Here is a 56,768-nt window from a genome sequence, read left to right as displayed (position 1 = left end):
GCGCAGATCGACCACCTGAACCGTGAGAAGGTCATCAACGTCCAGGCGAACGTGGCGGGGCGGTCGCTGTCGGAGGTGATGAACGACGTCCAGACGCGGCTCAAGGCGGTGCAGGTGCCTCCGGGCTACGAGGTGTCCACGGGCGGCGAGTCCGCGGATCAGCAGGAGGTGTTCGGCCGGGTGTTCCTGGCGCTGGGCGTGGCGGTGATGTTGATGTACCTCATCCTCGTCATCCAGTTCGGCTCGTTCATCGACCCGCTGGCCATCCTGGTGTCGCTGCCACTGTCGTTGATTGGCGTGGTGCTGGCGCTGGTGGTGACAGGGGACACGCTGAACATCATGAGCCTCATCGGCGTCATCCTGCTGATGGGCATCGTGGCGAAGAACGCCATCCTGCTCATCGACTTCGCCAAGTGGCAGCACGAGAAGGGCATGCCCTTGCGCGAGGCGTTGATTGAAGCGGGGCGCATCCGCTTGCGGCCCATCATCATGACGACCTTCGCGCTCATCGCGGGCATGGTGCCGGTGGCGCTGGGACACGGTGAGGGTGGCGACTTCCGGGCGCCGCTGGGCCGCGCGGTGATTGGCGGCGTCATCACGTCCACGCTGCTCACGCTGCTGGTGATTCCGACGGTGTACGAAATCCTGACGGACGGCCGCACGTGGATGACGGGGAAGCTGCGCCGGGTGTTCAAGGCGCGCGGCCAGGCCCACGGGTCAGCGCACGGCGGCGGCGAGCCCCGGCCCCAGCCTCAGGCCCGGCAGGACTGACGCGGAGAAGATGATCGCGTCACCCTCAAGGAACGGTTGGCGCATCGCGCGGGGGGCCATAGGGTCGGGAGTGTGGAGCTCTTGTCCCCGCTGCCCGATTCGCACCGCTCGCTCGTCACCGAAGCCCTGGAGGCACTGGGTGTCACCCGCTGGGTCCTGAGCATCCATGACCCCAGCTTCCCCGGCCTCCCCGGAGAGGACCTGGGGCGCGGCTCGCCCTACTCCGAGGGCGCCACGCGCTTCCTCGCCTTCGCTCGGGACCTGGGCTTCACCGGCATCCAGCTGGGGCCGCAGGGGCAGACCACCGCGTACAACCCGTCGCCGTATGACGGCACGTTGTTCTCACGCAACACGCTGAACGTGGCGCTCGCGCCGCTCACGGATCCGCACGGCCCCTGGGGCGCGCTGCTGTCCGAGGACACCCTGGCGCGGCTCGTCTCCGAAGTGCCCGGGGATGGGGGGCCGGAGGTCCGGTACGCGTCGGCGTGCCGGGGGCAGGCGCTGGCGCTCCAGGAGGCGTGGGACACCTTCCGGCGCGAGCGGGACCGCGTGGACGCTCCCGCGTCCATCCTCGCGCTCATCCGCCGCTTCGCGGACTTCCGCCTGGAGCAGCGCGAATGGCTGGAGCGGGATGCGCTCTTCGACGTGCTCGCCGCCCGGCATCACACGCCGGATGACTGGCGCGGTTGGGCGGACTCGCTGGAGGGGCGCCTGTTCGCGCCGCGTGCCGGTGAGGTGGTGCAGGCGGAGGCGCGCATCCGGGAGTTGCTCATCTCCGAAGCCGACGCCGTGGAGCAGTACGCCTTCCGCCAGTTCCTCGTGCACGAGCAGCACGGGCTGCTGCGGGAGCGCGCGGGGGCGTGGGGGCTCAAGCTGTACGGGGACCTCCAGATTGGGTTCTCGCCCCGGGACACGTGGGCGCGGCAGGGGCTGTTCCTCGGCGCGTACCTCATGGGGGCTCCGCCCAGCCGCACCAACCCGGAGGGCCAGCCGTGGAACTACCCGGTGCTGGATCCGGAGCAGTACGTTGCTCCGGATGGCTCGGGTCCCGGGCCGGTGCTGCGCTACCTGGACGCGCGGCTGGGCAAGATGCTCTCCGAGTATGACGGGCTGCGCATCGACCATCCGCACGGGCTCGTGTGCCCGTGGGTGTACCGCGCGGGCTCAGCGGATCCGCTGCGCGCGGTGCAGGGTGGGGCGCGCCTGTTCTCCTCGCCGGACCTGCCGGACCACCCGGAATTGGCGCGCTACTCCATCGTGGGACCGGAGCAGCTGAACCGCTCGGTGCCTCGCTACGCGGATGGATGGGTGACGGGGCTCACGGAGGAGCAGGTGGCTCGGTACGCCATCCTCTTCGACTCCGTGGTGCGCACGGCGCGGGCGCACGGCCGGGCCCGCGAGGACGTGCTGTGCGAGGTGCTGAGCACGCTCCCGTACGAGCTGTCACGGGTGATGGCCCGAGACGGCCTGGGCCGCTTCCGCGTCACGCAGAAGGCGGACCTGAACAACCCGGCGGACGTGTACCGCAGCGAGAACGTGGCCCCCGAGGACTGGGTGATGGTGGGCAACCACGACACGAAGTCACTCTGGCGGCTGGTCTCCGAATGGCAGTGGAGGCACGCGCTGCGCACCCAGGCGGATTATCTCGCGGAGCGGCTGCATCCCGAAGCGGAGGGGCGTGAGGCCTTCGCGCGTGAGCTGGCACAGGACCCGGGGCTGCTCGCGCAGGCGAAGTTCGCGGACCTGTTTGCCAGCCGTGCGCGCAGCGTGATGGTGTTCTTCGCGGACCTGCTGGGCATGCCGGACACGTACAACGCGCCGGGCTCCGTGGACGCGCGCAACTGGTCGCTGCGCATCCCAACGGACTGGGCCGAGCACTACCAGCAGCGGCTGCGCGTGGGGGCCGCGCTCAACCTGCCACAGGTGCTCGCCATGGCGCTGCGCGCGGGTGGAGCCGAAGCCCAGGCCCGTCACGCGGACCTGCTGACCCGGCTGGACGCCGCCGCTGCCGGGCTGCGAAGCGGCGCGCGGTAAGCTGCACCTTCCGCGCCAGGACATGCGGCGCTGCACGGCGGCGCGTGGGACGCTCCGGCGGAGGCGCAGCGCGAAAACCTGTCCGACAGTCGGACCGGTCTTGAGCGCCCGGGGTTGGGAGGCTCCCGCTTCACCCGAGCCGTGGAAACCTGTCCGACAGTCGGACAGGTTTTGGATGACCGTGGCCGGGGGCGCTCTCTCCATCGGGAGCACGCGACACACACTTGTCCGACAGCCGGACGCGCTTGGGAGAACTGGGGCTCGGCTACCCTCGGATCCACGTGGCATGGACCTGTCCGACAGTCGGACAGGTTTTGGATGACCGTGGCCGGGGGCTCAGGTGATGCGCCGCATGTCGAAGCGTGATTGGAGCGTCCACTGCCCAGCGGCGTCCTGTACCTCGCCGCGCCAGGTGAAGCGGTCCGCGCCGATGTCGGAGAAGCTCCAGCGGATGGGCTTCCCGTGGTGCTCACCCAGGAGCACGAGCCGGTCGCCATCACGTCCCCCGGACAGCCGGTTGATGGCGTCGCCTGTGGGGCTGATCCAGGTGATCTGCCACTTCCCTCCAGCCCGGTCGAAAGTTCGCACCGTGGTGCCGTAGCGCCTGTTCGCCCCGGGACCTGACTGCGCGGGGGCGCGCCTGGACGGCACGATGAACACGTCCTGCAGGGCCCGCCCCTCCAGCACCCAGTGGAACCACCACTCACCGTGGCTCTCGCGAACGCTCCCATCGGAGTCATGGTCCTGGATGGTCCCGGCCCAGCCTCCCACCAGCCACCCGAAGGTGGCCGCCGCGTCGCCCAGCTCGCTCGAAGGACCCGGGCTCATCAGTGCCTCCACGAACGCCTGCGCCACGGACATGGGCGCGGCGGGCCCTTCCGCGAGCCTGCGCCAGATGCCGGCGTATTCGATGGGCAGCCCGTCCGTGTCCACGTCCAGTATCGCGTGGAAGCCGCTCTCCAGGCTCTCGTAGCGGTAGCGCGCCGGGCCCACGCATGTGTAGCCCTGTCGCGCGGGCACGACCTCCAGCGAAGGGAACCGCACCCAGGCCGCGCGGATCTCCGCGCTGGCGCCTTCTTCCAGCCGCAACCGGTTGATGGGCAGCGCGTTGGTGGAGGGGCTCAAGCCCAGGTCCACATCCGTGCAGCCCTCCAACTCCTCCGCGTCCCGGCCGTTCTTCCGCCAGTGTCCCTCCCCGTCATGCTCCAACGTGAGCGCGCGACGCTCGCCCCGCCACGACTGCGTCACGCTCACCCGGCGCGTGCGCCATGCATCGTCACAGACGATCGAATACTCCGCCCTCAGCGGTGCTCCCTGTTCCGCGACCAGGATCAGCCCGGACAGCTCCGTGCCATCCGGGCCACGCCGCACGTGTGCATGCTCGAACCCCCGTTCATCCATCACGCGCCGCCAGATGATCTCGCGCGTGACTGCTGTTGCCTCCGTCGCCATGATTCGGTCACCCCGTTTGGATGTGCGGGGAGAGGATGGAAGGACGGACCTTGGCCGACTTGGGGAAAGTGGACCTGACCACGGCTCGACGGCTTGCGTCCGGAGACGGCTGGCGCGTGAGCGAGATCCTCTGCCGCTCCGGCCCCAGGGACCCCGTCTTCGAGGAACAGCACACCTGGGTGTCCGTCTCCGCCGTCCTGTCGGGGAGCTTCACCTACCGCTCCCGGAACGGCCGCGTGCTGCTCACGCCCGGCTCGCTGCTGCTCGGGGAACAGCACTCGTCCTTCTGCTGCGGCCACGAGCACGGCGTGGGCGACCGCTGCATCGCCTTCCATTTCAAACCCGAGCTCATGGAAGAGGTGGCCCGGGACCTGTCCGGGGTGACGCGCACGGACTTCCCCTGGCACCGGCTGCCACCCCTCCAGCGGCTCGCACCGCTCATCGCGGACGTGCAGGCGCTGGCCGAGCATCCCGGCTCGCGCGGCGCGGAGGAGCTGGCGCTGCGGATGGCGGGCGCGGCGCTGAGCGGCATCCACGAGGGCTCCACCCGGCCCGTCACCGCCACCGAGGAGCGCCGCTTGGCGGACGCGCTCCGGTTGATGGAGACCCGGCTGGTGGAGCCCCTCTCCCTGGACGTGTTCGCGCAAGCGCTGGGCATGGGCCGTCACCACTTCCTGCGCACCTTCCGCAAGGTGGTGGGAGAGAGCCCCTACAGCTACATCCTGGGCCGCCGCCTGACACTCGCCGCCGAACGCCTGCGGACGGACGGTGAGCGCATCGCGGACATCGCCTATGCGTGTGGGTTTGGCGACCTGTCTGAGTTCGTCCGCCGCTTCCGTGCCCGCTTCGGCATCACGCCGTCCGCGTACCGGGCCCGCGCTCGACCCGGGTCGACCGGGACAGAGCGGGTCTAACCAGTCTCCTTGGAAATCCCTGTTCTCGATGCTATCGGGTCTGCGCAATTCTTGATCTGGGTGAGGCAGGGACCGCGTGGCGAATCATCGTGAGTGGGAGTTCGGAGCGCATCGCGCGTACTTCGAAGAGCCGGACCTGTTGGTGATGAAGTTCAACGGGCCTTCGAAGCTGGAGGACTCGAAGAAGGTGCTGGAGATCTGCCAGGAGGTGTCGAAGAAGGGACCGGTGTTCGTCATCTCCGACGTGTCGAACTCCAGCATCGACAAGGACTCGCGAGAGCTGCTGGTGGCGCAGGCGAAGGCCGAGTGGTTCCGCGGCCACGTCTACCTGGGCACGGGCCCGCTCCAGCGCGCGGGCGCCAAGGCGCTGATGCTCGCGCTCTACTTCACCGGCAAGTGGACGGTGGACGTGGACTTCGCGGACTCGGAGAAGGACGCGCGCGACCTCATCGCGAAGAAGCGCCTCCAGCCTCCCAAGAAGTAGCCGTCTCCCGCGCGCCTCAGTGCTGCACGTCCAGCACGAGGCGCGTGGGGTTCGTCAGCTCCAGCACGCGGAACGGGACGCGGCGCGTGGTGCCCAGCACCCACGTCACCTCGCCCTCGAAGTCGCACACGCGCTCCAGTCCCAGCAGGGACGGCAGCGCGGGCTTGAGCGAGCGCTGCGCCACCGTGGCCTGCCCCTGGTCGTCGTGCGCGCGCGCCAGCGTGAAGCGCACCTCCAGCATGGCCTCTCCCGGCGTCTTCACGTCGTCGCCGGAGCCGCACTGCTGCGCTGACTTCACGTACCCCACCTGGTAGCCCGGCAGGCGCGGCCCGTCGAACTCGAACACCGTGCGGTCGTAGTCCGCGTGCGTCCCCGTGCGCACCGAGCGCAGCGTGATGGCGGGCGGCTCGCCGCGAGGCTTCTGGAGCGTCGCCGTGGTCCACGCCGCGCCCTCGGCGTCCGACGCCGCCGTGGGCGCTGGCCTGCCCGCGTCCTCCTTCACATCCAGCACCTGGTGCACCACCGGGGCGGTGGCGGCCGGGCCCTCGCGCGGCACGGTCCGGGCGGGCGGGGGCACGGCCGGCACGTCCATGGGGACGGTCTGGGGCTCCTGCTTCTGGCAGCCCTGGCCCAGCAGTCCCAACACCACTCCCACCGCGTACAGCCCCTGTCGCAGGCGCATCCGGTTCCTCCCATCAAACCCCGTCAGCCGGGGACTTCCCGAGTCCTCGCACACCACGTGCCCCAGGACCATGGAAGATGCGCCTTCCCGGCGCCGTTGCGTATAGCGTCCGCCGGGCCGCGTCCCCCCGGCCCCCTTCGTGCACTGGAGAGATCCGCATCATGGCCATTGACCTGACCTCCCTCCCGCGTCCCTCTCCCGATGACACCACCGTGAGCACCATGGTGCGTGGACTCGTGGGCAGCGAAATCCTCCGCATCGCGGCGGAGATTCGCGAGCTCGTGGCCAAGGGCAACAAGGTGTGCAACCTCACCGTGGGGGACTTCAACCCGAAGGAGTTCCCCATCCCGGACGGCCTGCGCGACCAGATTGGGGCCGCGCTCCAGGGCGGTGAGACGAACTACCCGCCGTCCGACGGCGTGCTGGACCTGCGCCAGGCCGTGCAGCGCTTCTACGAGCGCTCCCTGGGGCTGAAGTACCCGCTGGAGGGCATCACCATCGCGGGCGGGGCGCGCCCCGTCATCTACGCCATCTTCCGCGCGGTGCTCGACCCGGGGGACGTCGTCGTCTACCCGGTGCCGTCATGGAACAACAACCACTACGCCCACATGCTGGGCGCGAAGAGCGTGGTGGTGACCACGGAGGCGTCCGCGGGCTTCATGCCCACGCTGGCGCAGCTGGAGCCGCACCTGTCCTCCGCGCGCCTGCTGTGCCTGTGCAGCCCGCTCAACCCCACCGGCACGATGATCGACCCGGAGGCGCTGCGCGCCATCTGCCAGCGCATCGTCGAGGAGAACCGCGCGCGCGAGGGCCGCGGCCAGAAGCCGCTCATCCTGATGTACGACCACATCTACTGGGTGCTGAACTTCGGCAAGAAGCACGTCACGCCCGTGGAGCTGGTGCCGGAGATGGCGCCGTACACCGTGTTCGTGGACGGCATCAGCAAGGCCTTCGCCGCCACCGGCGTGCGCGTGGGCTGGGGCGTGGGCGCGCCCACCCTCATCGCCCGCATGCGGGACGTGCTGGGCCACGTGGGCGCCTGGGCCCCCAAGGCCGAACAGCTCGCCACCGCGCGCTACCTGGACGACGTCCCCGCCACCGAGGCCTTCCTGACGGCGATGCGCCAGCGCGTCGACCAGCGCCTGGAGGCCCTCTACAAGGGCTTCCAGCGCATGAAGGACGCGGGCCTGCCGGTGGAGGCCATCGCGCCGCAGGGCGCCATCTACCTCACCGTGCGCTTCAACGTGGTGGGCAGGGATGGCCTCACCACCAACGACGCCATCCGCAAGCGCCTGCTGGAGAAGGCCCGCTTCGCCGTGGTGCCCTTCCAGGCGTTCGGCCTGGCCGAGGACACCGGCTGGTTCCGCCTCTCCGTGGGCGCCACCTCCGTCGCCGAAATCGAGGAGGCGCTGCCCCGCGTGGAGGCCACCGTGCGTGAAATCCTCGCGGCCCGGTAGCCACTTTCCTCCACAGGCTGGCAGGCAGGGAATAGCCTGCCAGCCGTGGCGTTGAGGGCGCCGCCAACATGCTCAAGCGCTTCGTGGACGTCCGTGACGAGGAGGTAGGGGCGGTCCTCGGGGCGTTCGTCTACTTCTTCACGCTGATGTGCGGCTACGCCATCCTGCGGCCCATCCGCAATGAGATGGGCACCGCCGGGGACGTGAAGCACCTGCCCTGGCTCTTCACCGTCACCTTCGTCGTGATGTTGCTGGCGGTGCCGGCCTTCTCCGCGCTGGTGGCGCGCTACCCCCGGCGGGTGGTGGTGCCGCGGGTCTACCGCTTCTTCCTCCTCAACCTGCTGGCCTTCTTCGTGCTGCTCAAGTGGGGCGTGGCGAAGGAGGGCGTGGCGCGCGCCTTCTATGTCTGGCTGAGCGTCTACAACCTGTTCGTCGTCTCCATCTTCTGGAGCTTCATGGCGGACGTGTTCGCCAGCGACCAGGGCAAGCGGCTCTTCGGTTTCATCGCCGCGGGCGGCACCACGGGGATGATTGTCGGCCCGTTCCTGGTGGGCAGGCTGGCGGAGCCGGTGGGGCCGGTGAACCTCATCCTCGTGTCCGCGGTGATGCTGGAGGTGAGCGCGCAGTGCGTGCGCCGCCTGGGCCACTGGGCGAGGGACGTGCAGCACCAGCCCGCCACGCGCGAGGGTCCGGTGGGCGGCGGGATGCTCGCGGGCTTGAGGCTCCTGGTGACGTCGCCGTTCCTGCTCGCGCTGGGGATGCAGGTGCTGCTGTACGCGGCGACCTCCACGTTCCTGTACTACCAGGAGGTGCAACTCGTCGCGTCCCTGGCGAAGGACGCGGCGTCGCGCACGGCGGCGTTCGCGGACATCGACTTCTGGGTGCAGGTGCTGACGCTGGGAATCCAGACGCTCGTCACCGGGCGGGTCATCTCGCGTCTGGGATTGGGCGTGGCGATGGCGGTGGCGCCGGTGCTGACCCTGGTGGGCTTTGGCGTGCTCGCGTTCGCGCCGGTGCTGGCGGTGCTCATCGCCGTCAAGTCGCTCCGGGGCGCGAGCCATTACGCGCTGGAGCGCCCGTCGCGCGAAATCCTGTTCACCACGGTGGACCGCGAGGCCCGCTACAAGTCCAAGAGCTTCATCGACACGGTGGTGTACCGCGGCAGCGACACGCTGAGTGCGTGGCTGCAGGGCGGCCTCACCGCGCTGGGCCTGGGCATGACGGGCCTGTCGCTGGCGGCCGTGCCCGTGGCCGCGCTGTGGCTCGCGGTGGCCCTGTACCTGGCGCGCCAGCAGCGCACGCGCGCCGCTGAATCCATCCCGCAGACGACCCTTCCTGGAGGAACCACGGCATGAAGCTGTCCCGAAGAGGCGTGATTCAAGCAGCGGCCGCGCTGGGCGCGGTCCAGGTGTTGGGCTGTGCGTCGTCCCCCAAGGCGGGACCGGCCCCAGGCTCGGCGTCCGACGACAAGGGCGGGGAGGCTCCGGGCAAGCCCCTGAACATCCTCATCCTGGGCGGCACCCGCTTCCTGGGCCCGGCGCTGGTGCAGGTGGCGCAGGCGCGCGGCCACACGCTCACGCTCTTCAACCGCGGCAAGTCCAACCCGGGCCTGTTCCCGGACGTGGAGAAGCTCCAGGGCGACCGCGACCCCACCAAGGGCGAGGGCCTGAAGGCGCTGCAGGGCCGCAAGTGGGACGCGGTCATCGACACGTCCGGCTACGTGCCGCGCATCGTGAAGGCGTCCGCGGAGCTGCTCGCGCCCAACGTGGGCCAGTACGTCTTCATCTCCAGCGTGTCCGTCTACAAGGAGATGACGAAGAAGGACCTCAACGAGTCCGACGCAGTGGGCACCCTCCCCGACGAGACCACGGAGGAGATTGGCGAGACGAGCTACGGCCCGCTCAAGGCGCTCTGCGAGAAGGCCGCGGAGACGGCGCTGCCCGGCCGCACGCTCAACATCCGCCCCGGCCTCATCGTGGGCCCGGATGACGGCTCCGACCGCTTCACCTACTGGCCGCTGCGCGTGGCGAAGGGCGGCGAGGTGCTGGCCCCCGGCGACGGCGAGGACCCGGTGCAGATCATCGACGCGCGCGACCTGGCCGCGTTCATCATCCGGAACGTGGAGCGCCGCACCATGGGCATCTTCAACGTCACCGGCCCGGTCCAGCCCATGAACATGAAGGGCATGCTGGAGGACATCCAGAAGACCACCGGGAGCGACGCGCGCTTCACCTGGGTGGACAGCGCGTTCCTGGACCAGCAGAAGGTGACGGCCTTCGCGGACATGCCGGCGTGGGTGCCGCGCACCGGGCCGGAGAGCGGCATCGGCGCGGTGAGCATCGCCAGGGCCACGCAGGCGGGGCTGGCTACCCGGCCGCTCGCGGACACCGTGCGCGACACGCTGACCTGGTTCCACGCGCTGCCGACGGACCGCCAGGAGAAGCTGCGCTCGGGCCTGTCCGCTGAGCGCGAGAAGGAAGTGCTCGCGGCCTGGCACCAGGCGAAGGGCACCGCGAAGGCGGGCTGATCCACCGCGTCCTGAGTCCAGATGCCTGGCCGGGGAGCGGCCGGGCATCCGTCCATGGGCCTCCAGGCAGGCGAGGGCGATGCGGTGCTGGCCAGGCGCGTCATGCGTCCGCACCTTTTCCGCCATGGAACGCGACCGGGACAGCAGGCATCACGTGGTCATCGTGGGGGCGGGCTTTGGCGGGCTGGAGGCCGCGAAGGCCCTGGGCAAGGCGGACAACGTGCGGGTGACGGTGGTGGACCGCTACAACCACCACCTCTTCCAGCCGCTGCTCTATCAGGTGGCGACCTCGGTGTTGAACACCGCGGACATCTCCGCGCCCATTCGCAGCGTGCTGCACTCGCGCAACACGGAGGTGCTGCTGGCGGACGCGAAGTCGGTGGACGCGCGCCGCAAGGTGCTCGTCGTGGAGGGCGGGGAGATTGCCTACGACTCGCTGGTGCTGGCGACGGGCGCGTCGCACTCGTACTTCAAGCACCCGGAGTGGGCGGAGGTGGCGCCGGGCCTGAAGACGCTGGACGACGCGGTGCGCATCCGCGAGCGCATCCTGACGGCCTTCGAGGCCGCGGAGCGCGAGCCCGACCCGGCGCGCCAGCGCGAGTGGATGACCTTCGTCATCATCGGCGCGGGGCCCACGGGCGTGGAGCTGGCGGGGGCGCTCGCGTACATGACGCGGCACTCGCTGCCGAAGGACTTCCGGCGCATCGACACGCGCCAGGCGCGGGTCGTCCTGCTGGAAGGCCTGCCTCGCGTGCTGAGCGCCTACTCGGAGGACCTGTCGGAGGCGGCGAAGCGCGACCTGGAGAAGCTGCACGTCGAGGTGCGCACCGGGGCCCTGGTGACGGACCTGGACGCGGAGGGCGTCACGTTCGGTGACGAGCGCATCGCCACGCGCACGGTGCTGTGGGGCGCGGGGGTGGCGGCGTCGCCGCTGGTGCGCTCGCTGGAGGTGCCGCTGGACCGTGCGGGGCGGGTGAAGGTGACGCCGCTGCTCACGGCGCCGGGCCTGCCGGACGTGTATGTGATTGGCGACGTGGCGGCGGCGGAGCAGCACGGCAAGCCCGTGCCGGGCATCGCGCCGGCGGCGATGCAGATGGGGCGGCACGCGGCGAAGACCATCCGCGACCGCCTGGCGAACAAGCCGCTGCGAGCGTTCCGTTACCACGACAAGGGTAGCTTCGCGGTGATTGGCCGCGGCTATGCGGTGGGCGTGCTCTTCGACAAGTGGCGCATGAAGGGGCTGCCCGCGTGGTGCGTCTGGGCGGGCGTGCACATCGCCTACCTCATCGGCTTCCGCAACCGGCTCTTCGTGATGCTGAACTGGGGCTACACGTTCTTCACCCAGGGGGGCCGGAACATGCGGCTCATCACCCACAACGTGTCCAAGCGCATGCCCGCACTGGCCCCGTCCCGCCAGGCGCCCGCCCTGCCTCCTGCTCCTGTGCGTCCGGAGCTCCCGGCGTCGCAGCCCGCGCCGGTGCACTGAGGAAAGAAGACCTGGGACGTGGTGCGCAAGTCGCCCCGGTGCCTGCTGGCGCCGGGGCGATTTCCGTCATCCAACTCTCGAACCAATGGCGGAGCGGTCATCGCTCAATGCCGCTCACCCAATTTCGAGATGGTTTCTAGGATGCCAGAAACAGGGGATTTAGACGTTCCCGCTATTCAATGCGGCTCGTTAGTACTACCCGGTCACTTGAATCCAGGGGGCCCGTGTGATCTACGGCCGGGATGACACCCGCGCAGCTCAAGAAGTTGGATGAGTCGCTGAGCGCCTATCTCGAAGAGATGGTCGCCGGCATGGGGCGACTGGAGAGGCGGCGCGCCATGGAGGCCTATGTCACGGGCCTACTGCTGGATGGGGAGCGCAAGAGCATCGAGCCGATGGCGGCCCGGCTGGTAGAGGACGCCAGGGATGTCGAGGCAATGCGCCAGCGACTGCAGCAGTGCGTCTCGCAAGGGACGTGGAGCGACGAGGCGCTGAGGGAGCGACTGGCGCGGAAGCTGGAAGAGCGGCTGCCGGAGGTGGAAGCCCTTGTGGTGGACGACACGGGCTTCCCGAAGAAGGGGAAGCACTCGGTGGGAGTCGCCCGTCAGTACTCGGGGACGCTGGGGCGCACGGACAACTGCCAGGTGGCCGTCAGCCTGCATTTGGCTGGGGCTCGTGGCAGCGGGTGTATCGGCATGCAGCTGTACCTGCCCGAGGAGTGGGTGACGGAGAAGGACCGACGCAAGGCGGCCGGAGTCCCCGAGGCGGTAGGCGCCTCGCGCAAATGGGAATTGGCGCTGTCGCAGTTGGATGACGCGTTGGAGTGGGGCGTGCGCAAGCACGTCGTCCTGGCGGATGCGGGGTATGGCAATTGCCGGGAGTTTCGCGAAGGACTCACGGCACGCGGGCTGCCCTACCTCGTCGCCGTGCCGGGGCAGCACAAGGTGTGGCCTCCGGGGGCGACGCCGCACCTGCCCGTGAAGAAGGCTGGCGCGTACGGACGCCCCCGGACTCGCTTCGTCGACGACAGCGGCGTGCAGCCCTGGACGATTGAAGAGTTGGCGCGCCAGTTACCCGAGGAGGAGTACCGCCGCATCAGCTGGCGCGAGGGCAGCCGCGGCACGCAGTCCTCCACTTTCGCCGCAGTGCGAATCCAGGTCGCTGAAGGCCATGTCGTGCGCAAGGCGCCCGGCGCTCCCGAGTGGCTCCTGTGTGAGTGGCCGCCGGGCGAGGCCGCGCCAACGAAGTACTACCTCTCGTCTCTGCCGGAAGACACGCCCCTCAAACGCCTCGTCACCCTGGCGAAGCTGCGCTGGCGCGTCGAGCGCGACTACCAGGAGATGAAGGGCGAAGTCGGCCTGGACCATTTCGAGGGCCGCACCTGGAGAGGCTTTCACCACCACGCCACCCTCTGCATGGTGGCCCATGGCTTCCTCGCGCTCCGTCGAGCGCTTTTTCCCCCGGAGGAGGATTCCCTGGCCCCTTCCCCAGGTGCGTCGGCGGCTTCAGCATCTGCTGCTGCGCCGCCTCGGCCATTGTCCGCTGTGCCTCCGCAGACTCGGCGCTCGCGCTCCTCCTCGAGGACCGTCACGCATCTGATCAAGTAGTATTAGGTACGATGTACCAGCCTACAGGTTGCTGAATGAGTTTCCAGCCTGGCGCAAGAAGGCCTTTCACGAGATCAACCCACTGGATGAATGGCAGCGTTTGAGGCGTGATGCCGTGACGCGCCACATGCGCTGCCTTGAATTTTGCCTTGTATTCTTTTGGAATGGTGAACGTGATGGGTGATTGTGAGCCGATGACTGCCACAAGGTCGGAAAGCACAAGGGGCTCGGAGGTGCCTGCCAGCACGGAATGTGTCAGGTCTGGTGGATACTGACGACTCCAAGCGGATGCTGCGGTTCGGTCCCGGCCATATCCCGGGACCTTCGAACCGAATCCGCTCAAGTTCCAATCCGCCATTCCGCGTCGTGAAAAGAAATCAATCAGAGCACCTTCAGCCACATCGACCAGGGATGGGTCCTCAACGAAAGCGTACCGGCACCGCACCTCGGCAAGCGAGATTCCAGTGCGGCCACGAAGTTTACCTATATGTTCTCGAAGACGAACACTGATGGGCCGCGACGTTTTGCCGATGTACTTTGGCTGGTCATGCAGAAGGAGTTGGTAGAAGCCCGGATACTTCGCGTCCTCCGCCTCACGGATCGGAACAGCAGCGACACGGGAAAGCTTCTCAAGAAGCTGTGCAAGAATCGCGGGCCCGAGTTCGAAGCGAAAGACTAAGTGATCTGGCTCATCCCGAATTGGGGCGATGACTCGAGACGCCGGCTCCCCTTCGGGTGTCTGCTCATCGGGTTCGTCGTGAGCATCGGTCTGAAGGATCGGGTCCTGTGGATCGCGGGGCATGTTGATTTCAAGGTGCTTGCCGACCCTCGTCTACGCACCAACAGGGGGCAGTTTGTAGGCAATTGGTTATTGCTCGTCGTCCTCGGTGAACAAGTCGGGGTCGCTTCGAAGCGCCGGCATCTTCGCTCCCGGTCGATGATCCTTGAGGAACTCGCTCAAGCGTTGCTTGGCGTCCCCCCGTTTGCGGCTGGCGACAAGCTTCTCCGCCCACCCTCTACCGGGATGAAGCGTGTCCCACCAACTACGCTCACCTTGATGGCGTCCGGAGCCCGGGTCGTGGTTACCAAAACCCTCGATGCAGACGTTCCAAACGGGTTGATAGTGCTCGATGAGAAAGCGCTCGGCCATGGTGATCCAGAGTGGCGTCACCACGAGGTATCTTGCCAGGAAGTCCTTTGGGTCGAGGTTATCCGCAGCCCTGATGGATTCCCGGTGTTGGCGGAGGCGAGAGTAGAGCGACCGAGAAGCTCCGGTCTCCTTGGCTCCCTTGCGCGCCCCAGCCGGGACGGCCTTGCCTACGTAGATAGGCCACTGCGCCTTCTTGGAACTGACAGGCGCGTATATATCCAGTTTCCCCTTGTAGAAGAGGGCGTAGACCCCGGCACCTTCGAAAGGTATGTCCAGATCCAGGGTATAGGGCCCCCGGGTCATCAACTCATCGACGCAGTTCTTCGTCAGGTTGGCGTAGTCGAGTGGATTGTACTCGTCAGTGCTCATCTCCCGCATTCAACTTCGCCGCCACGCTGTTGGCCACCACGGCGGCGAGGTCCACTGGGACTGCATTGCCCAGTTGCCGCATCGCCTCCGACCACGAACCCTCGAAGAGCCAGGTGTCGGGGAAGGTCTGGACGCGCGCGGCTTCACGCACGGTGAGGTACCGGACCGAACCATTCGGATATGCGATCATGTTCTCGCCGCCCGGCACTCCGTGGACGCCCGCTTTCAGCGTCTTCGACGGAAGATCGATGGGGCTTCCGGTGTGCCCTGGATAAACCCTCGCGCCCGGGTTGAGGCGATGATTGCTGAAGTCCTTGGCGTCGCGACCCGCGATGGGCTCGGGGAGGCCCGCGATGGCGTCTCGCACCGTGCGCCAGGGCTGCGTCTTGAAGGGTCCTTCCTGCTCCAGGTCGCTCAGCTTCACTCCCAAGCTGACCGGTTCGTTTCTCGGCGCGCGGATCCGGTGACGCTTCCAGTACTCCTTGGTGATGTACTGGTCCCACTTCAGCGCATCCAGGCTGTGCGTTGGCTCGGGGAAGTGCCACTCCAGGTTCGTGTCGGAACGGAAACCCACGACGAAGACCCGCTCACGGGTCTGGGGAACGCCGTAATCGGCCGCGTTCAGCAGCTCGGAGATCACGTTGTACTTCAGGCCCTGGTGCCGCCCCTTCGTCCGCACCTCTTCCAAGCGGTTGCGATGGTCGGTCCACTCTTCGTCGCGCTTCTTGGTGATGGTCGGGTACTCGAGCTGGAGCTTGATGTACTCGAAGTAGTTGCTGAAGCTCTGCCGCAGCAGGCCCTTCACGTTCTCCAGGATGAACGCGCGCGGCTGCAACTCACGGACGGCGCGGACGAACTCGGGGAACATGTTGCGGCTGTCGTCCTGGGCGCGGTGCTTGCCGCCAAGGCTGAAGGGCTGACACGGCGGTCCGCCCGCGACGAGGTCCACTTCGCCGAAGAGGTCGAAGGACATCATCCGCACGTCGGTCTGATGCACCCGCCAACCGCTGATGCCGGGCAGTGCGTTCAACTTCGCGTTGCGTCGAAGGGTGTCGCACGCGTCGTCGTTCCACTCCATCAGACCGCGATGGTGGAAGCCCGCCAGGTGCGTTCCCAAGGCCAGGCCACCCGCGCCCGTGAACAGTTCAATCGAGTCCATGCGTGGGTCCATACAAGGTCGGGCTGACGAACGAGCCCGCGATGAATGGGTCGTGGTACCGCGGAACCTCGGTTGGCGCCATTTCCATCATGCGCTTCACGGTGAGGTTTCGAGCATGGAACCCCACGCCGTGATCCGGTTCACGCGGTGCTACATCCTGGGCTCACGCATTGGCTGCGGGCTCGGTGCCAGCGGCCGAGTCAACGTCCCTGGCCGCGAACTTGGAGGGCCCCAGGAATTCCATGATCCGTTCGGTCAGCTGCTCTGGCGAGCAGGTGAGCTCGCACTCCCAGATTTCAAGGACCGACCATCCCAGCGCCTCAAGCTGCGCGCGCTTCGCCAGATCGCGCTCCCGGTTCGACTCCAATTTGGGGAGCCAGAAGTCGAGGCGGGACTTGGGAAGTCGCGCCAGGGGGCAGGTGGGGTCGGGATGTCGATGCCAGAAGCAGCCGTGCACGAAGATGGCCTTACGCCGACCGGGAAACGCGAGGTCGGGCTTCCCTGGCACCTTGCCGTAGTGAAGCCGGTAACGGTGTCCGAGCGCGGTGACCAGGCGGCGGACAACGAGTTCGGGCTTCGTGTTCCGCCCCTTCACGCGCGACATCCGCTCGCTGCGCTCCTGAGGGGTCAGCGTATCCATGCCTTCTCCCAAGACGTCGTCGAGATGCCGCCTCGCCATTGGCGTCCGCTACAGGAGAGCAGGATCGCCTGGGACCTCCAGTGCCATCCCATCGAACGTACGTCGCACGTCCCGAGGCGACAATCCAACCTGAGAGGCCTTCACCACGACGCGCCAACCATCGAGATGCGGTCCCGCTTTCGCTTGGCCCTTTGGGAGAGGAGTAAGCGTGCCGAGTGATCGCGACAAGTAGGAGAGGCGCGAGGTCCGGGCCCCCTGGTGGGGGAGCGGGCGTGACGGAGCGGGACAGGGGGGCCCTGGCCATGTCAGCCTCTCGCGATAGGGAAGGGTAGGGACGCGCACGGTGGGGGGCCCGACCCCGCGGGTGGGCGTTCAGGGGCGGGGAGGGGACAGGTCATGAGGTGGGATGAGATGGGCGAGTCGCCCGGATGGGACAGGTCGGTGTCGCGGGACGCGAGCGTGGACGGTGGGACGGCTCGCGGTGGGCGGAGTTCCGTCCTCGCGGTGGTGGCGGAGAAGCCCGCCGTGGCGCGCGACATCGCCCGGGTGCTCGGCGCCAACGAGCGCGGCGAGGGCTTCCTTCGCGGCAACGGCTACGTCGTCACGTGGGCCATTGGCCACCTGGTGGGCCTGGCCCAGCCACATGAGATCCGCCCCGAATGGAAGAAGTGGCACCGCTCGCAGCTGCCCATGCTGCCGGGGGACTGGCCGCTGGTGGTGTCGGACTCCACGAAAGCCCAGTTCGAGGTCGTCCGCCGCGTGATGAACGCGCCGGAGGTGTCCGCCGTGGTGTGCGCCACGGACGCCGGGCGCGAGGGCGAGCTCATCTTCCGCTACATCTACGACGCCGCCGGGTGCCGCAAGCCGGTGCGGCGGCTGTGGGTGTCGTCGCTCACCGAGCGCGCCATCCGCGACGGCTTCCAGCACCTCAAGGACGGCAAGGCCTACGCGCCGCTGGCCGCCGCCGCCATGGGGCGCAGCCGCGCGGACTGGCTCGTGGGCATGAACCTGTCGCGCCTCTACACGCTGGCGAGCGGGACCTACGGCAACATGCTGTCCGTGGGCCGCGTGCAGACGCCCACGCTGGCCATGGTGGTGGAGCGCGAGCTGGCCATCCGCGACTTCGTGCCCCGGGACTACCTGGAGGTCGTGGCCACCTTCTCGCCTCGCGGCAAGGGCGCGCCCGTGGGGGTCCGCTACCAGGGCACGTGGTTCCGCTCGGGGCCGGATGGCAAGCCGGTGATTCCGCCGGGCTACGAGTCCGTGCGCGAGGCGCGCCGGCTGGACGCGGACGGCGTAGAGGCGGGCCGGGTCATCGACCGCGTGCGCGGCGGCAACGCGGTGGTGGAGTCGCTGGACGCGGAGACGAAGCGGATGGCTCCGCCGCTGCTCTACGACCTCACGGAGCTCCAGCGCCACGCGAACCGGCTCTACGGCTTCAGCGCGCAGCGCACGCTGGAGGTCGCGCAGGCGCTCTATGAGAAGCACAAGCTCTTGAGCTACCCGCGCACCGCGAGCCGGCACCTGTCGGAGACGGTGGCGGACACGCTGCCGGAGGTGGTGCGCGCCATCGAGGCTCCGTACCGGGAGGACCTGGCGCCGGGCACGGGCGAGCGCCCGCTGGGCAAGCGCTACGTGGACGACTCGAAGGTGACGGACCACCACGCCATCATCCCCACGCCCATGCCGGCGTCCGGCGTGCGGCTGTCTCCGGACGAGCAGCGCCTCTATGACCTGGTGTGCCGGCGCCTGCTCCAGGCGTGGCACGAGGACCACGTCTGGAAGGTGACCACGGTCATCACCGCGGTGACGTCGAAGGGGGACGCGGGGCCGGTGGTGGACCGCTTCCACAGCGCGGGCACGCAGGTGGAGAAGGTGGGCTGGAAGGTCCTGGACGTGGGGGGCGGGCAGAAGGCGCCGCGCCTCAAGCCGGAGGGCAAGAAAGGCGCGGACAAGGACAAGGAGGAGGAGCCGGACGACGAGCCGCAGGACCTGCCTTCGGGGCTCGCGCGCGGACAGGCGCAGACCGTGGAGGACGTGGAGGCGGTGAAGAAGCGCACGCGTCCGCCGCCGCGCTTCACGGAGGCCACGCTCCTCACGGCGATGGAGTCCGCGGGGCGTACGCTGGATGAGAAAGAGCTGGTGGACGCGATGCGCGACACGGGGCTGGGCACGCCCGCCACGCGCGCCGCGACCATCGAGCTGCTGCTCGAGCGCGAGTACCTGACCCGTGAGGGCAAGCGCCTGGTGGCCACGGACAAGGGCATCCACCTCATCCAGGTGGTGCACCCGGACGTGAAGTCCCCGGTGATGACCGGGCAGTGGGAAGCGTGGCTCCAGCGCATCGAGCGCGGGCAGGGCGCGCTGGATGCGTTCATGAGCGGCATCGAGGCGTATGTGCGGGAGGTCGTGGGCCAGGCGCCCACGTCGCTGCCGCCCACGCCGGTGGCGGGCCCTGGGGCCCGGAACGAAGCCGCGGCATCGAGCGCGCGCTTCGAATCCACCCGGCCGCATCCCGCGAAGGCCCCCACCGAGGACCTCTTCCGGACCCGTGAGGCCGCGACCGCCACCGTGCAGGCCGCGGCCCGTGCCAATACCGCGCGCAATGAGGTCGGTGCCTCCGCGAGCATGGCGGGAGATGGCTCCCGCGCGTTCGGCCACGGTGCGACAGGGGATGCACGTCACGCAGGGGCTTCCACCCATGGTGGCTCCGACGGCCATGGGGGCGCCGTCGCACAGGCCGCGCCGCCGCGCGTACAGGACCGGCCTCCCAACATCCCCTCCGCGGAGGTGCGCACCGCCTTCGTGCAGGCCTCCTCCGAGGGCTTCGGCCGAGCCAAACGTCAGCCCCAGACCGTGAACATGGGCAGCACCCGGCCGGAGCGCGTGCACCGTGCTCCCACGCCTCCGGACAAGCTGCGCGGACTCCTCAAGGAGGCCTTCGGCTTCAACGACTTCCGCCCGTACCAGGAAGAGGTCTGCCGCGCGGCCACGTCCGGCGAGGACCTGCTGCTGGTGATGCCCACCGGCGCGGGCAAGTCCCTCTGCTACCAGCTCCCGGGCCTGGCCCGCGCGGGCACCACCGTCGTCGTCAGCCCGCTCATCGCGCTGATGGAGGACCAGGTGCTGCGGCTCCAGTCGCTGGGCTTCGCCGCGGACCGCATCCACTCCGGCCGCGACCGGGCCACCTCCCGGCAGGTCTGCGCCGAGTACCTCGAAGGGCGCCTGGACTTCCTCTTCATCGCCCCGGAGCGCCTGGGCGTCCCCGGCTTCGTGGAGCTGCTGGCCCGCCGCACGCCCTCGCTCATCGCCATCGATGAAGCGCACTGCATCTCGCAGTGGGGCCACGACTTCCGTCCGGACTACCGGCTGCTGGGCTCGCGCCTGCCGCTGCTGCGTCCCGCGCCCGTGGTGGCGCTCACCGCCACCGCCACGCCGGACGTGCAGAAGGACATCGTCCAGCAGCTGGGCCTGCGGGGCTCACGCGGCGGCGCCGCGCACACCTTCATCCACGGCTTCCGCCGCACCAACATCGCCATCGAGGTGCGCGAGCTCAACCCGGGCGCCCGCGGCGACGCCATCCTGTCCCTGCTCAAGAACCCGGAGCACCGGCCCGCCATCGTCTACGCGTCCACGCGCAAGCACGCGGAGCAGTACGCGGACCTGCTCGCGCACGACTTCCACTCCGCGCCGTACCACGCGGGCCTCCAGCCGTCGGAGCGCGACCGCATCCAGGCCGCCTTCCTCAAGGGCCACCTGGAGGTCATCGTCGCCACGACCGCGTTCGGCATGGGCATCGACAAGCCGGACGTGCGCACCGTCATCCACGCGGCGCTGCCCGCGAGCCTGGAGGGCTACTACCAGGAGCTGGGCCGCGCGGGGCGCGACGGCAAGGACTCGCGCGCGGTGCTGCTCCACGCCTTCGTGGACCGGCGCACCCACGAGTTCTTCCACCGCCGCGACTACCCGGACCCCTCCGTCCTGGAACGCATCTACCAGGCCACCTCCAACGAACTGGAGCCCAAGGCCTCCATCCAGGCCCGCGTGCGCGGCGACCCGGAAATCTTCGACAAGGCCCTGGAGCAGCTGTGGATCCACGGCGGCGTGGAGATGACCCCGGACGAGGACGTGCGGCGCGGCCGGGCGGGCTGGGCCGTGGCGTACATCGCGCAGCGCGAGCGCAAGCAGCTCCACCTGGAGCAGATGGGCCGTTACGCGGAGGCGCATGACTGCCGCATGCGCCACCTGGTCGCCCACTTCGGCGACGTGCAGGACTCCGGCGCCGCCTGCGGCCTGTGCGACGTCTGCGCCCCCGAGTCCTGCGAGGTGGTCCGCTTCGAGGAGCCCTCCGCCCTGGAGGCCCACGCGCTGGGCCGCATCCTGGAGGCCCTCCACGCCCGCGACGGCCAGGCCACCGGACGGCTTCACCGGGAGCTCTTCGGGGAGCAGCTCCACCGCCGCGACTTCGAACGGCTCGTGGGCGGGCTGGTGCGCGCGGGGCTGGTGCGCCTGGAGTCGGACTCGTTCGACAAGGACGGCCAGGTCATCCAGTTCCAGCGGCTGGCCCTCACGGACACCGGCCGCCGTGCCCGCGTCATCGCTCCCGGACAGGTGGTGCTCCCCCAGGCGCGCGAGGTGCCCTCCAAGAAGCGCAAGGGCCGCACGGCCGCCGGTGGCACGAAGCGCGCGTCCCGCAAGCGCGCCGCCTCCAGCGCGGAGGGCGCGTCTCGGGGACGCGGCAAGAGCCGCCGGGGCGCCTCGGAGTCCTGGGCCCCTCGCGCCGCCTCCGACGACTTCAGCCAGGAGTCCTTCCCCACCGAGGCCCCTCCGGCCCGCGGCTGGAAGGCGCGCGCCACGCCGGAGTCGTCGCCAGGCCGGGGTCCCCGCGCCTCCTGGAACGCGTCGCGCAACGCGGCGCCGGACTTCGACCCGCCCCCAGCGTCCCCCGCCCTGGTGGCCACCCTCAAGGAGTGGCGCCTCACCGAGGCCCGCAAGCGCAAGGTGCCCGCCTTCCGCATCCTCACCGACCGCGTGCTGGACGCCATCGCCAGCGCGAGGCCCTCCAGCGGGGCGGAGCTGATGTCCATCCACGGCGTGGGCCCGACGCTCGCGGAGCGCTACGGACCGCAGATCCTCTCGCTCGTGTCCCGCCGACGCTGACGCCGGGCGGATCCGCGTGTCACCCGGCGGACAGGGGCGCGTGGATCCACCCGTCCAGGGCACTCCAGGGGCAGCGCCGTCCGCCTCGAACCGCCTGACAAGGGAACGCCTTTTCCTGGGCCGCAGGCGCGGGGGGCTACCGGCCAGGCGTGAAGCTTGTTTCCCAAGCTTGTAGGCAAAAGTCCGGGTGCCACCTTCTCGTCCACACGCGCAATGGGAGCGGCGTGAGGGGTCCAAGGGGGCGCGCAATGGAGCTGGGTTTCGAGACGATTGGCAACGCCACACTCATCTGTCACGACAACGGGCCGGTGCTGGTGACCGACCCCTGGACGGACGGGGACGCGTACTTCGGCAGCTGGACCCTGTCCCACGAGATTCCGGAGGAGCAGCGCCAGTCCATCCGGGACTGCCCCTACGTGTGGCTGTCCCACGGCCACCCGGACCACCTGAGCATGGCGTCGCTGGAGAAGCTGCGGGAGCGCACGCTGCTGGTCCCCAACCACGTGGGCGGCCGCATCCGCGACGACCTGCGCGAGGCGGGCTTCAAGGTCCAGGTGCTCCAGGACCGCGAATGGACGCGCCTGTCCCCGCGCATCCGCGTGCTGTGCATCCCGGACGTGAACCAGGACGCGGTGCTGCTGGTGGAGGTGGGCGGCCGGCTCATCGTCAACCTCAACGACGCCGGTGACCGCGGCCAGGGCCGCTTCGTGCGCCGGGTCATCAAGGAGTACAGCGAGTCGTACCTCCTGGCCCTGTCCGGCTACGGCGACGCGGACATGATGAACTTCTTCACCGAGGACGGGCGCCGCATCCTCCCGTACGCGGCGGCGAAGACGCCCGTGGGACAGACCATCGCGCGCATGGCGGAGACGTACGGCGTGCGCTACTTCGTCCCCTTCAGCTCCATGCACAAGTACCAGCGCTCCGACAGCGTCTGGTGCTCCGAGTACACCACCACGCTGCCGGACTACGCGCGGGGCTTCGCCTCCAACACCTGCGAGATGCTCCCGGCCTTCCTGCGCCAGGACTTCACCAACGACTCCTCCGTCTCCATCAACCCGAAGGAGCGCGCCATCAAGCCGGTGGACTCCAAGGAGTTCGGGGACGACTGGAGCGAGCGCCTGGAGGCGGACGAGGTGAAGCAGCTGGAGCAGTACTTCCGCGCCGTCGAGCACCTGGGCACGGTGATGGACTTCCTGCGCTTCCGCGTGGGCGGCCAGGAGCACGTCATCGAGTTCAACAAGCGCCGCTTCCACAAGGGCATCACCTTCGAGGCGCCCCGCAACTCGCTGATGACCGCCGTGAAGTACCAGGTGTTCGACGACCTGCTCATCGGCAACTTCATGAAGACCACCGTGCACGGCGGCTTCGGCAAGGGCAGCCTCTACCCGGACTTCAGCCCCTTCGTGGCCAAGTACGCGGACAACGGCAAGGCCCGCACGGCGGCGGAGCTGCGCAACTACTTCAACGAGTACCGCAGCCGCGACATGGTGGGCTACCTGCGCCACCAGCTGGACGCCCACTGCGTGCGCCCCCTCCAGATTCAGTCCGCGGAGCTGCTGCGCACCCTGCTGCCCCCGGGCTCCAACAGCTTCCGCATCGCCAAGGAGACCTACTGGAAGATGCGCCGCGCCATCCTCTAGGGATTCCCCGGAAAGCCACAGCCAGGGCTGACCGGAATCAGGACACCTTGCTGTCTCTTTCCAAGACAGTAAGAGCCGCCCGGGAAAAGCATAATCCTTCAGGGTACTTGGCTTTGTAAACGTCACGTGAAGTGACGGTTGACGTGGGGAGGGCTGGAGCGGGAGCGCTCCAGCTATCCCCGCGTTTCCTGTTTTTCTCCTGGGGAGTGCCGTTGGCCCGACAGTTGCTCAATGGCCCGGCGCGCGACACGCGGCTGGCGGGAAGGCCAGGGCGGTGGTGGCGCATCCCTCGAAGCACACAGGAAGAGTCTCCCAATGCTCAAGTTCCGCTCTGTTGCGATGCTGGCTGGCGTGTCGCTGACGCTCGGCGCGTGCGGTGGCCCCGAGTCCGCGCAGGAGTCCGAGGTCAAGCCGACGTGGGAGGAGTTCCAGGCGAACGCCTACCGCGAGCCGTGGGAGGGCGGGAAGATCATCGTCAACGGTGACGAGGCCCTGGAGTCCGAGGAGGAGCTGAAGGCCTACTTCCACAACGTCGTCGAGGCGCAGCTGGGCAAGTCCCAGGACGGCCTGGCCGTGTACTACATCGGCGGCGACATCAAGTGGAGCAGCACGCAGAAGCTGAACCTCACGTACTGCATCAGCAACAACTTCGGCACCAACAAGACGAAGATGGTGAACGCGATGGCGAGCGCGACGGCGGCCTGGGAGGCCACCGCGAGCGTCAACTTCACCTACCTGTCCCAGTACGACGCGTCCTGCACCGCGTCCCAGTCGGGCGTGCTGTTCGACATCCGTCCGGTGTCGGGCCAGTCCTACGTGGCCCGCGCGTTCTTCCCGAACTCCAGCCGCTCTGGCCGCAACGTGCTGGTGGACAGCAGCGCCTTCGGCAACCTGTCGCCCTGGACCCTGACGGGCATCCTGCGCCACGAGCTGGGCCACACGCTGGGCTTCCGTCACGAGCACACCCGCTCCACGGCGAGCGGCTGCTACGAGGACAGCCAGTGGCGCGCGCTGACCTCCACCTACGACCGCTCCTCCGTCATGCACTACCCGCAGTGCAACGGCACCCAGACGGGCGACCTCGTGCTGACGACCCTGGACAAGCAGGGCGCCCGCGCGCTGTACCCGTGAGCTGAGCTTCACGCTTGAGGGGGCAGGGGCCGGTGGGAGCGTCCTTTCGGACGCGCCCGTCGGCCTCGTGCCGTTTCTGGCGGCGGTTAGAAGCGGGCGGAGACCTCGTCGGCCTCCGTGGGGCGCTCGAAGAAGATGAGCGTCTTGCCGCCGCGCTCGCCAATCTCCAGGCACTCCAGCGCGCCCGTGTCGCTGTCCAGCTCCGCGTAGACGTGGTCCGGTTCGAGGATGCGGTGGGTGATGCGCCCGTCCTCGCGGCCCACGATGATCTGCACCGCGCCGGAGTCGCTCCCCTTCCTCTCCAGGGAGATGTCCACCAGGGGCAGGCGGTCGGCGAGCGGCTGGTCGCCCGTCTCCGCGTCGATGGACTCCACGCGCACCCACTGGGTGACGTCCTTCTTGCTGATGCCGGCGAGGTAGCTCGCCCACTGCTCCCGGGGGATTTCCTGGTTGATGTGTGCCATGGGTCCGCCTCCGCGGCTGTCGTGTGCCTCAACCGTAAGGCGTCTGACTCGCGGGTGAAGGACGGGCCCGGCTGAACGACGCTCCGGGGGCCCCGCGGACCGGGCCCCGGTGCGTTGGCTGCTTCAGCCGCGCACGGCGTGCACGGCGTCGTCCTTCAACACCAGGCGCACGGTGGCGGCCTTGCCGTGGCCGAAGTGCTCGTAGGCGGCCTGCTCCAGCACGGGGGCCAGGGCGGTGCGCAGGCCGCGAGCGCCCGTCTCGCGCTTGAGGGCGCGGGCGACGATCCACTCGCGCACGCCCGCGTCCACGGTGAGCTCCAGGCCCTCGTGGGCGAACTCGCGCTCCCAGGTGCGCAGCACGTTGTCCTGGAGGATGTCCCCCAGCGTGGCCGCGTCCAGCGGGTTGAAGGACACCAGCCGGTTGAAGCGGCCAATCAGCTCCGGGATGAAGCCGTAGCGGGAGAACGCGGTGGTGTTCTCCAGGTGCTCCTCGGTGATGCGCGTGGCGATGGACTCCAGGTCCTTCTGGCCACCCTTGCCGGGCGTGCGGCCAAAGCCCACGCGCTCCACGTGGGTCATGGTCTCCGCCGTGCCCCGGAAGCCGCTGAAGGCGCCGCAGGCGATGAAGGTGATGCAGCCCATGTCCAGGGATTCGGAGCGGATCCGGCTGGTGAAGCCGAAGTCCGGCGGGAAGGTGGCCTGCGCCGCGGAGAGCAGGTGCAGCAGGCTTCGCTGCACGCCGAAGCCGCTCACGTCCTTGGTGGTCTGCTGGCCGGAGAAGCGGCTGTCGGAGCGGCTGGTGGCGAGCTTGTCGAACTCGTCCATGCAGATGACGCCGCAGGCGGCCCACGCCGCGTCGCGCTCCGCGGCTTCGTAGAGGCGGGACAGCAGGGTGCTGACGTCGTCGCCCACGTAGCCCGTTTCGGAGAACTGGGTGGCGTCCGCGAGCACGGTGGGCACGCCCAGGATCTCCCGGAACATCAGCTCCACGAGGAACGTCTTGCCGGAGCCGGTGGGGCCCAGGAAGAGGGCGTTCTCTCGGGTGCCGGGCTCGGGCTCCAGCCCCTCCAGGTACAGCCGGCGGATGCGGCGCAGGTGGCGGTAGGCGAGCACGGAGGCCGCGCGGCGGGCCTCGGACTGGCCCCGGTAGCCCAGGTCTCCCAGGCGCGCGTCGATCTCCTGCGGCGACAGCACCTCCAGCGCGGCCACGCGCTCCTGGATGGGCGGGCCTTCGGGGAAGGCGGAGGGTTCGACGCCGGAACGGGGAGACATCGCGGTGGGCTCCAGGAGGGCAGGCTCGGCGGCGCCCATCATCCGGGACGTGCGCGGGCGCCACAAGCCATCCCCCCGTGACGGAGGGCGTGCGCGCCTCCGTCCGCCGGTCCGCACTCGTGGGCCCCGAGAGGTCGGCCCGTGAACAGCGGTGGGCCTTGAGGGCGAGGGGTGCTCCCCGGGCCCGCGTCCGCGCATTAACAGGGACACGACATGGCTCAATCGATTGAAGCACGGTCCCAAGCGCCCCGGCTGGGTGCGTGGGCGGAGGGTTCCTCGGTGCGCTGGCGCGTCTGGGCGCCCGGCCACAAGGGCGTGGACGTGGTCCTCTACGACGCGCAAGACCGCGTCCTGCGCAAGGTGCCGCTCACCGCCGAGGCGGACGGCTGCTTCGGCGGCGCGCTGCCGGACCTGCCCGAGGGCACGCGCTACAAGCTCAGCGTGGACGGCGGAGACCCCTTCCCCGACCCGTGGTCCCGCTCGCAGCCCGGGGGCGTGCACGGCCCGTCGGAGGTGGTGGGCTCCGACCACGGCTGGACGGACTCGCACTGGAAGGGGCCGGATCCGCGGGCGATGGTCATCTACGAGGTGCACGTGGGCACCGCCACGCCGGAGGGCACCTTCGAGGCGTTCATCCCGAAGCTCGCCCACCTGCGCGAGCTGGGCGTGAACACACTGGAGCTGTTGCCGGTGGCCAGCTTCCCGGGGGCCCGAAACTGGGGCTACGACGGCGTGGACCTCTTCGCGCCGCAGGCCACCTACGGCGGGCCCCGGGGCCTGCGCAAGCTCATCGACGCGGCGCACGCGCACGGGCTCGCGGTGCTCATCGACGCCGTCTACAACCACTTCGGACCGGACGGGAACTACCTGCGCGCGTACTCGCCGCACTACTTCACCGGCAAGCACCACACGCCCTGGGGCGACGCGGTGAACTACGACAGCGAGGGCAGCCGCTTCGTGCGCTCGCTGGTGCTCTCCAACGTGGAGATGTGGATCCGCGACTACCACGCGGACGGCCTGCGCCTGGACGCCGCGCACGCGCTGGTGGACGACGGCCAGCCGCACCTGCTCGCTGAAATCGTGGAGCGCGCCCACGCCGCTGGCTCCGGCCGCCGCGTGGTCGTCATCGCCGAGGACGAGCGCAACGAGCGCAAGCTCGTCACGCCCGCGTCCGAGGGCGGCTACGGCCTGGACGGCGTCTGGGCGGATGACCTGCACCACCAACTGCGGCGCGCCTTCGCGGGCGACCACGAGGGCTACTATCAGGACTACACGGGCAGCGCGGAGGACCTGGCCGCGACGCTGCGGCAGGGCTGGTTCTACACGGGCCAGAAGTCGAAGAACCTGGGCCACGCGCGCGGCACGGACCCGAAGGGGCTGGGGCCGTGGCACTTCGTCCACTGCATCCAGAACCATGATCAGGTGGGCAACCGGCCCTTCGGCAACCGCCTGTCGGAGGACGTGTCGCCGGCCGCCTACCGCGCCATGAGCACGCTGCTCCTGATGTCGCCCTTCACGCCGCTGCTCTTCATGGGCCAGGAGTGGAACGCGCGCACGCCGTTCCTCTACTTCACGGACCACAACGCGGAGCTGGGCAAGCTCGTCACGGAGGGGCGCCGCAAGGAGTTCGCCGGCTTCTCCCGCTTCAAGGGCGAAGAGGTGCCGGACCCGCAGGACCGCGACACCTTCACCCGCTCCACGCTGGACTGGGGCGAGCTGGCCCACGCGGAGGCCGCGGGCGTGCATACGCTCTACAAGGAGCTGCTGCGCCTGCGCGCCACGGAAGCGGTGCTCACCAGCCGTCAGGGCACGCACGACGCCCGCGCGCTGGGGCCGGACGCGTTCGTGCTGGAGCGCCGCGCGGAAGGGGACACCTTCCTCATCTTCGTGAACCTGCGGGGCTCGCTGGTGCACACGCTGAACCCGCACGCGAGCGCGGGCATCGTCATGTGGAGTGAGAACCCGCGCTACGGCGGCACCGTGGAGGCGTCCCCGCTCACCGGCAACGTCGTGCGCCTGGAGGGCCCCTCCGCCGCGGTGGTGAAGCTGCGCGAGTAGCCCGCACGCAAAGGCAGACACGGTTTCACGCGCGGCCCGTCACCCCGGAAGCAGGGGAGGCGGGCCGCGACGTATTCGGACAGTGAAACATGCAACGACAAGGAATGCCCTCGGGGCCGGGCCGGTACACGGCCGCCAGGAGGAAGCACCTTGTCTCAATCTCATCCATCACCGTGGAAGCGGCACCTCACCACCGCGAGCGCGCTCGCGCTGTTCGCGTCCGCGGCACCGGCGCTCGCCGCGTCGGGCTTCACCGCTGTCACCGCCAGTGGGAATGACGGGAACCTTCCGTCCGCCTCCATCGACGGCAACCTCACCACGCGCTGGTCCAGCGACGGCGTGGGGCAGTGGCTCCGGGGCGACCTGGGCAGCGTGAAGTCGCTGTCCGCGGTGGACATCGCCTGGCACCGGGGCGACGAGCGGACCAACACGTTCGTCCTCGCCACGTCCACGGATGGCACCACCTGGTCCACGGCCGTGTCCACGAAGTCGTCCGGCACCACCGCGAACTTCGAGCGCTACAGCTTCACCGCGCGCAACGCCCGCTACGTGCGCGTCACCGTCAACGGCAACTCCGTCAACACCTGGGCCAGCATCGCGGAGTGGGCCGCCATCACCGGCGCCGCCACGCCCACGGCAGGCAAGGACCGCTTCGGCGTCACCATGCTCTACCCCTCGAAGTCCGGGGGCGAGGCGTGGACGCTGGCGGACAACGCGCTGGCGGATTCGCGCTTCGACCCGCAGGACACCATCACGCGCAACAGCGACGGCTCCTGGAAGATGAAGGACAAGCAGGTGCGGATGAGCGTCTTCACGTCCACGGGCTACGACGACCGGAAGATTCCCACCTACGACCGGGACGTGCTCGCGAGCCGCGGCTACATGCAGGCGCCGAACGACTGGAAGAACATCGAGATGACCGGCTTCGTGAAGGTCAACGCGGTGGCGGACGTGAAGGACAACTTCGCCTGGTACGCGCGCGGCGGGAAGCACAACGACAAGTACTCCGGCTGCGAGGGCAGCAGCTACAAGGCGGGCCTGCACTATGACGGCCGCGCGCGCTGGGAGAAGGAGACCTGGCACGTCTCCTACGAGCAGACGCCCTACGTCACCGCGACGTCCGCGCTGAAGGGCCGCTGGGTGGGCTTCAAGGCCGTCATGCGCAACATCACCGTCAACAGCCAGACGGCGGTGAAGCTGGAGCTGTACGTCAACGAGAACGCGGACAAGGTGACGTGGAAGAAGGTCTACGACCAGACCGACGCCGGCCGGTGGGGCGGGGATGCCCAGCACTGCGGCGGCGCCGTGCCGGCCGCGCCCATTACGTGGGGGGGCCCCATCGCGGTGTTCCGCTGGGACAACGCGACGGACGTGGACTTCAAGTGGCTGAGTGTTCGCGAAATCCAGCCCTGAACCCCGCGTGAAGACGGGCCCGCGCGCGGCCTGACGCAGGACGGCAGGCCGCGCGCAGGGCGGGCGGGGAGGCCCGGGTGGGGGTGTCCCGGCCGTGGGGAGGCGGGGCTTTCCATCGACAGGGGGCGCCGGGGTGGGCAGCATGGCGCCGCCATGAACGTCGACCAAGCCCTCGCCTCGTCCGAGCGCATCTGGGAGCAGGAAATCCTCCCGGCGCTGGAGCGCTACATCCGCATCCCCAACAAGTCGCCCGCCTTCGACCCGGACTGGGTGAAGTCCGGCCACATGGAGCAGGCCGTCCAGCTCATCGCGGACTGGTGCCGCGCGCAGGCCACGCACCTGCCGGGGCTGACGGTGGAGGTGGTGCGGCTGAAGACGGCGGACGGCAAGGACCGCACGCCGGTCATCTACATGGAGGTGCCGGGCACGCGCGGTGACGACACCGTGCTGCTCTACGGCCACCTGGACAAGCAGCCGGAGATGACCGGCTGGCGCGAGGGCCTGACGCCGTGGACCCCCGTGCGCGAGGGCGACAAGCTCTTCGGGCGCGGCGGCGCGGATGACGGCTACTCCGCGTTCGCGTCGCTGTCCGCGCTGCGGCTGCTGAAGGAGCAGGGCGTGCCGCACGCGCGCTGCGCCATCGTCATCGAGGCGTGCGAGGAGAGCGGCAGCTACGACCTGCCCGCGTACATCGAGGCGCTGGCGCCGCGCATCGGCAAGCCGTCGCTGGTGGTGTGCCTGGACTCGGGCTGCGCGAACTACGAGCAGCTGTGGATGACCACCAGCCTGCGCGGCATGGTGGCCGGCAACCTGCGCGTGGACATCCTCACGGAGGGCGTGCACTCCGGTGACGCGACGGGCGTGGTGGCGTCCTCCATGCGCATCATGCGGATGCTGCTGTCGCGCGTGGAGGACGAGGCCACGGGCCACATCAAGGTGCAGGCCCTGCACACGGAGATTCCCGAGGGTCGCCGCCAGCAGGCGAAGGCCGCCGCCCAGACGATGGGCGACGAGCTGTTCTCCAAGTTCCCCTGGGTGGAGGGCGCGCGCCCGGTGACGACGGACGGCGTGGAGCTGGTGCTCAACCGCACCTGGCGTCCGGCGCTGGCGCTGACGGGCGTGGAGGGCGTGCCGGCCCTGGCGAGCGCGGGCAACGTGCTGCGCCCCTTCACGACGTGGAAGCTGTCCATGCGCATCCCGCCGCGCGTGGACCCCAAGGCGGCCGCGAAGGCGCTGAAGGAGACGCTGGAGAAGGACCCGCCGTACGGCGCGAAGGTGTCGTTCGAAGGGGACAAGGCGTCGGTGGGCTGGGACGCGCCGCCGCTGGCCGGCTGGCTGTCCAACGCGGTGGAGAACGCGTCCAAGGCGTGCTTCGGCAAGCCCGCGATGGCGATGGGCGAGGGTGGCACCATCCCGTTCATGGGCATGCTGGGTGAGCGCTTCCCGGAGGCGCAGTTCCTCATCACGGGCCTGTTGGGGCCGGGCAGCAACGCGCACGGGCCCAATGAGTTCCTGCACATCCCCACGGGCAAGAAGCTGACCGCCGCGGTGGCGAGCGTCGTCGCGGACCACTTCAAGCGGTAGTCGTGCCTCAACGGAGAGACGGGGGCCGCACGTGCCCCGTCCTCCTCGGTTCTCCTGGAGCCCCCATGCCGAGCAAGCCCCGCCGCACCGGCCACGTCCGTTCGCAGCCCCTCATCGCGGTGCGCGACGTGGAGGCCAGCAGCCGGTGGTACCAGCAGGTGCTCGGCTGCGAGAGCGGGCACGGCGGGCCCGAGTACGAGATGTTGCTGAACAACGGCGAGCTCGTGCTCCAGCTCCACGCGTGGGACCTGGATGAGCACGCGAACCTGATGGGGCCGGACACGGCGCCGAAGGGCCACGGCGTGCTGCTCTGGTTCGAGACCACGGACTTCGACGCGTGCGTGGAGGCGGCGCAGGCGCTGAAGGTGGAGTGGGTGGAAGAGCCGCACGTGAACCCGAACTCACGCCGCTGGGAGTTCTGGGTGAAGGATCCGGACGGCTACGTCGTCGTCGTGGCCGCGGAGTCGCGAGCGAAGCGCTCCTGACGCGCCTTATCCGGGGCAGGGCTTTTCGGCGGCACGAAGCGGCGCCTCGGCGCCCCGTCTTGATGCCAGCGACGACGCGCTGACGCGCGTTACCCGAACAGGATTTGTCCGCCGGACCGGCGGCACGAAGAGGCGCCTCAGCGCCCCGTCTTGATGCCCAGCGTGGACCCGGAGGGTGGCTTCTTCGGCTGGGTCGCCGGCCGCGTCGGCCGCTTCTGGAGCGCCACCGCCACCCCGGGCGCGTCCGCCGCGGACACCTGCCGCGTCACCGGCTCGTAGCCGTTGAGCGCGAGCGTCACCGCCACCGACGGCTCCCCGGGCACCAGCGGCAGCGCCACCGGCGTGATGCCGCGCTCCTCACCCGCCACCTGCACCGTGGCGCCGGGCGGCTCGCTCGTCACCATCAAGCGCACTGGCTGGGGCTCCGGCTTCTGCGCGGGCGTCTCCGGCGTCGCGGGACGCGTGGGCGTCTCCGGCGCGCGGCCCCGCACCTCCTCGGGGGGCCGCGTGGCCACGACCGGGGGCGGCGTCACCGTCTCGGTGCCACCGCGCACCAGCACCACCGCCGCGCCGCCCACCACCAGCGCCACGCCGCCCACCACGAAGGGCAGCCACGCGCGCCGCTTCGGAGGCTCCGGCATCAGGGCCGCGGTGTTCCGCGTCTTCTCCGGCTCCACGCGCGTGGGCGGACGGGACGGCGGCCCCACCAGCTTCGACGCCCGCGAGCCGGCCTGGCCCCGCGCACCCGACGTGGGCATCCCGTCCCGTGACGAGTTGGACTGCGCGTCCAGGTCCACGTCCTCGGCCAGCTGGTCCAACTTCGTCGGATCCGCCTCCGTGGCGATGCGGTCCGCGTACAGCTCCCGCAGGTACGCGGCCAGGTGCGCGCTGCTGGACGGCAGCCGCAGGTTGAGCGCCCAGTCCTCCAGCGCCAGGCGGAACGCGGCGCAGTCCGCGTAGCGACCCTCCGGCGTGGGCGCCAGGGCCTTGAGGACAATCTCATCCAGGCCCGGCGGCAGCTTCGGGTTGAGCTGCGAAGGCGGCGGCACCTGGCAGTCGCGCACCAGCCGCAGCGTCATCAGGTCCGTGTCGCCCTTGAAGAGGCGCTTGCCCGTGAGCAGCTCCCACATCACGACGCCGAGCGCGAACTGGTCGCTCCGGCCGTCCACCGCCATGCCGTTGGCCTGCTCCGGCGACATGTACGGGTACTTGCCCTTGAGCACGCCCGTCGCCGTCTGCTGACCGCTGGTGGCCGCCTTCGCCACGCCGAAGTCGATGACCTTCACGCCCCCGTCGAACCCGACGAGCACGTTCTGCGGCGACACGTCCCGGTGCACCAGCTTCAGCGGCTGACCGTGCCCGTCCCGCGCACCGTGCGCGTAGGACAGCCCCGCCGCCGCGTCCGCGATGATGCGCACCACCAGTCCCACCGGCAGCGGGCGCTCCTGCTTGCGCGCGAAGCGGTCCAGGCGGCGCACGTCCTCGCCCTGCACGTACTCCATGGCCAGGCAGTGCCGGCCCTCAATCTCCGTGAGGTCGAGGATGGTGATGAGGTTCGGGTGGGACAGCCGCGCCACCAGCCGCGCCTCGTCCAGGAACATCTCCAGGAACTCTTCGTCCTCGGCGAGGTGCGGCAAGATGAGCTTGAGGACGACCAGGCGCTCGAAGCCCGTCCCGTGCTCTCGGGCGAGGAACACCTGTCCCATTCCGCCCGACGCGATTTTTCGAAGCAGCTCGTATTTCCCGAAGACCACCGCCATGGGTGTCCGGGAGGATACCGCGCTTTCTCACCGGGCGGGAAACAGCCGACTTCCAAAATGACAGAGGCTCTGTCCAGCAGGGAGGGGCCCGCCTCCCTACCCGTGGAGGAGGCAGGCGGGCTACTGACGTCTAGGCCTTCATCTTGTAGCCGGAGCGCAGCACCGCGTACGTGACGCCCGTCGCGACCGCAGCCGTCACGGCGAGGATGGCCCCACCCACCAGCGGTGAAAACAGGCTGCTGCCGAGCATGCCGTAGCGCAGCCCCTCCACCATGTAGACCATGGGGTTGAAGAGGCTGACCTGGCTCCACGGCGAGGGCAGCTCGCGCACCGAGTAGAAGACGCCGCCCAGGAACGTGAGGGGCAGCATGACGAAGGTCGGGAAGAAGTTGATCTGCTCGAACTTCTCCGCCCACACGGCGGCGAGCATGCCCAGCACGCTGAACACGTAGCTGGACAGCAGGAGGAAGTAGAGCGTCGCCAGCGGGTGCTCCAGGCTGAAGCCGGAGAACACCGCCGCGACAATCCACGTCAGCAGGCCCACCACCAGGCCGCGCACCATGGCGCCGCCGATGAAGCCCACCATCAGCTCACCGGGCCCCAGCGGCGCCACCAGCAGGTCCACCACCGTGCCTTGAATCTTGGTGATGAACAGCGACGAGGAGCTGTTGAGGAACGCGTTGTTCGCGATGCCCAGGAACACGAGGCCCGGCACGATGAAGTGCAGGTACGGGTGGCCCTCCACCTCGTGGATGCGGCCGGAAATCGAATAGCCGAAGACGATGAAGTACAGCGTGGTGCTGATGAGGGGCGAGAGGACGGTCTGGCCCGGCACGCGCATGAAGCGCCGGACCTCCTTCGCGAACAGCGTCTGCATCCCGAGGACGTTCATGGGGTGTTTTTCGAAGGAGCGGGGGTTCAGGCGGCCTGCGAGGGGCGGCCACGGAGGATTTCGATGAGCACGTCTTCCAGGCGCGACCGCCGCGTCTCCACCTCGGCGATGGGCAGCCCGTCCGCGTAGAGCGAGCGGAGCAGCTCACCGGAGGGCGCGCAGTTGTCGCGCTCCACGTAGGTGAGCGTGCGGCCATCGGCGGAGAGGCTCGCGGCGAAGCGCGTGCCCGCGGCGGGCATGGCGGCCTGCGGTTCGGCGAAGGTCACGACCAGGCGCTTCTCACCGAAGCGGCGCAGGAGCGCGGCCTTGTCCTCGGTCATGAGGAGGCGGCCCTCGTTGATGATGCCCACGCGGTCCGCCAATTCCTCGGCCTCTTCCAGGTAGTGCGTGGTGAGGACGATGGTGGTGCCCTCGCTGGCGATCTTCTTCACATACGTCCACAGGTCGCGGCGCAGCTCCACGTCCACGCCCGCGGTGGGCTCGTCCAGGAACACGAGCTTGGGCTTGTGGACCAGCGCCTTGGCGATGAGCAGCCGGCGCTTCATGCCGCCGGACAGGGCGCGCGTGAGGGAGTCCTTCTTGGCCTGGAGGTTCAGGGCGGTGAGGACCTCATCGATGCGCGCGTCGTCGCGGGGCTGGCCGTAGTAGCCCTGCTGGATGCGCAGGGACTCCGCGACGGAGAAGAACGGGTCGAAGTTGATCTCCTGGGGCACGAGGCCCACCTGGTAGCGGGGCCCGGTGGGGTCCTGGTCCAGGTCCTTGCCGAAGACCTTCATGGTGCCAGCGGACTTCTTCACCAGGCCGCACACACTGCCGATGAGGGTCGTCTTGCCGGCGCCGTTGGGGCCCAGGAGGGCGAAGATTTCACCGGGGCGGATGGTGAGGTCCACGGCGTGAAGCGCGGTGAACTTTCCGTAGGCCTTGGAGAGGCCCTTCAGCTCCAGGGCGGGGGTCGTGGGCTCGGACATGGGGCGCTTCCTCTAACACCTTCGAATTGGGTTCGCTGGTCAGCGAGCAGGCGTTTTCGCTCCTGGACGCGTGACGCGCCCCGTCCAGCCGGACACGGCGTCAACGCAGGCGCCTTGAGCCGGATGGGGCTCCCTGCTATCCGCTGGCCCCGCTCACGTCTTTTCGGCGAATCCCAGGAGGCCTTCCGCCATGGCCCAGAATTTCATCTTCACGATGCAGGACCTGCGCAAGGTCAAGAACGGCAAGGACATCCTCAAAGGCATCTACCTGTCCTTCTTCCCGGGCGCGAAGATTGGCGTGATTGGCCCCAACGGCTCCGGCAAGTCCACGCTCCTGCGCATCATGGCGGGGGTGGACACGGAGTTCTTCGGCATCGCGAAGCCGGACCCCACGGTGAAGGTGGGCTACCTGGCGCAGGAGCCGCAGCTCGAAACGAAGCTGGACGTGAAGGGGAACGTGGAGCTGGGCCTGAAGGAGATCCGTCAGGCACTGGACCGCTTCAATGAGGTGAGCGCGAAGTTCGCGGAGCCCATGGATGACGCGGCCATGGAGAAGCTGCTCGCCGAGCAGGCGAAGCTGCAGGACTTCATCGACGCGAACAACGGCTGGGAGCTGGACCGCACGCTGGAGATGGCGATGGACGCCCTGCGGCTGCCCCCGGGCGACGCGGACGTGACGAAGCTGTCCGGCGGTGAGAAGCGCCGCGTGGCGCTCTGCCGCATCCTCCTGGAGAAGCCGGACCTGCTGCTCCTGGACGAGCCCACCAACCACCTGGACGCGGAGAGCGTGGCGTGGCTGGAGCAGGCGCTGAAGGCATACACGGGGACCATCGTGTGCATCACGCACGACCGGTACTTCCTGGACAACGTGGCGGAGTGGATTCTGGAGCTGGACCGCGGCGAGGGGGTGCCCTGGAAGGGGAACTACTCCAGCTGGCTGGACCAGAAGCAGAAGCGGCTGGAGCTGGAGGAGAAGTCGGAGAGTCACCGTCAGAAGACGCTCAAGCGCGAGCTGGAGTGGGTGCGCGCGTCTCCGAAGGCGCGTCAGGCGAAGAGCAAGGCGCGCATCGCGGCGTACGAGGACCTGCTCAACCAGTCGCAGGAGAAGCGCGAGCCGACGGGCGAGGTGGTGATTCCGCCGGGCGAGAAGCTGGGCGGTCTGGTGGTGGAGGCGAAGGGGCTGCGCAAGGCGTACGGCGACCGGCTGCTCATCGACGACCTGAACTTCAAGTTGCCGCCGGGTGGCATCGTGGGCGTGATTGGTCCGAACGGCGCGGGCAAGACGACGCTGTTCCGGATGCTGACGGGCGCGGAGAAGCCGGACGCGGGCGAGCTGCGCGTGGGCGAGACCGTGAAGATGGCCTACGTGGACCAGAGCCGCGACGCGCTGAACGGTGAGAATTCGGTGTTCCAGGAGGTGAGCGGCGGGTTGGATCACCTGGACCTGGGCCGTGCGGGCCAGATGCCCAGCCGGGCGTACCTGGCGGGGTTCGCGTTCAAGGGGCAGGACCAGCAGAAGCGGGTGAAGGACCTGTCCGGCGGCGAGCGCAACCGGGTGCACCTGGCGAAGATGCTGAAGGAGGGCGGCAACCTGCTCTTGTTGGACGAGCCCACGAACGACCTGGACGTGGAGACGCTGCGCAGCCTGGAGGACGCGCTGCTCAGCTTCGCGGGCTGCGCGGTGGTCATCAGCCACGACCGCTGGTTCCTGGACCGCATCGCCACGCACATCCTGGCGTTCGAAGGCGACAGCAAAGCCTTCTTCTTCGAGGGCAACTTCGAGGACTACGAAGCGGACAAGAAGAAGCGCCTGGGCCCGGACGCGCTGGAGCCGCACCGGATCCGGTACCGCCCGCTGACGAAGAGCTGAGATTGCAGTGTGCCGTGCTCCGCCCCGTGAGTGATTCCGGGGCGGAGGTGTCGTCGGGAGGAGGGTGCACGCGTGATCGAGTCGGTGCAGTTCCGCAACTTCAAGGCGTACCGCTCACTCGACCTGGACCTGGAGCCTTTCACCGTGCTGGTGGGGCCGAATGCTTCGGGCAAGACGACGCTGCTGGATGGCTTGCGGATGCTGGCCATGCTCGTCCGGCTTCCTCCCGTATTTCCGGAAGAAAGAGTCATTCCAGAGAGCTTTCGTTCTTTTGGCGTGAGTCAACCTACTGAGCTGACTTTCTACACACGCCATGAGGCATACCTCGGTGAAGTGCGTATCTGGGGGGCTGGAGGGCCTATTGCGAGGGGACCGTTCTCGAGGGCGGTAAATAAGGAATCCGAGCCTGGACTGCGGCGTGCCGACGACAAGTTGCGTCAGTTCTTGCGCACAGCGACGCTCCTGCGATTCGAGGCGAGGAAGCTGGCAGACGCATCGTATAGCGATGAGCAGGTGCCCACAGTCGCCAGTGACGGCGCCGGGCTGGCCTCCACGATTGCATTCCTCAAATTGAGCCATGAGGACTTGTTCGAGGAGATTGAGTCCGCGCTGAAGCAGGTCGTGCCGTCTGTGCGTAAGATTCGCGTCGAGCGTGCCTCGGTTGAGCAGAGCAACGTGCGAACGATTGCACTCGATGACCAGACGACCCATGTGTCCGAGAAACGGACGCTCTGGGGAAATCGGATCGTGCTCGATATGCAAGGCGCCAAGGGCGTGCCCGCAGACTCTGTGGGCGAAGGCACGTTGATGGCATTGGGGCTGCTGACAGTGCTGCTCGGACCCAAACGGCCCAAGCTGCTCCTCCTGGATGACATTGAGCTGGCGCTTCATCCCGTGGCGCAGGGAAAGCTTATCGGGGTTCTGCGTGCCATCCAGGAGAACAATCCCGAGTTGCAGATCGTGGCGACCAGTCACTCGCCGTTCATCCTGAACTACCTGAAGCCGGAAGAGATCCGGATGACCTTCCTGGCGGAGAACGGGTTCGCGCGCTGTGAGAAGCTCACGGCGCATCCCGAGTTCGAGAAGTGGAAGGGCCTGATGAGCCCCGGCGAGTTCTGGAGCACCGTGGGCGAGAGCTGGATTGGCAAGCTGCCCGCGTCCGCGCCGCATGAGTGAGCCTGCTTACGAATTTGGCGTCGTCTGCGAGGCTCCTGCTGACCAGGATACAGCGTGCTTGCTCGCGGACCGAGTCCTTGTTCAAGACATTGACTGGCTCGAACCTGAGATGCTGGACATGCAGCGTCAATGGCGAGGGCTGACACCCGCGACTTCGTTTCTTCGCTGGGACAATGTGGGGGACGAAGCTGCCCGCGCGGGCTTCAAGCATGTTGTATTTGGGCACTTCTCGGGTGAACCAGGGGCGCATGATGCGTTCGCTGCTCGCAAGGCTCTGCTGTTGTTTGCAGCCTTGGACAGGCAACCCGACGCGGTCCTTCTCGTTCGAGACGCTGATAAAGACTCCGAGCGGCGTAAGGGGCTTGAGCAGGCTCGCGCTGACAAACCCTGGCGGTTCAAGGTGGTCATCGGCGTTGCGGAGCCCAAGCGGGAGTGCTGGGTGCTCGCCGGGTTTGATGCCCGTGAAGCGGAGGAGGACACCCTCAAGCGGGTGGAGCAGCGGCTCTCCTTCCACCCCGTGCGTGACGCCCACAAGCTGACCGCCAGGGAGCACGGCGCGAAGAACGACGCAAAGAAGGCGTTGGAAGAACTTACGTCCGGGGATCCGGAGCGTGAGCGTGAATGCCTACGCGATACGTCTTTGGAAACGCTGAAGCAACGGGGTGAACGCGTCGGACTGACGCAGTTCCTGGCCGAGGTCAGCGAACGACTGGTCCCCGTGATGGACGGCTCCCGGCGCGGTGGGAAGTAGACTTCAATGCCTCCTTCTGGGCCTCTTGGTTTCGCGATGGTGCTGGGCGATGCAGTGAGAACGCTGGCAGTGGGGCGTTTCGGAGGCGTACGCGTGTGGCTCGGTGCTTGTTCGGACGCGACCTACACACCGGCTGGCCAGGTCGACCGAACGGTGGCCTCGGGACTGGAGATACCGATGCTCACTACCATCGGCATTGAGGCGCTGATTCCACGGGGGGCTTACTCGGAGTTCGGGCTCCTTGGTCTTTCGGGGACGTATGCGCAGGAGCAGCCCGGGCTGCGGATTGAAGTTCCATGGACACAGGCTGATGGCGCGCCCTGGACTCCCGCTCCTGGATACGCGACCGCATCGCCACGCGTCGGATTACCGCAGGAGTTCACTCTCGCCGTCCTCGAAGGACTCGATGCAGCGTCAAGGTCCCGAATGGCGGGAGGCGTTCTCGCGGTCCGTGCGGCAGCCCCCTGTCCGGTAGGCTCCAACCCGAACATCATGGGGCGTCTGGCACGTGCGTGTGTCGGGCTGATGTTGCGCGGGGAAATGAGGGACGATGAGTTGAGCGCGTTCCTCGAAACCGTCCTGCTTCGCTGAAGGCGAGGGGGAAGAAGTCATGCGAGAGCGTTTACTCATCCGTGCCTTGGTCAGACTCTTGACGCCTGAAGAGGGCGGCACCCAGGGACCGGTGGGAAAAGAGTTCAGGCCCAATTGGAACATCGGAAGCCGAACCGACGATGGCCAGATGGCATTGGATGGTGGCTTTGTCCGATTGGATGACGCCGGACCGCTTGTGCCGGGACAGGAGAAGGAGGCCATCATCGAGCCGCTTCTGTCCGAGCCTTGGCTGCACCTGACGCAGGGGATGGAAATCGCGATGCATGCAGGGGCTCGAGTCATCGGTTCCGCTCGAATCCTGGAGATTGTTCGGATCTGAGAGGCCGTGGTGGCGCCCTGCGCGCGAGCCCGGGGTATCCTGGGTTCAAATGACAATTCTTTCCATGATGGTTGGTCATGCCCTGATGCTCCTGTCCGGAGCGTCGCCACTGGTCCACTCAGATGGCTGTGCAGCCTCGGAGCCCACGCCTTCCTTTGTGGCGAAGTTCGCCACCACCGCCTCTGACTGCTCCATGGACTCGACCGTTCCCGGACCTCAGTGGCTGCCGGTGGCGGTGCGGCGCATCCCGGTGGTGGTTCATGTCGTCGCGGACAGTGCCTGCACGAATGGCAATGTCTCGGATGCGCTGGTCCACAGCCAGATCGCGGTCCTCAATGAGGACTTCCGCGCGATGGCTGGCACTCCGGGCGGCGGTGGGGTGGACAGCAAGATTGAGTTCTTCCTGGCCACCGTGGACCCCTTGGGCAATCCGACCACGGGCATCCAGCGCTATTGCAACACGACCTGGTACCAGGACACGGGCAGCTATTGGCTCAGCACCGCCTGGGATCCGACGCGCTACGTGAACATCTACACCAACAGCGCCGGCGGCTCGCGAGGCTACGTGCCCTTCCTCCCCGCGGAGCCCACGGGTGCCGTCGGTCAGCCGCAGGACCGCGTGGTCATCAACTGGCTGGCATTCGGACGGGTGGGGCCTGTCGTTCCGTACCACAACGGGCGGACCGTCACGCACGAGGTGGGCCACTACCTGGGCTTGTTCCACACGTACTACTCGGGATGCGGCACGGCCACCGCGCCGGATTGCTACACCACCGGCGACCGCATCTGCGATACCCCGCCGAATGCCACCTCCCACAAGGGGTGCACCGCGGGAATCACCAGCTGTGGCGGCGTGCCGGTCCCCATCCAGAACTACATGGAACTGACGGACGACGCCTGTATGACGGGCTTCAGCGCGGAGCAGGTCCAGCGCATGCGCTGCACCCTGGCCACCTACCGCCCGGGCCTGGCGCAGTAGCCGTCCGGAGGCAGACAGGCCCATCCGAAGCCATCATTAGATAGGTATTCCCCATGCATAGGAGCCAGGCACAAGAAACGCTGGAAGCCGCGTGGTCCGACGCGGATGGCTTTCTGGTCCAGCTCCGGATGGGAAACTTCGACTCCGCGAAGGCCGACGCCCTGCTGACCATGCTCATGCGGATGCAGCTGGGGGGAAACGGTCCTCTTGAGCGGCGTGTGGTCTCGCTGCTGTGGTACCTGCCCCTTTTCATGAGCTGGCAGCGTGAACGCGTCGAGCCGAAGCATTTGAGCGAACTGGCGAAGGTCGAGGCGCGGGTGACCAACGAAGTAGAGCGCCTCCTCGGTGTTCCGTGATGAGCGACATCGTCCTGGAGTTCCCGCCCGGTTTCGATGACTACGCTTGGGAGGTCGAGGCCAAAGGCTGGCTCCCTGGAGTCGTCGCGGTGATTCAGGGGCGTCGGTACACGCTCACCGTGTACGACCCGGCTCGCTTGTCCCAGGACGTTGAGGATGCGCTGAAGAGCGGCAAGGTGTTCCTTGAGCGGAATCTCGTGGTCGTCGCTTCCGTCACGAGGGAGCGCATCGTGTCCGCCATCCAGGAAATCGTTCAGACAGGCCGGGTCGGCGACCTTCGACCCGAGCAGGGGTAGGGTGACATCCGTCCGTTCAACCGCCGCTCCGCATTCCCTGAATATTCATGGTCGCCTTGAAACAAGCATCCATCGCCAGGCTGACGACCGCTCTTGCTCTTCCATCCAATGGCCAGGAGCAGGACTGGGATGTCGAACTGGCGGACCCCGCGCGTATCGGTGAGTTTCTGACGGCATATCGGTCTTTGCCTCTTGGCTCGGACGATAGGGTCGCGCTCATGGCGCTGATGCTCGCCTCAGTCGACCGCAGGCTTGGTTCTGGGCTTGGCGTGCCGAGCGAATGGAGTCAGATCGCCAACCTGCTCGGTGCTGAGCGAGACCTCCATCGTGAATCGCTTGAGTACTGGATGTGCGAGGCAGACGACGAGCCCGATACCTGGTTTCACCTGACTCCTCTGGTTCGGGCCTTGGGTACAGGTTGATGCAATTCAGCCGCCGCTCCGCTCGCCCCAGCGCTTCTTGAACGTGTCCCTCCGCGCGGCCCACCAGTCGCGCCACTCCTGCACCGCGGCCTCCCTTTCGGCCCGCGGACCCGCGGGCTAGAAGTGGAGTCAGGTGGAGGTCGCGTCCCTCAGGCACATCTCCGCCAGGAAGCGTGTGCGGACGTCCTCGCTCTCCAGCAGGTCGATGAGCTCCGGGATGGTGTGCCTTCCCATCGCTTCGCGTGCCCTCGCGAACGCCTTGGAATCCTCCGCCATGGCGCGAGTGTTCCCGGTGCAGGCCCCCGGCGCGAGTGCCGCTGGTGGACACTGTTCCCCACCGGGCTTCTAGGGCGCGGGCGGGGCCGCTATGGTCCACCCCAGCGGAGGACTCGCCCGCCAGGAGCCATGAACTTCGTCTTCATCTCCCCCCACTTCCCCTCCCAGTACTTCCACTTCGCCACCGCCCTGCGCGAACGCGGTGTGTCCGTGCTGGGCATCGGCGATACCCCCTACGAGTCCCTCCGCCCGGAGCTTCGCGAGTCCCTTCGCGAATACTTCTTCGTCCCCAGCCTCAACGACTCCGACGCCCTCCTGCGCGCCACCGGCTACCTCACCTGGCGCCACGGCCGCATCGACCGCATCGAGTCCCTCAACGAGTCCTGGCTCGAAGTCGAAGCCCGCCTGCGCGAGGACTTCCACGTCCCGGGCCTCCAGCCCTCGGACATCCTCAAGCTGCGCTCCAAGTCCGGCATGGCCGAGGTCTTCCACGCCTCCGGCGTCCCCCACCCGGACCTCCTGCGCGTGCGCGACGCGGACCAGGTGAAGTCCTTCGCCGCCCGCGTGGGCTATCCGCTCGTGCTCAAGCCCGACGTCGGCGTCGGCGCCGCCCACACCTTCAAGGTCGCCAGCGACGCGGAGGTCGACGCCGCGCTCGCCCACCCCCTCCCCACGTCCTACGTCGCGCAGCCCTTCGTGCGCGGCACCATCGTCACCTACGACGGCATCGTGGACCGCCACGGCGTCATCGTCTTCAACCTCAGCCACGAGTACAGCGACGGCGGCATGGAGACCGTCACCGAACGGCGCGACATCTCCTTCTGGAGCCTCCAGCACATCCCCGCCGCACTCGACGTGCTGGGCCGCCAGGTCGTCGCCGCGTTCGGCTTGCGCGAGCGCTGGTTCCACCTGGAGTTCTTCCGCCTGCCGGATGGCCGCTTCGTCGTGCTGGAGGCCAACCTCCGCCCGCCCGGCGGCTTCATGACGGACATGATGAACTACACGTGCGACATCGACGTGTACCGGCTCTATGCCCGCGTCGTGACGGGGGACCCGGTGGCGGACTTCCAGGCGATTCCACGCCACCACGTCTGTCACAGCGCCCGCCGTCACGGCCGGCGCTACAAGCACTCCCACGCGCAGATCGTCGAACGGCTGGGCAAGTCGCTGCTCGTGCACCGCGAGCTGCCGCCCATCTACCACTCGCTCCTGGGTGAAGAGATGTACCTCACGCGCCACCCGGACCTGGAGTCCATGCGGGACGCGGTGCGCTTCATCCAGGCGACGTGAGCGGCGACCCGCGCTTCAGGGTTCCTGGATCCAGGTGAGCGCGTACTCGGTGCGCTCCCCGTCGTCGTACAGCTTCGTCACGCAAGGCGCCTTCGCGCCGCCCGCGGCCAGCAGGGCTTCGAGGAGGGCCTCCACGTAGCCGGGCCCCTTGAGGCTCGAGTTGAAGTGCAGCTCGAAGTGCGCGGGACCGCGCTCCACCAGCGTCACCTCCGTGTAGTTGTCCGTGCCGCGCAGCACCTCCGGCATCCGCTGCACCATGCGCCGGGGTCCCAGCACGCGCATCACGCCCATCACCGCGCGGCCCAGCAGCGTGGCCCCGTAGCCCTCCACGTGCGCCCGGGCGAGCCGGGCGAAGCCCTCCGCCTTGGGCATGCCCGGGTACACCTCTTCGACGACGATCTCCAGGCACCGCCCCCAGAGCGGCACGGGGTAGAGCGGCAACAGCGGCCGGTCCAGGTCCACGCCCGCCTGGCGCAGCCGTTCACGCAGGCGGGGGGACACCTGGCCCTTCAGACCATGCTGGAGCAGGCCTTCCACGACCTGCACATAGACCTGCCGCTGTTCGAGCGGCACCGAGCGGGGCCGGCGTGTCACGAGAGGGCGCTCACCCGAGCAGCCACTGCATGGCCGCCGGAAGCCGGCGCTGCCAGTCCTTCTCGTGGTGCTCGCCGCCGGGCTCCAGCACGAGCGACACCTCGTGGTCGCCGTAGCCCAGGCCCTTGAGGTGCTGGAAGAAGTCGTGCGTGCCCCGGCCGTAGTCCAGGGGGATGCCGCCCGCGTGGATGTACTCCGTGGCGCCCGCGTCCAGGTAGATGCGCGACCAGCGGCGGCTGTGCTCGCGCCACGCGTCGAACAGGCGGCCCTGGCTCCACATCACCGTGGGCGACAGCGCGCCGATGCGCCCGAACACCCGCGGGAACTTCCACCCCAGGTACAGCGAGATGAGCCCGCCCAGGGATGAGCCCATCACACCGGTCCATTCACTGCCCTGGCGCGTGCGGTACGTCCGGTCGATGTATGGCTTCAGCTCCTCCACGAGGAAGCGTCCGTAGGCCTCGCCTCGCGCGGACACGCCGTTGCGCGGCTCGTCCCACGGCGAGTACTCCTGGAACCGGCCGGGGCCCGAGTCCACCGCGACGATGATCCACGGCTCCATCCGCCCCGCCTGGACGTTCTCCTCCGCGACGCGGTTGGCGCACCACGTGTCGAAGACGGCGGACTCCGGATGCGCGAAGACGTTCTGCCCGTCGTGCATGTAGAGCACCGGGAAGCGGTGGTCCTGCCAGGCGTCGTAGGTGTCCGGCGTGTAGATGCGGACGGTGCGGTTGAACCCCTCCTGGGGAGAGGGGAAGTGGCGAAGGATGTGGACGTAGCCCATGCGCTGTTTCTGGGGCCGGACGGGACCGGCCTCGCGAGGATGTCACCGCAGCATAGCCGCACCGCCCCACGCCCACGCGGTGGCCGTGGACCGCCGTCCCTGGCCTGGACGGCGGGTCCGGGGAAGGGATGGACCGCGCGTCGTGTCTTCTCTGTAGGGAAGGGTGGTCCCGCTCGTGCAGAGGGCCCGCCGCGTGCGTTCCGTCCTCCTCTGCGTCTGGCTGTTCCTGCTGGGTCTGCCCTTCACGGCGCTCGCCGCGACCTATGAGGTAGACCCCGAGGACACGGGGGAGCAGGCGCTGTTCGCGCTGAGGGAGGACGGCGCCATCACGGCGGAGACGCTGTCCGCGCTGCTGGTGCTGCGGCGCTCGGGCGTGGATGTGGCGCATGCGTCACGCGCCGCGCTCTATGCGTTGCCGGGACTGACGTACGCGCGCGTGGATGGGTTCACGGCTTCCGGCGGGCTGACGCTGGAGGAGCGGCGACGGCTGGCGCCCTTCCTGACGACCTCGGCGCCAGAGCGGGTGACGGGGGATGCGCGCCTGCTGACGGCGTTCGCCGCGTCGGATCCGGTGCTTCCGCCCCTGGCGCTCCAGGTGCGCGTGGCGGGGCCGGAGGGCTGGCGCGTGGGGTTGCTCACTTCGCTCACGCGGCGACGGCTGGGCTCGGTGCACCGGGACGCGAACCGGCGCGCACTGGTGGCGGAGGCGCCCGGTGTGTCGGTGGCCGTGCCCAAGTTCCACGCCCAGTGGACGGGCGAGCGGGCTTCCGTGCTGGTGGGCTCGTACCGGCTGGGCTTCGGTCAGCGGCTGACGTTGGACACCACGGGACTGCCCACGCCGGACGGCTTCCTGCCTGACGACACCGTGCGAATACCGGACGACGTGGAGCGCTGGTGCTTTCTGGGAGAGGGTGCCTGCACCCCCGAGGAGCGCGCCGCGGAGGTGACGCCGGACTTCCAGTGGGACGAAGGCTTCCGGGGTGTGGTGGGCACGGTGCGGAGCGCCTCGGGCGTGTCCGTGACGGGCTTCGGTTCGTACCAGTCCCGTTCGTTGATCTCCCATGCCCTCTGCGAGGGCACCGCATGCAAGGCTCCTCCGGTGTGGCTCGCGGGGACGGGGGCACCCGTGGGACGCGTGGTGTCGCGCAAGCTGCCCGGCGTGTTTCGCGAGTGGGCCGGAGGCGGCCACGCGGCGATGGCGTGGACCCGGCGGGCACAGGTCGGTGTGACGGCCTGGGGCGCACGGCCCGTATGGAGCGTGGAGGGCGCGGTGCTCGATTTCCGCTCCACCGCGGGCTACCCGGCGGGCGGAGCTTTCGGCGCGGTGGGCGTGGATGGCGCGTGGGGGCTGGGGCCCGTGGACCTCTTCGTGGAAGCGGCGCGCACGTTCGATGCGGCGGGCGGTGGCTACGGCGCGCTTCAGCGCACGGTGGTGGCGGACACATCGAAGGAGTTGGAGCTGTCGCTGCGTGCCTACGGGCGCGGCTTCGCCAATCCCTACACGGGCGCGATGTCCGGCCCGGACGAACTGGAGGGCTCACGGGCGCGAAATGAAGTGGGTGCGCGCGTGCGCTACCTGCACCGGGTGGAGGGCGCGCTGCGGCTGCGCGGTGAGGTGGATGCATGGACGCTGCCCGCCGACGGCGCGGCGGTGGGCAGCGCCGGCACGGTGAACCTGCGGGCTTCGGCCCGGGTGGACTGGCGGGCGCATGCGTTGTTCCAACCGTCGCTGTGGGCGGAGTACCGGGACAAGGACGTCGGCGTGGCGGGTGACTGCTTCGACGGTTCGGGCGAGGACCCCTGTGCAGGGTCGCTCCTGCGCATCACGGCCCGGGTGAAGGCGGAGCTTCACGACGCAGTGTCCGTGGCCGCGCAGTACGCGCATGCCCGCGTGGATGATCCAGTGAACCGGGGCGTGCGTGAAGACGCGCATGCGGTCGTGGAGGCGCAGGTGCGGCCGTGCGACGCCGTGAGGCTGCGGGGCCGCGCCGTGTGGAAGGACGAGGACCTGTCGACGCGCCACCGGCTGGAGCAGGCGTTCCGGGCCACGCTCGATGCGAGCTGGACGGCGGACGCCGTGACGACACGGGCCCGGTACGCGTGGGTCGTGGACTTGAAGGACGCGACAGGGGCCCGGACGCCGCCAGATGCGCCCCGGCACCTGTTCGCGCTGGAAGTGGAGACGCGGTTCTGAAGGGAGCGGAGTGTGGCGGCTTGGGCAGTGCGGGGATGGGGCGTGCGGTTGGGATTGGGATGGGTGCTGGGGTGGATGGGGGCGTGCGGACTGCCCATGTGGGAGGAGGAGCCAGCGGCCTGTGATGCGCTGCTGCCTGGGGACCTGGTCATCACGGAGTACCTCAACGACCCCTCGGGCGCGGACACGGGGAAGGAGTACGTGGAGCTCCACAACCCCACCCGGGAGACCGTGGACCTGCTGGGCGTCACGCTCTTCACCGCGCGCGATGAAGCGGCGCAGGAGCGCGTCTACACGTTCACCACGGGCCTGCCGGTGGACGCGGGGGCCTTCGTCGTGCTGGGCGACGTGCGTGACGGCGCGCTGCCCGAGCACGTGGACCAGACCTATGGGGATGCGCTCGGCGCGCTGGGCAACAGCGCGGGGCTCCTGGGGCTGCGGTGCGGGACGCGCGTGCTCGACTCGGTGGTGCTCGAAGCGCCCGCGAAGTCGGGCATGGCCCGGACCCATGACGGCGTGTCGCGCTGGTGCGATGCACCGGGCAGTCCGGGAAGCGCGAACGCGCCGTGTCCCGCGCTGGCGGATGGCGGCGTGACAGCCGGAGCGACGTGTCTGCCACCGGGCGCGGTCTCTCCCCGGGACATCCAGTCCCCGCGACCCGGAGAGCTGATCATCACCGAGGTGATGGCCAACCCGCGAGGCGACGACACCGTGGGCGAGTGGCTGGAGGTCCGCGCCACCGTGCCCGTAGACCTCAACGGGCTGACGGTGGGGACGGACACATCCGGTACACGCCTGGAATTGGAGCGCTGTCTGTCCCTCGCCGCCGGAGAGTCCGCGCTGCTCGCGCGCAGAAGGGAGCCGGAGGTGAACGGTGGCCTGCCGGAGCCGCTGGCCACGTTCGCCGTGGACCTGCGCAACGCGGGCGGCGTGGTCGCCATTCGCTCGGGCAACGTCCTCATCGACAGCGCGCTGTATGGCCCGGCCCAGGACGGCGTGGCCACCCAGATATCCGCGCCGCTCACCAGCGATGCGAAGAACAACGACGTCACGGCGTCCTGGTGCGCGGCCACGGAGGCCTACGGTGACAAGGGCAACCTGGGCACACCGGGACGGACCAACCGCGCGTGCACCGGGACGGACGCGGGCACGGCGCAGGCGGGCTGTATCGACCGGACCACGGGGCAGACCCGTGCGCTTCGCGTTCCCACCGTGGGCTCGCTGGTGCTCACCGAGTTCATGGCCGACCCCGCGGTCGTCCCGGATGCGCAGGGGGAATGGGTGGAGGTGCTCGCGCTGCGGGAGGTGGACCTCAACGGGGTGACGCTCGCCAACGAGTCAGGCGGCTCCGTCCTGGAGTCCCCGCTGTGCCTGTCGATGAAGGCCGGAAGCTTCGCGGTCCTTGCTCGCGGTGACGACGCTTCACTCAATGGCGGATTGCCCTCGGTGCTCGGCACGTTCGCGTTCGGTCTGGGCAATGGCGCGGGGGCCCATGTCCTCAAGCTGTCGGCGCAGGGCACCGTCCTGGACTCGGTGGCCTTCACGAACGCCGCAAGCCCCGGCGTGTCGTCGCAGTTGGATGCGCGCGTGCGGGACGCCGCCGGCAACGACGCGGCCGGGGCCTTCTGTCCCACGCCCTCCGGTGTGACCTACGGCGCGGGCGACCGGGGCACCCCGGGCCGGGAGAACCGGACGTGCGCGCGATGAGGACGCATGTCCTGGGATGGCTGCTGCTCACCGTGCTGTCCGCCTGTGGTGGCGGGGAAGGGGAGTGCGGCCCGAGCACAGGCGTGGTGACGAAGGTCATCGACGGGGACACGGTGGTGCTCCAGGACGGTGAGCGCATCCGCTACCTGCTGGCCGACACGCCAGAGATGACGCAGGGGCACGACGACTGCTTCGGCGAGGAGGCCGCGGCGTTCAACCGCTCGCTCGTGGAGGGGCGCTCGGTGCGGCTGCGGGACGGGGAGGCGTGCACGGACCGCTACGGGCGGCGGCTCGCCTACGTGTCCGTGGACGGCGAGGACGTGAACGCGCTGCTCGTGCGGCGCGGCTATGCGTGCACGCTGTTCATCCCGCCGGCCGGTGCCTCCCGGCGCGGCGAGTTCGAGGCCCTGGAGCTGGAGGCCCGGCGCGCCCGCCGGGGCCTTTGGGGCCGCTGCCCGGCGCCGTGTCCCAGAGGGCGGCGCGCACCCGCGTCCAGGCTACGGCAGGGTGTCCTTCACCGCCCGGGCCAGCTGCGCGTCCAGCGGCCAGGCCGCGGGGCGGCGCGACGTGGTGAGGTCCAGCGTGCCGTCCGTGAGCTTCGCCCCGAAGGAGTCCCCCACGAACAGCCGCACCCTGCGCACCCGCTCCCGGAGCACGTCGCCCACGTCGGGCGTCGCGGCCAGCCTGGGCAGCACCTCGCCCGCGCGCTCGACGAGCCACGCCAGGGGCTGGATGTGGGCCTCGTGCTCCAATTCCTCGGCCGTGCCGAACTCCGCCGCAACCTTCGTGCCCCAGGCGGTGGACAGCTTGTCGGCCAGCGCGGGCAGGTGGCGGCGCAGGTGCATGGGCGAGGACTCGGGCATCGACTTCGCGGGCGTGTCCAGCACCGTGGCGTCGTGCAGCGTGAGCGCCTCGATGACGCCGTCCGGGACGAACGTCACGTCCAGGCCCTCCCCGTGCGAACGGTAGCCTCCGGAGGTGGTGAGCAGCACGCCGCGGCCCTGGCGGAACTCGCCGTACTCCCGGACGAGCCCTGTAATCTCACGCCCGCTGCGCAGGAACAGCGTCACCTGCGGCAGGTTCAGCGGCAGGCCCTCGTTGCGGCGGCGCATGAGGATGCTCATCGCCTCCAGCACCTCCCAGACGCTGCGCACATGGCCCTGGGCCAGCGACTCCAGTGGATCCATTGCCTGGGGCGTGCTCATGACCGGCCCTCGCCCCTCTGGACGTGGACCCGGGTCCACGTCCCCGGGGACGACCGCCCCGTCGCCCGCGCGTCATCGCCCTGCCCGCCGGTCCTGCGTTCCGCGAATGCCATGGCCTGCTGCCTCCCGTGTGCTTGGGCGTCAGTCTCCCCCAGCTCCCTGTCGGGGCCCAGCGGTTCACGGAGGCCTCCCATGGCCGCCCGCCATGTCCCCGGGTTCAATCCCAGAGGTGGGCAACCCACCCGACCCCGTCCCGTGGGCCCCATCCATTTCGTGACGCGGGATGTCCATCTTCCCTCCACTCCGGCCACGTCCCGGGAGCAGGGGTACGGTGACATCTATTCTTCGAACAGCAGGCGGCCTGCCTCGTCCGACCGGTGCCTCCGGAGCGTCGGCATGAATCCGTTTGCCTCCACGACGGACTCGCTCGCGGACCTCGTGGAGTCGCGGCGTGAGGACATCCTCCGGCGCTGGGGCGCACGGTTGGAGCCCCACCCGCCCGGCATGTCCGTGGAGTTCCAGGACCGGCTGGAGGGGATGCTCAAGCTGGTGGACGCGCTGGTGCTCGTCCTCCGGCAGGGCCCCGTGGAGACCGGGTCCTCGGAGGCGGTCTGGGCCCATGCCCGGGAGCTGGGGCTGCGGCGTTTCCGGGCCGGCGCCCGCGTGGAGACGCTGGTGGAGGAGTACGGCCTCCTGCGCGAGACCCTCCTCGAGGTGCTGGATGCATCCCACCGGCCGCTCGCCACGGGCGAGCTGCGCACGCTCTGGCGCGCGCTGGACCGGAGCCTGACGGAGGCCGTGGCCCACTACGTCCACGAACACGAACACGCGCTGCGCGCCCGCGAACGGCGGCTGCAGGAGATCCTCGACCACGCCCCGGCCGCCATCTACGCGAAGGACGCCAGCGGGAGGTACCTCTTCATCAACCGCCCCTTCGAGGCCATCTCCGGGCACGAGCGCGAGTCGGTGCTGGGGCGCACGGACCTGGACCTGTTCCCACGGGAGACGGCGGAGCGCTTCCGCTACAACGACCGCCGGGTGCTGGCGGCGAAGACGCCGCTCGTCTTCGACGAGGAGGTGCTCCAGCCCGACGGGACGCACCTCTACCACACGATGAAGTTCCCCCTGCCCGGCGTCGTGCAGGGGGAGGCGTGGGCGCTGTGCGGCGTGTCCACGGACATCACCACCACGCGCACGCTGCGCCAGGAGCGCGACGAGGCCCGCGAGCAGCTCCACCGCGTGCTCACGCAGCTGCCCGTCGTGCTGTGGGCCTTCGACGCGCAGGGCGTGTTCACCCTCTTCGAGGGCGAGGGCGTGACGTCCACGTCCGTGCCCTCCCGGGTGATGCACGGACGCTCCGTCTTCGACGTGTTCCGGGACCGGCGCGACGTGCTGGAGGTCATCCTGCGCGCGCTGGCCGGGGAGCGGCTGTCCACGGAGCTGTACCTCATGGGCGTCTGGTTCGAGGTCCGCCTCCTGCCGGTGTTCGACGCGGGCGGGCGCGTGGTGAGCGTGTCGGGCGTGTCGCTGGACATCACCGAGCGGCGCCGGGCGGAGCAGGAGCTGCGTGCGTCGGAGACGCGCTACCGGCTGGCCACCCTGGCCACCCGCGACATCATCTGGGACTGGGACCTGGTGACGGACGAAATCCACTGGAGCGAGTCCGCGCCCCGCGTCCTCCGGCTGGACACGTCCCGGGGGCCGCCCGTCATGGACACCGCGTGGTGGACGGCCAGCCTGCACCCCGACGAGCGCGAGCAGGTGACGCGGGAGCTGCGCATGGCCATCGACAGCGACGAGGGCCACTGGGAGGCCGAGTACCGGATGCGCCGGGGTGACGGGACGTGGGCCTTCGTCGAGGACCGGGGCCGCGTGGTGAAGGACCTCCAGGGGCGCCCGGTGCGCATGGTGGGTGCCATGCAGGACGTCACCGACCGGCACGAGGCCGAGGCCGAGGCGAAGCGCCGCGCGGAGTTCGAACAGCTGCTCATCGGCATCGTGGGCCACGACCTGCGCAACCCCATCTCCGCCATCACCATGGCCGCCACGTCGCTGGCGAAGCGCGAGGACTCCGACTCGCGCGACCAGAAGGCCGTGGCCCGCATCCTCTCCAGCGCCGAGCGCGCCCACCGCATGCTGCGCGACGTGCTGGACTTCACCCAGGCGCGGCTGGGCGGCGGCATCCCCATGGACCCGCGCGAGGTGGACCTCCTGGACCTGGTGCGCCAGGTGATGGACGAGGTGCAGCAGGCCCACCCGGACCGGCGCCTGGAGGTGGCCGGGCGGGGAGAGGCCCGGCTGTCGTGCGACCCGGACCGGCTGGCGCAGGTCATCACCAACCTGGTGAACAACGCGCTCGCCTACGGAGACGCCCACTGCCCGGTGCGCGTGTGGCTGCGCGGCCAGCCGGGGGCGGTGACGCTCGCGGTGCGGAACCAGGGGCGCCCCATTCCCCAGCACCTGATGCCGCACCTGTTCGAACCCCTCAAGCGCGCGCAGACCCAGGACGGCCACCGCAACTCCCACGGGCTCGGGCTGGGGCTGTTCATCGTGAAGCACATCGTGGATGCGCATGGCGGCCGGCTGCGCGTGCGCTCCTCCGCCCGGGACGGCACCACCTTCCTCGTGCAGCTGCCCCGCCGGCTGCCCTCCGGGGACTGAAAGGGCGGCCTTTCCGGGGCGCGCTTGCCCTCCAGGGACGGCCCGGGTAGCAAAGGGGCTCCGGCGGCGGGCGGGCCCCGCCCTTCCGGAAGGAGAGCGGAGCAGCGCCATGAACAAGAAGTGGATCCTCGGGCTGGGACTGGGTGTCGGCGGGCTGCTCCTCGTGGGAGGAGGCCTGGTCGCGACGGGAGTCTGGGCGGACCGCCAGATGGACGGCACCGGCGTGGCTACGCTGATGAAGTCCCAGGAGCGCGCCCAGAAGGCCGCCGAGCTCAACGCCCGCTTCCCCTTCGCGCCGCCTGCCCCGGGCAAGGTGCTGAAGCTGGATGAGGCGCGGCTGGAGACCTACCTCGCGGCGCGCGAGGCGACCCTGCCCGCCTACGACGTGCTCCAGAAGGAGTCCCTGGAGTACGTCCAGTCGTACGGCAAGGAGCTCACCACCGGAACCCGCAGCGCGAAGCTCCGGGCCGCGGGCGCCTCCCTGCGCATGCTGGGCAAGGCCCAGGCCGCCCTCCTCCTGAACCTGGAGGCGAAGGGCATGTCGCCCCAGGAGTTCGGCGGCCTCACCGCCGTGGTGTATCCGGAGCCCGTGGCCGCCGCGCCGGACGCGGGCGTGGCGATGGTGTCCCAGGCCACCGACCCCGCGAACATCGCGCTTTTGGAGGAGCAGCTCGCCGCCATCGGGCCCCAGTTGGAGGACCCGAAGCTCAGCGAGGCGGAGCGGCTGCAGCTGGAGCAGCGCCGCGCCGGGCTGCGCAAGTACATCACCCAGTTGGAGGTGGCCTCCGGCAAGGACGTGAAGGACGCCAACGCCGCCCTCCTGAAGAAGCACGCGGCGCGCATCGCGAAGGCGGCGAACCCCACGTTCGACCAGCTGCTGACGAAGCCCCTGAACCCCGGCGGCTGAGCGTCAGGCCTCCACCTGGCGCACGGACCTGCGGTGCAGGAGGCTGGCGCCCACCGCTCCGCCAATCACCACCACGATGATGGCCACGGACAGGAGCGGCGGGATGTGCACCCACGTCTCCACGACCATCTTCACGCCCGCGAACGCCAGCACCCCCGCCAGCCCGTAGTGCAGGTACTTCAGCTGCCCCACGGCCCCGGCGATGACCAGGTAGAGCGCGCGCAACCCCAGGATGGCGAAGGCGTTGGAGCTGTAGAGGATGAACGTGTCGGTGGTGACGGAGAACGCCGCCGGCACCGAGTCCACCGCGAACAGGATGTCCGTCACCTCCAGGCCCACGAGCGCCAGCAGCAGCGGCGTGGCCAGCCTGCGGCCCTGGTGCTTCACCAGGAAGTGCGGCCCCTCCACCTGGTCCGTCACCGGCAGCCGCTTCGCCAGCCACCCCACGACGCGGTTGTCCTCCTGCTTCGACGGGTCCTCGCGGAACACGCGCCACGCGGTGATGAGCAGGATGGCGCCGAAGACGTACGACACCCAGCCCCAGCGCTGCAGCGCCGCCGCCCCCACGAAGATGAACAGGGCCCGGAACACCAGCGCGCCGAAGATGCCCAGGAAGAGCACCTCGTGCTGGTAGCGCTGGGGCACGCTCAGGCTGCGGAAGATGACGAGGAAGACGAAGACGTTGTCCAGGCTGAGGCTCTTCTCGATGAGCCAGGCCGCCAGGTACTCGTGGCCGCGCTCACTGCCCAGCGTCACCCACACGAAGCCGCAGAAGCCCAGGCCCAGGCCCACCCACGCCAGGCTCCACAGCACCGCCGCGCGGCGCGACTGCCCACGGCCTCCCCGGTGCGCGAGCAGGTCCACCACCAGCAGCGCCAGGAGCAGCGCCCAGAAGACGATCCAGGCCCAGGAAGGGGTGCTTTGCATGACCCCACCAACCTAGGCATCCCCCCGGCTCCCGCCCGAGCGGAGGGTTCGCACGGAGTCAAATCCTACCCAGATTGGCCGTCATGACATCGCTTGTCAGGGGGACGTGCGGGGGAAGGGCGAGCGTTGTCCTCCTCCCCGCTCAGGATGTGATACTTCCCAGGAAGCCCAGGAACATCATGATTCTCAACACTCCAAAGGCGGTGCGATGAACACGGTCATCTTCGCTTGTACGCACAACGCGGGTCGCTCGCAGATCGCGGCGGCCTTCTTCAACCTGCTGGCGGACCCGGCGAAGGCGCGCGCGATTTCCGCGGGAACGCAGCCGGCCGAGCGTCTGCATCCCGAGGTGCTCGCCACCATGAAGGAGATGGGCGTGGACCTGGGCGACGCGAAGCCGCAGCGCCTGACGCCGGAGCTGGCCAAGAGCGCGCAGATCCTGGTGACGCTGGGCGGGCTGCCGGACGCGCCGTCGGTGGCGGACCAGAAGCGCGAGGACTGGCCCATGGAGGACACGGTGGGCAAGTCCGCGGCGGACGTGGAGAAGATCCGCGACACGACGGCGGCCATGGTGTCGGACTTCGTGAACCGCCACGGTTGGGAGCGCCCGGCTTAAGTCGGGTGCCGCAGGCGGGGCCCTTCTGACGCGTGACCGTGGGTGCCCGGGCCCGAAAGGCGGGCGGACGGACGCGCGAGGAGGGGAGGCGAAGGCCGCGACGTCCAACGTCGCGGCGGGGGGGCTTCCCGGGCCATGGCGCCAGCGGGGGCCGGGTGGCTTGAAAAGGGGTGGGGGCTTGCCGCACGCTGTGTCTCCTCGCGGACACGCGGTTCGCGCACCCCACCTCCAGGCTCGCAGGCTCCACATGCTCTCCGTCCTTCTCGCCGGGCTGCTCAGCCAGACGGCGCCGCCGGTCTCCGCCCGCCAGCAGGGCGTGCCCATTGGCCGGGGCACCACGGTTCCCAAGGTGGTGTTGAGCGCGCCGTCCGGCGGGTGGACGGTGGACCGGATGCTGCAAATCGAGGGCACGGTGAGCGACGCCTCGGTGGATCCGGTGGTCGTGTCCATCAACGGCGACCGCTACCTGATGCGCACGCAAGGGGGGCGCTTCAGCCGCAAGTTCCCCGCGGCCAGCGGGAAGAACATCGTGACGGTGATGGCCACCAACAAGGGGGGCACGGCGCGCGCGCAGGCGACGAGCTACGCGCAGGTGCCCCCGGTGCCGCTCAAGGCCATCCTCACGAGCGACACGGACGGCGTCTACACGGACCTGCACATCTACGAGCCCACGGACGCGAGCAGCGCGGGTGAGACGCTGGACGTGTCGTCCATGGCGCACGTGTACTGGGCGAACACGCAGAGCCCGTCCGGCGGCACGTTCTTCCTCAACGAGCAGGGCGGCGACTTCGACCAGCCGGCCTACGGCCCGTACCTCTACATCCACCGCGCGCCGCCCACGGGCGTGTACCTGGTGGCGACGAACTACTGGCCCAGCGGCGACAAGGCGCACACGGTGGCCACGCTCAACCTGGCGCTCTTCGAAGGCACGCCGGGCGAGGTCCGCCGCCGCGTGCGCATCCCGCTGGCGACGCCGGGCACGACGCGCGTGCTCGCGTGGGTGAACATCCTGGGGGACGGGCAGGCGGAGGTGTACGTGCCGTCCGCGGATCCGAAGCCCAAGGGGAACGGCTGGCCCACGAACCTGGAGGAGGCGGTCAAGGAGCTCCAGAAGAGCGGTGACGGCGGCGGCGAAGGGGAAGGCGATTACTGACGCGGCCGGCGCTCCCGGCTCGGCCCCGCCATGCGCGTCCTGATGCTCACGGTGTTGTTGAACGCCGCCCCGCTCCCGTCCGGGACGGCCCCCGCGCGTGAAGGCGCGTCC

Annotated in this window: 48 protein-coding genes and 1 pseudogene (2 of these 49 running past the window's edge); 33 read left to right on the top strand and 16 right to left on the bottom strand. The window is 69.2% G+C overall.

The features are described 5' to 3' along the window. Positions 1–771, top strand: partial view of an efflux RND transporter permease subunit gene (locus JYJ93_RS00725; RefSeq protein ID WP_206785799.1) — the end only. The gene continues 2,415 nt to the left of window position 1, outside the view; 771 of the gene's 3,186 nt are visible here — the last part of the coding sequence; its start codon lies beyond the left edge, outside the window; the stop codon is at positions 769–771. 72 nt (positions 772–843) lie between these two features. After that, a complete protein-coding gene (locus JYJ93_RS00720; protein ID WP_206785797.1) occupies positions 844–2,805 on the top strand; it encodes a 4-alpha-glucanotransferase in 1,962 nt (653 codons plus the stop codon). Positions 2,806–3,141: 336 nt separating this feature from the next. On the opposite strand, the gene JYJ93_RS00715 is transcribed toward JYJ93_RS00720, so the two are convergent. Further along, positions 3,142–4,257 (bottom strand): putative glycolipid-binding domain-containing protein, encoded by a 1,116-nt coding sequence (locus JYJ93_RS00715; RefSeq protein WP_206785796.1) that lies wholly within the window; start codon positions 4,255–4,257, stop codon positions 3,142–3,144. Between the two features lie 116 nt (positions 4,258–4,373). Between JYJ93_RS00715 and JYJ93_RS40745 the strand changes: the two genes are divergently transcribed. Continuing rightward, positions 4,374–5,171, top strand: coding sequence for an AraC family transcriptional regulator (locus JYJ93_RS40745; protein WP_206785795.1), 798 nt, complete (start codon positions 4,374–4,376; stop codon positions 5,169–5,171). Between the two features lie 76 nt (positions 5,172–5,247). After that, positions 5,248–5,655, top strand: a complete 408-nt coding sequence (locus JYJ93_RS00705) for a hypothetical protein (RefSeq protein WP_206785794.1) — start codon at positions 5,248–5,250, stop codon at positions 5,653–5,655. 16 nt (positions 5,656–5,671) lie between these two features. Here the strand turns inward: JYJ93_RS00705 and JYJ93_RS00700 are convergent, their stop codons facing one another. Continuing rightward, positions 5,672–6,337, bottom strand: a complete 666-nt coding sequence (locus JYJ93_RS00700; protein ID WP_242543552.1) for a hypothetical protein — start codon at positions 6,335–6,337, stop codon at positions 5,672–5,674. Between the two features lie 161 nt (positions 6,338–6,498). Here JYJ93_RS00700 and JYJ93_RS00695 point away from each other — a divergent pair, with 161 nt between their 5' ends. From JYJ93_RS00695 to JYJ93_RS00675, 5 genes are all read left to right on the top strand, one after another. Next, positions 6,499–7,794, top strand: a complete 1,296-nt coding sequence (locus tag JYJ93_RS00695; RefSeq protein ID WP_206785792.1) for an aminotransferase class I/II-fold pyridoxal phosphate-dependent enzyme — start codon at positions 6,499–6,501, stop codon at positions 7,792–7,794. 68 nt (positions 7,795–7,862) lie between these two features. Then, positions 7,863–9,149 carry an MFS transporter gene (locus JYJ93_RS00690; protein WP_206785791.1) on the top strand — a complete coding sequence of 429 codons (1,287 nt, stop codon included), beginning with the start codon at positions 7,863–7,865 and terminating at the stop codon, positions 9,147–9,149. Beyond that, positions 9,146–10,321, top strand: a complete 1,176-nt coding sequence (locus JYJ93_RS00685) for an NAD-dependent epimerase/dehydratase family protein (protein ID WP_206785790.1) — start codon at positions 9,146–9,148, stop codon at positions 10,319–10,321. The genes JYJ93_RS00690 and JYJ93_RS00685 overlap by 4 nt, the downstream gene beginning before the upstream one ends. 154 nt (positions 10,322–10,475) lie before the next feature. Continuing rightward, positions 10,476–11,807 carry an NAD(P)/FAD-dependent oxidoreductase gene (locus JYJ93_RS00680; protein WP_206785789.1) on the top strand — a complete coding sequence of 444 codons (1,332 nt, stop codon included), beginning with the start codon at positions 10,476–10,478 and terminating at the stop codon, positions 11,805–11,807. 242 nt (positions 11,808–12,049) lie between these two features. After that, positions 12,050–13,414, top strand: coding sequence for an IS701 family transposase (locus JYJ93_RS00675; RefSeq protein ID WP_206785788.1), 1,365 nt, complete (start codon positions 12,050–12,052; stop codon positions 13,412–13,414). Here JYJ93_RS00675 and JYJ93_RS00670 read toward each other — a convergent pair. From JYJ93_RS00670 to JYJ93_RS00655, 4 genes are all read right to left on the bottom strand, one after another. After that, on the bottom strand, positions 13,407–14,216 hold the full coding sequence (locus JYJ93_RS00670; RefSeq protein ID WP_206785787.1) for an Eco29kI family restriction endonuclease: 810 nt from the start codon (positions 14,214–14,216) through the stop codon (positions 13,407–13,409). The two genes, JYJ93_RS00675 and JYJ93_RS00670, sit on opposite strands and share 8 nt — an antisense overlap. Positions 14,217–14,282: 66 nt before the next feature. Next, positions 14,283–14,933, bottom strand: coding sequence for an Eco29kI family restriction endonuclease (locus tag JYJ93_RS00665; protein ID WP_206785786.1), 651 nt, complete (start codon positions 14,931–14,933; stop codon positions 14,283–14,285). After that, the gene (locus JYJ93_RS00660) at positions 14,923–16,092 is read right to left on the bottom strand and encodes a DNA cytosine methyltransferase (RefSeq protein WP_206785785.1); all 1,170 of its coding nucleotides are present in this window, start codon (positions 16,090–16,092) and stop codon (positions 14,923–14,925) included. Before JYJ93_RS00660 ends, JYJ93_RS00665 begins: the two co-directional genes overlap by 11 nt. A 163-nt stretch (positions 16,093–16,255) precedes the next feature. Continuing rightward, the gene (locus JYJ93_RS00655) at positions 16,256–16,732 is read right to left on the bottom strand and encodes a very short patch repair endonuclease (protein ID WP_206785783.1); all 477 of its coding nucleotides are present in this window, start codon (positions 16,730–16,732) and stop codon (positions 16,256–16,258) included. 396 nt (positions 16,733–17,128) lie between these two features. Between JYJ93_RS00655 and JYJ93_RS00650 the strand changes: the two genes are divergently transcribed. The 3 genes from JYJ93_RS00650 to JYJ93_RS00640 all read left to right on the top strand — a co-directional run bounded on the left by JYJ93_RS00650 (position 17,129) and on the right by JYJ93_RS00640 (position 24,666). Next, complete coding sequence (locus JYJ93_RS00650) at positions 17,129–21,892, top strand: DNA topoisomerase 3 (protein ID WP_206785782.1); 4,764 nt, start codon at positions 17,129–17,131, stop codon at positions 21,890–21,892. Positions 21,893–22,140: 248 nt separating this feature from the next. Further along, positions 22,141–23,535: an MBL fold metallo-hydrolase gene (locus tag JYJ93_RS00645; protein WP_206785779.1), complete on the top strand. Its 1,395-nt coding sequence runs from the start codon at positions 22,141–22,143 to the stop codon at positions 23,533–23,535. Positions 23,536–23,850: 315 nt separating this feature from the next. After that, positions 23,851–24,666 (top strand): matrixin family metalloprotease, encoded by an 816-nt coding sequence (locus tag JYJ93_RS00640; RefSeq protein WP_206785777.1) that lies wholly within the window; start codon positions 23,851–23,853, stop codon positions 24,664–24,666. An 86-nt stretch (positions 24,667–24,752) separates the two neighbouring features. Here the strand turns inward: JYJ93_RS00640 and JYJ93_RS00635 are convergent, their stop codons facing one another. Next, positions 24,753–25,130, bottom strand: a complete 378-nt coding sequence (locus JYJ93_RS00635; protein WP_206785775.1) for a DUF5335 family protein — start codon at positions 25,128–25,130, stop codon at positions 24,753–24,755. A gap of 123 nt (positions 25,131–25,253) precedes the next feature. Next, positions 25,254–26,402, bottom strand: coding sequence for an AAA family ATPase (locus tag JYJ93_RS00630; protein WP_206785773.1), 1,149 nt, complete (start codon positions 26,400–26,402; stop codon positions 25,254–25,256). Between the two features lie 213 nt (positions 26,403–26,615). On the opposite strand from JYJ93_RS00630, the gene treZ reads away from it, so the two are divergent. The 4 genes from treZ to JYJ93_RS00610 all read left to right on the top strand — a co-directional run bounded on the left by treZ (position 26,616) and on the right by JYJ93_RS00610 (position 31,942). After that, positions 26,616–28,460 (top strand): malto-oligosyltrehalose trehalohydrolase, encoded by a 1,845-nt coding sequence (treZ, locus tag JYJ93_RS00625; RefSeq protein ID WP_206785772.1) that lies wholly within the window; start codon positions 26,616–26,618, stop codon positions 28,458–28,460. A 150-nt stretch (positions 28,461–28,610) separates the two neighbouring features. Continuing rightward, positions 28,611–29,873 (top strand): discoidin domain-containing protein, encoded by a 1,263-nt coding sequence (locus JYJ93_RS00620; protein WP_206785771.1) that lies wholly within the window; start codon positions 28,611–28,613, stop codon positions 29,871–29,873. Positions 29,874–30,026: 153 nt separating this feature from the next. Continuing rightward, positions 30,027–31,457: a M20 family metallopeptidase gene (locus JYJ93_RS00615; protein WP_206785770.1), complete on the top strand. Its 1,431-nt coding sequence runs from the start codon at positions 30,027–30,029 to the stop codon at positions 31,455–31,457. A gap of 65 nt (positions 31,458–31,522) precedes the next feature. After that, positions 31,523–31,942 carry a VOC family protein gene (locus JYJ93_RS00610; RefSeq protein WP_206785769.1) on the top strand — a complete coding sequence of 140 codons (420 nt, stop codon included), beginning with the start codon at positions 31,523–31,525 and terminating at the stop codon, positions 31,940–31,942. A 137-nt stretch (positions 31,943–32,079) separates the two neighbouring features. On the opposite strand, the gene JYJ93_RS00605 is transcribed toward JYJ93_RS00610, so the two are convergent. The 3 genes from JYJ93_RS00605 to JYJ93_RS00595 form a co-directional block, all read right to left on the bottom strand. Beyond that, complete coding sequence (locus JYJ93_RS00605) at positions 32,080–33,702, bottom strand: serine/threonine protein kinase (RefSeq protein WP_206785768.1); 1,623 nt, start codon at positions 33,700–33,702, stop codon at positions 32,080–32,082. 130 nt (positions 33,703–33,832) lie between these two features. Further along, a complete protein-coding gene (locus JYJ93_RS00600; protein ID WP_171414167.1) occupies positions 33,833–34,594 on the bottom strand; it encodes an ABC transporter permease in 762 nt (253 codons plus the stop codon). 26 nt (positions 34,595–34,620) lie between these two features. Further along, positions 34,621–35,562, bottom strand: coding sequence for an ABC transporter ATP-binding protein (locus JYJ93_RS00595; protein ID WP_206785766.1), 942 nt, complete (start codon positions 35,560–35,562; stop codon positions 34,621–34,623). A 190-nt stretch (positions 35,563–35,752) separates the two neighbouring features. Between JYJ93_RS00595 and ettA the strand changes: the two genes are divergently transcribed. From ettA to JYJ93_RS00555, 8 genes are all read left to right on the top strand, one after another. Next, on the top strand, positions 35,753–37,432 hold the full coding sequence (gene ettA / locus JYJ93_RS00590; protein ID WP_206785764.1) for an energy-dependent translational throttle protein EttA: 1,680 nt from the start codon (positions 35,753–35,755) through the stop codon (positions 37,430–37,432). Positions 37,433–37,504: 72 nt separating this feature from the next. After that, complete coding sequence (locus JYJ93_RS00585) at positions 37,505–38,608, top strand: ATP-binding protein (RefSeq protein ID WP_206785762.1); 1,104 nt, start codon at positions 37,505–37,507, stop codon at positions 38,606–38,608. A gap of 58 nt (positions 38,609–38,666) precedes the next feature. Beyond that, positions 38,667–39,359 carry a hypothetical protein gene (locus JYJ93_RS00580; protein ID WP_242543550.1) on the top strand — a complete coding sequence of 231 codons (693 nt, stop codon included), beginning with the start codon at positions 38,667–38,669 and terminating at the stop codon, positions 39,357–39,359. 610 nt (positions 39,360–39,969) lie between these two features. Then, positions 39,970–40,290 carry a hypothetical protein gene (locus JYJ93_RS00575; protein ID WP_206785760.1) on the top strand — a complete coding sequence of 107 codons (321 nt, stop codon included), beginning with the start codon at positions 39,970–39,972 and terminating at the stop codon, positions 40,288–40,290. A gap of 193 nt (positions 40,291–40,483) precedes the next feature. After that, positions 40,484–41,269, top strand: a complete 786-nt coding sequence (locus JYJ93_RS00570) for a zinc metalloprotease (RefSeq protein WP_242543549.1) — start codon at positions 40,484–40,486, stop codon at positions 41,267–41,269. Positions 41,270–41,322: 53 nt separating this feature from the next. Further along, on the top strand, positions 41,323–41,625 hold the full coding sequence (locus JYJ93_RS00565; RefSeq protein WP_206785758.1) for a hypothetical protein: 303 nt from the start codon (positions 41,323–41,325) through the stop codon (positions 41,623–41,625). Next, positions 41,625–41,921 (top strand): hypothetical protein, encoded by a 297-nt coding sequence (locus JYJ93_RS00560; protein WP_206785757.1) that lies wholly within the window; start codon positions 41,625–41,627, stop codon positions 41,919–41,921. Before JYJ93_RS00565 ends, JYJ93_RS00560 begins: the two co-directional genes overlap by 1 nt. 47 nt (positions 41,922–41,968) lie before the next feature. Continuing rightward, positions 41,969–42,343 carry a hypothetical protein gene (locus JYJ93_RS00555; protein ID WP_206785756.1) on the top strand — a complete coding sequence of 125 codons (375 nt, stop codon included), beginning with the start codon at positions 41,969–41,971 and terminating at the stop codon, positions 42,341–42,343. Positions 42,344–42,472: 129 nt separating this feature from the next. Here JYJ93_RS00555 and JYJ93_RS00550 read toward each other — a convergent pair whose 3' ends face one another. Then, entirely contained in the window at positions 42,473–42,619 is a 147-nt protein-coding gene (locus JYJ93_RS00550) for a hypothetical protein (RefSeq protein WP_206785754.1), read from the bottom strand. 129 nt (positions 42,620–42,748) lie between these two features. Here JYJ93_RS00550 and JYJ93_RS00545 point away from each other — a divergent pair, with 129 nt between their 5' ends. Continuing rightward, the gene (locus tag JYJ93_RS00545; protein WP_206785753.1) at positions 42,749–43,909 is read left to right on the top strand and encodes an ATP-grasp domain-containing protein; all 1,161 of its coding nucleotides are present in this window, start codon (positions 42,749–42,751) and stop codon (positions 43,907–43,909) included. A 15-nt stretch (positions 43,910–43,924) separates the two neighbouring features. Here JYJ93_RS00545 and JYJ93_RS00540 read toward each other — a convergent pair whose 3' ends face one another. Both JYJ93_RS00540 and JYJ93_RS00535 read right to left on the bottom strand, forming a co-directional pair. Continuing rightward, entirely contained in the window at positions 43,925–44,503 is a 579-nt protein-coding gene (locus tag JYJ93_RS00540; protein WP_269012941.1) for a DUF2378 family protein, read from the bottom strand. Positions 44,504–44,513: 10 nt separating this feature from the next. Continuing rightward, the gene (locus tag JYJ93_RS00535) at positions 44,514–45,287 is read right to left on the bottom strand and encodes an alpha/beta hydrolase-fold protein (protein WP_206785752.1); all 774 of its coding nucleotides are present in this window, start codon (positions 45,285–45,287) and stop codon (positions 44,514–44,516) included. Between the two features lie 193 nt (positions 45,288–45,480). Here JYJ93_RS00535 and JYJ93_RS00530 point away from each other — a divergent pair, with 193 nt between their 5' ends. The 3 genes and pseudogenes from JYJ93_RS00530 to JYJ93_RS40480 all read left to right on the top strand — a co-directional run. Beyond that, complete coding sequence (locus JYJ93_RS00530) at positions 45,481–47,481, top strand: hypothetical protein (RefSeq protein WP_206785751.1); 2,001 nt, start codon at positions 45,481–45,483, stop codon at positions 47,479–47,481. A 12-nt stretch (positions 47,482–47,493) separates the two neighbouring features. Beyond that, positions 47,494–49,188, top strand: a complete 1,695-nt coding sequence (locus tag JYJ93_RS00525) for a lamin tail domain-containing protein (RefSeq protein WP_330166766.1) — start codon at positions 47,494–47,496, stop codon at positions 49,186–49,188. After that, positions 49,185–49,622, top strand: a pseudogene (locus JYJ93_RS40480) (thermonuclease family protein); the annotation flags it as partial. The gene JYJ93_RS00525 and the pseudogene JYJ93_RS40480, both read left to right, overlap by 4 nt. Before the next feature lie 63 nt (positions 49,623–49,685). On the opposite strand, the gene JYJ93_RS00515 reads toward JYJ93_RS40480, so the two are convergent. Beyond that, entirely contained in the window at positions 49,686–50,393 is a 708-nt protein-coding gene (locus tag JYJ93_RS00515; protein WP_206786120.1) for a hypothetical protein, read from the bottom strand. Positions 50,394–50,789: 396 nt separating this feature from the next. Here JYJ93_RS00515 and JYJ93_RS00510 point away from each other — a divergent pair, with 396 nt between their 5' ends. After that, positions 50,790–53,054: a PAS domain-containing sensor histidine kinase gene (locus JYJ93_RS00510; RefSeq protein WP_206786089.1), complete on the top strand. Its 2,265-nt coding sequence runs from the start codon at positions 50,790–50,792 to the stop codon at positions 53,052–53,054. A 109-nt stretch (positions 53,055–53,163) separates the two neighbouring features. Continuing rightward, positions 53,164–53,961 carry a hypothetical protein gene (locus JYJ93_RS00505; protein WP_206785750.1) on the top strand — a complete coding sequence of 266 codons (798 nt, stop codon included), beginning with the start codon at positions 53,164–53,166 and terminating at the stop codon, positions 53,959–53,961. Between the two features lie 3 nt (positions 53,962–53,964). Here the strand turns inward: JYJ93_RS00505 and JYJ93_RS00500 are convergent, their stop codons facing one another. Next, positions 53,965–54,888 (bottom strand): TerC/Alx family metal homeostasis membrane protein, encoded by a 924-nt coding sequence (locus JYJ93_RS00500; RefSeq protein WP_206785749.1) that lies wholly within the window; start codon positions 54,886–54,888, stop codon positions 53,965–53,967. Between the two features lie 208 nt (positions 54,889–55,096). Between JYJ93_RS00500 and JYJ93_RS00495 the strand changes: the two genes are divergently transcribed. The 3 genes from JYJ93_RS00495 to JYJ93_RS00485 form a co-directional block, all read left to right on the top strand. Then, the gene (locus tag JYJ93_RS00495; protein WP_206785747.1) at positions 55,097–55,504 is read left to right on the top strand and encodes an arsenate reductase ArsC; all 408 of its coding nucleotides are present in this window, start codon (positions 55,097–55,099) and stop codon (positions 55,502–55,504) included. A 247-nt stretch (positions 55,505–55,751) separates the two neighbouring features. After that, positions 55,752–56,657 carry a DUF2135 domain-containing protein gene (locus JYJ93_RS00490; protein ID WP_206785746.1) on the top strand — a complete coding sequence of 302 codons (906 nt, stop codon included), beginning with the start codon at positions 55,752–55,754 and terminating at the stop codon, positions 56,655–56,657. A 30-nt stretch (positions 56,658–56,687) separates the two neighbouring features. Continuing rightward, positions 56,688–56,768 carry the 5' end (the start) of a DUF1175 family protein gene (locus JYJ93_RS00485; protein WP_206785745.1) on the top strand. It continues 552 nt past the right edge of the window, so only the first 81 of its 633 coding nucleotides appear in the window; it begins with the start codon at positions 56,688–56,690; the stop codon falls past the right edge of the window.

The organism is Corallococcus sp. NCSPR001, assembly GCF_017309135.1.
Taxonomy (GTDB): Bacteria; Myxococcota; Myxococcia; order Myxococcales; family Myxococcaceae; genus Corallococcus.
Note: the sequence above shows the minus strand (reverse complement) of the source record. Positions and strands in the feature narration are given on the sequence as shown.

Excerpts from the sequence above, each read along its gene's own strand:
- JYJ93_RS00715 (WP_206785796.1), bottom strand. The coding sequence starts at position 4,257 with ATGGCGACGGAGGCAACAGCAGTCACGCGCGAGATCATCTGGCGGCGC.
- JYJ93_RS00700 (WP_242543552.1), bottom strand. The coding sequence starts at position 6,337 with ATGCGCCTGCGACAGGGGCTGTACGCGGTGGGAGTGGTGTTGGGACTG.
- JYJ93_RS00695 (WP_206785792.1), top strand. The coding sequence starts at position 6,499 with ATGGCCATTGACCTGACCTCCCTCCCGCGTCCCTCTCCCGATGACACC.
- JYJ93_RS00690 (WP_206785791.1), top strand. The coding sequence starts at position 7,863 with ATGCTCAAGCGCTTCGTGGACGTCCGTGACGAGGAGGTAGGGGCGGTC.
- JYJ93_RS00685 (WP_206785790.1), top strand. The coding sequence starts at position 9,146 with ATGAAGCTGTCCCGAAGAGGCGTGATTCAAGCAGCGGCCGCGCTGGGC.
- JYJ93_RS00675 (WP_206785788.1), top strand. The coding sequence starts at position 12,050 with ATGACACCCGCGCAGCTCAAGAAGTTGGATGAGTCGCTGAGCGCCTAT.
- JYJ93_RS00670 (WP_206785787.1), bottom strand. The coding sequence starts at position 14,216 with ATGCCCCGCGATCCACAGGACCCGATCCTTCAGACCGATGCTCACGAC.
- JYJ93_RS00665 (WP_206785786.1), bottom strand. The coding sequence starts at position 14,933 with ATGAGCACTGACGAGTACAATCCACTCGACTACGCCAACCTGACGAAG.
- JYJ93_RS00660 (WP_206785785.1), bottom strand. The coding sequence starts at position 16,092 with ATGGACTCGATTGAACTGTTCACGGGCGCGGGTGGCCTGGCCTTGGGA.
- JYJ93_RS00655 (WP_206785783.1), bottom strand. The coding sequence starts at position 16,732 with ATGGATACGCTGACCCCTCAGGAGCGCAGCGAGCGGATGTCGCGCGTG.
- JYJ93_RS00650 (WP_206785782.1), top strand. The coding sequence starts at position 17,129 with ATGAGGTGGGATGAGATGGGCGAGTCGCCCGGATGGGACAGGTCGGTG.
- JYJ93_RS00645 (WP_206785779.1), top strand. The coding sequence starts at position 22,141 with ATGGAGCTGGGTTTCGAGACGATTGGCAACGCCACACTCATCTGTCAC.
- JYJ93_RS00640 (WP_206785777.1), top strand. The coding sequence starts at position 23,851 with ATGCTCAAGTTCCGCTCTGTTGCGATGCTGGCTGGCGTGTCGCTGACG.
- JYJ93_RS00635 (WP_206785775.1), bottom strand. The coding sequence starts at position 25,130 with ATGGCACACATCAACCAGGAAATCCCCCGGGAGCAGTGGGCGAGCTAC.
- JYJ93_RS00630 (WP_206785773.1), bottom strand. The coding sequence starts at position 26,402 with ATGTCTCCCCGTTCCGGCGTCGAACCCTCCGCCTTCCCCGAAGGCCCG.
- treZ (WP_206785772.1), top strand. The coding sequence starts at position 26,616 with ATGGCTCAATCGATTGAAGCACGGTCCCAAGCGCCCCGGCTGGGTGCG.
- JYJ93_RS00615 (WP_206785770.1), top strand. The coding sequence starts at position 30,027 with ATGAACGTCGACCAAGCCCTCGCCTCGTCCGAGCGCATCTGGGAGCAG.
- JYJ93_RS00610 (WP_206785769.1), top strand. The coding sequence starts at position 31,523 with ATGCCGAGCAAGCCCCGCCGCACCGGCCACGTCCGTTCGCAGCCCCTC.
- JYJ93_RS00605 (WP_206785768.1), bottom strand. The coding sequence starts at position 33,702 with ATGGCGGTGGTCTTCGGGAAATACGAGCTGCTTCGAAAAATCGCGTCG.
- JYJ93_RS00600 (WP_171414167.1), bottom strand. The coding sequence starts at position 34,594 with ATGAACGTCCTCGGGATGCAGACGCTGTTCGCGAAGGAGGTCCGGCGC.
- JYJ93_RS00595 (WP_206785766.1), bottom strand. The coding sequence starts at position 35,562 with ATGTCCGAGCCCACGACCCCCGCCCTGGAGCTGAAGGGCCTCTCCAAG.
- ettA (WP_206785764.1), top strand. The coding sequence starts at position 35,753 with ATGGCCCAGAATTTCATCTTCACGATGCAGGACCTGCGCAAGGTCAAG.
- JYJ93_RS00575 (WP_206785760.1), top strand. The coding sequence starts at position 39,970 with ATGCGAGAGCGTTTACTCATCCGTGCCTTGGTCAGACTCTTGACGCCT.
- JYJ93_RS00570 (WP_242543549.1), top strand. The coding sequence starts at position 40,484 with ATGGACTCGACCGTTCCCGGACCTCAGTGGCTGCCGGTGGCGGTGCGG.
- JYJ93_RS00565 (WP_206785758.1), top strand. The coding sequence starts at position 41,323 with ATGCATAGGAGCCAGGCACAAGAAACGCTGGAAGCCGCGTGGTCCGAC.
- JYJ93_RS00560 (WP_206785757.1), top strand. The coding sequence starts at position 41,625 with ATGAGCGACATCGTCCTGGAGTTCCCGCCCGGTTTCGATGACTACGCT.
- JYJ93_RS00555 (WP_206785756.1), top strand. The coding sequence starts at position 41,969 with ATGGTCGCCTTGAAACAAGCATCCATCGCCAGGCTGACGACCGCTCTT.
- JYJ93_RS00550 (WP_206785754.1), bottom strand. The coding sequence starts at position 42,619 with ATGGCGGAGGATTCCAAGGCGTTCGCGAGGGCACGCGAAGCGATGGGA.
- JYJ93_RS00545 (WP_206785753.1), top strand. The coding sequence starts at position 42,749 with ATGAACTTCGTCTTCATCTCCCCCCACTTCCCCTCCCAGTACTTCCAC.
- JYJ93_RS00535 (WP_206785752.1), bottom strand. The coding sequence starts at position 45,287 with ATGGGCTACGTCCACATCCTTCGCCACTTCCCCTCTCCCCAGGAGGGG.
- JYJ93_RS00515 (WP_206786120.1), bottom strand. The coding sequence starts at position 50,393 with ATGAGCACGCCCCAGGCAATGGATCCACTGGAGTCGCTGGCCCAGGGC.
- JYJ93_RS00510 (WP_206786089.1), top strand. The coding sequence starts at position 50,790 with ATGAATCCGTTTGCCTCCACGACGGACTCGCTCGCGGACCTCGTGGAG.
- JYJ93_RS00505 (WP_206785750.1), top strand. The coding sequence starts at position 53,164 with ATGAACAAGAAGTGGATCCTCGGGCTGGGACTGGGTGTCGGCGGGCTG.
- JYJ93_RS00500 (WP_206785749.1), bottom strand. The coding sequence starts at position 54,888 with ATGCAAAGCACCCCTTCCTGGGCCTGGATCGTCTTCTGGGCGCTGCTC.
- JYJ93_RS00495 (WP_206785747.1), top strand. The coding sequence starts at position 55,097 with ATGAACACGGTCATCTTCGCTTGTACGCACAACGCGGGTCGCTCGCAG.
- JYJ93_RS00490 (WP_206785746.1), top strand. The coding sequence starts at position 55,752 with ATGCTCTCCGTCCTTCTCGCCGGGCTGCTCAGCCAGACGGCGCCGCCG.